The organism is Stenotrophomonas sp. GD04145 (assembly GCF_029835135.1).
GTDB lineage: Bacteria > Pseudomonadota > Gammaproteobacteria > Xanthomonadales > Xanthomonadaceae > Stenotrophomonas > Stenotrophomonas maltophilia_P.
On record NZ_JAODZG010000008.1, the window covers coordinates 1 to 57,671 of the forward strand.

General features: G+C 68.5%; 44 protein-coding genes (1 of these 44 running past the window's edge). 17 read left to right on the forward strand and 27 right to left on the reverse strand.

Annotation, left to right across the window (positions count from 1 at the left end; translation table 11 throughout):
- Positions 1-45: 45 nt before the first annotated feature.
- Complete coding sequence (locus N7367_RS06405) at positions 46-2,313, reverse strand: TonB-dependent receptor (RefSeq protein WP_193395692.1); 2,268 nt, start codon at positions 2,311-2,313, stop codon at positions 46-48.
- 160 nt (positions 2,314-2,473) lie between these two features.
- On the opposite strand from N7367_RS06405, the gene N7367_RS06410 reads away from it, so the two are divergent.
- Together N7367_RS06410 and N7367_RS06415 are read left to right on the forward strand one after the other, a co-directional pair.
- Positions 2,474-3,496 (forward strand): TIGR00266 family protein, encoded by a 1,023-nt coding sequence (locus N7367_RS06410; protein WP_053516031.1) that lies wholly within the window; start codon positions 2,474-2,476, stop codon positions 3,494-3,496.
- A 182-nt stretch (positions 3,497-3,678) separates the two neighbouring features.
- On the forward strand, positions 3,679-4,671 hold the full coding sequence (locus N7367_RS06415; protein WP_065174096.1) for a patatin-like phospholipase family protein: 993 nt from the start codon (positions 3,679-3,681) through the stop codon (positions 4,669-4,671).
- A gap of 24 nt (positions 4,672-4,695) precedes the next feature.
- Here N7367_RS06415 and N7367_RS06420 read toward each other — a convergent pair whose 3' ends face one another.
- Positions 4,696-5,181 (reverse strand): Lrp/AsnC family transcriptional regulator, encoded by a 486-nt coding sequence (locus N7367_RS06420; protein WP_053516027.1) that lies wholly within the window; start codon positions 5,179-5,181, stop codon positions 4,696-4,698.
- A 125-nt stretch (positions 5,182-5,306) separates the two neighbouring features.
- Between N7367_RS06420 and phhA the strand changes: the two genes are divergently transcribed.
- Complete coding sequence (gene phhA / locus N7367_RS06425; protein ID WP_053516024.1) at positions 5,307-6,200, forward strand: phenylalanine 4-monooxygenase; 894 nt, start codon at positions 5,307-5,309, stop codon at positions 6,198-6,200.
- Between the two features lie 59 nt (positions 6,201-6,259).
- Here phhA and N7367_RS06430 read toward each other — a convergent pair whose 3' ends face one another.
- From N7367_RS06430 to N7367_RS06470, 9 genes are all read right to left on the reverse strand, one after another.
- Entirely contained in the window at positions 6,260-7,360 is a 1,101-nt protein-coding gene (locus N7367_RS06430; protein WP_279942003.1) for a GDSL-type esterase/lipase family protein, read from the reverse strand.
- Between the two features lie 93 nt (positions 7,361-7,453).
- On the reverse strand, positions 7,454-8,209 hold the full coding sequence (kduD, locus tag N7367_RS06435) for a 2-dehydro-3-deoxy-D-gluconate 5-dehydrogenase KduD (protein ID WP_053516021.1): 756 nt from the start codon (positions 8,207-8,209) through the stop codon (positions 7,454-7,456).
- 80 nt (positions 8,210-8,289) lie between these two features.
- A complete protein-coding gene (kduI, locus tag N7367_RS06440) occupies positions 8,290-9,138 on the reverse strand; it encodes a 5-dehydro-4-deoxy-D-glucuronate isomerase (RefSeq protein ID WP_053516019.1) in 849 nt (282 codons plus the stop codon).
- A 184-nt stretch (positions 9,139-9,322) separates the two neighbouring features.
- Positions 9,323-10,381, reverse strand: a complete 1,059-nt coding sequence (locus N7367_RS06445) for a LacI family DNA-binding transcriptional regulator (RefSeq protein WP_053516017.1) — start codon at positions 10,379-10,381, stop codon at positions 9,323-9,325.
- Between the two features lie 40 nt (positions 10,382-10,421).
- A complete protein-coding gene (locus N7367_RS06450; RefSeq protein ID WP_279942049.1) occupies positions 10,422-11,981 on the reverse strand; it encodes a family 43 glycosylhydrolase in 1,560 nt (519 codons plus the stop codon).
- Positions 11,982-12,027: 46 nt separating this feature from the next.
- Positions 12,028-13,311, reverse strand: a complete 1,284-nt coding sequence (locus tag N7367_RS06455; protein WP_053516013.1) for a TRAP transporter large permease — start codon at positions 13,309-13,311, stop codon at positions 12,028-12,030.
- Between the two features lie 3 nt (positions 13,312-13,314).
- Positions 13,315-13,854, reverse strand: coding sequence for a TRAP transporter small permease (locus N7367_RS06460; protein WP_053516012.1), 540 nt, complete (start codon positions 13,852-13,854; stop codon positions 13,315-13,317).
- A 10-nt stretch (positions 13,855-13,864) separates the two neighbouring features.
- Entirely contained in the window at positions 13,865-14,869 is a 1,005-nt protein-coding gene (locus N7367_RS06465) for a TRAP transporter substrate-binding protein (RefSeq protein ID WP_065182105.1), read from the reverse strand.
- Positions 14,870-14,909: 40 nt separating this feature from the next.
- Positions 14,910-15,734 (reverse strand): 2-keto-4-pentenoate hydratase, encoded by an 825-nt coding sequence (locus N7367_RS06470; protein WP_053516007.1) that lies wholly within the window; start codon positions 15,732-15,734, stop codon positions 14,910-14,912.
- 173 nt (positions 15,735-15,907) lie between these two features.
- Here N7367_RS06470 and N7367_RS06475 point away from each other — a divergent pair, with 173 nt between their 5' ends.
- Genes N7367_RS06475 through N7367_RS06485 form a run of 3 tightly spaced genes read left to right on the forward strand, consistent with a single transcriptional unit; the run spans position 15,908 to position 19,146 of the window.
- Complete coding sequence (locus tag N7367_RS06475) at positions 15,908-16,873, forward strand: alpha/beta hydrolase (RefSeq protein WP_279942050.1); 966 nt, start codon at positions 15,908-15,910, stop codon at positions 16,871-16,873.
- Positions 16,870-18,507, forward strand: coding sequence for a carboxylesterase family protein (locus N7367_RS06480; RefSeq protein WP_279942004.1), 1,638 nt, complete (start codon positions 16,870-16,872; stop codon positions 18,505-18,507). Before N7367_RS06475 ends, N7367_RS06480 begins: the two co-directional genes overlap by 4 nt.
- A gap of 51 nt (positions 18,508-18,558) precedes the next feature.
- Entirely contained in the window at positions 18,559-19,146 is a 588-nt protein-coding gene (locus tag N7367_RS06485; RefSeq protein ID WP_053516003.1) for a cysteine dioxygenase family protein, read from the forward strand.
- Between the two features lie 19 nt (positions 19,147-19,165).
- Here the strand turns inward: N7367_RS06485 and N7367_RS06490 are convergent, their stop codons facing one another.
- Complete coding sequence (locus tag N7367_RS06490; protein WP_279942006.1) at positions 19,166-22,966, reverse strand: LamG-like jellyroll fold domain-containing protein; 3,801 nt, start codon at positions 22,964-22,966, stop codon at positions 19,166-19,168.
- A gap of 137 nt (positions 22,967-23,103) precedes the next feature.
- Positions 23,104-25,869, reverse strand: coding sequence for a TonB-dependent receptor (locus N7367_RS06495; RefSeq protein ID WP_279942007.1), 2,766 nt, complete (start codon positions 25,867-25,869; stop codon positions 23,104-23,106).
- Between the two features lie 279 nt (positions 25,870-26,148).
- Between N7367_RS06495 and N7367_RS06500 the strand changes: the two genes are divergently transcribed.
- From N7367_RS06500 to adhP, 3 genes are all read left to right on the forward strand, one after another.
- Positions 26,149-27,174, forward strand: a complete 1,026-nt coding sequence (locus tag N7367_RS06500; RefSeq protein ID WP_279942008.1) for a sugar kinase — start codon at positions 26,149-26,151, stop codon at positions 27,172-27,174.
- Positions 27,161-27,799, forward strand: coding sequence for a bifunctional 4-hydroxy-2-oxoglutarate aldolase/2-dehydro-3-deoxy-phosphogluconate aldolase (gene eda / locus N7367_RS06505; protein WP_279942009.1), 639 nt, complete (start codon positions 27,161-27,163; stop codon positions 27,797-27,799). The genes N7367_RS06500 and eda overlap by 14 nt, the downstream gene beginning before the upstream one ends.
- 94 nt (positions 27,800-27,893) lie before the next feature.
- On the forward strand, positions 27,894-28,922 hold the full coding sequence (gene adhP, locus N7367_RS06510) for an alcohol dehydrogenase AdhP (protein ID WP_053515992.1): 1,029 nt from the start codon (positions 27,894-27,896) through the stop codon (positions 28,920-28,922).
- A gap of 92 nt (positions 28,923-29,014) precedes the next feature.
- Here the strand turns inward: adhP and N7367_RS06515 are convergent, their stop codons facing one another.
- A complete protein-coding gene (locus N7367_RS06515) occupies positions 29,015-29,890 on the reverse strand; it encodes a methylglyoxal synthase (protein ID WP_065174107.1) in 876 nt (291 codons plus the stop codon).
- A 260-nt stretch (positions 29,891-30,150) separates the two neighbouring features.
- On the opposite strand from N7367_RS06515, the gene N7367_RS06520 reads away from it, so the two are divergent.
- Complete coding sequence (locus N7367_RS06520; RefSeq protein WP_258391212.1) at positions 30,151-32,511, forward strand: ATP-binding protein; 2,361 nt, start codon at positions 30,151-30,153, stop codon at positions 32,509-32,511.
- Here N7367_RS06520 and N7367_RS06525 read toward each other — a convergent pair.
- The 3 genes from N7367_RS06525 to N7367_RS06535 all read right to left on the reverse strand — a co-directional run bounded on the left by N7367_RS06525 (position 32,497) and on the right by N7367_RS06535 (position 39,056).
- Positions 32,497-33,942, reverse strand: coding sequence for an FAD-dependent oxidoreductase (locus N7367_RS06525; RefSeq protein WP_065182099.1), 1,446 nt, complete (start codon positions 33,940-33,942; stop codon positions 32,497-32,499). The two genes, N7367_RS06520 and N7367_RS06525, sit on opposite strands and share 15 nt — an antisense overlap.
- A gap of 95 nt (positions 33,943-34,037) precedes the next feature.
- Positions 34,038-38,492, reverse strand: coding sequence for a glutamate synthase large subunit (gene gltB / locus N7367_RS06530; protein ID WP_065174109.1), 4,455 nt, complete (start codon positions 38,490-38,492; stop codon positions 34,038-34,040).
- A gap of 174 nt (positions 38,493-38,666) precedes the next feature.
- Complete coding sequence (locus tag N7367_RS06535; protein WP_279942011.1) at positions 38,667-39,056, reverse strand: I78 family peptidase inhibitor; 390 nt, start codon at positions 39,054-39,056, stop codon at positions 38,667-38,669.
- A gap of 111 nt (positions 39,057-39,167) precedes the next feature.
- On the opposite strand from N7367_RS06535, the gene N7367_RS06540 reads away from it, so the two are divergent.
- Positions 39,168-40,223: a DNA topoisomerase IB gene (locus N7367_RS06540; RefSeq protein WP_263176706.1), complete on the forward strand. Its 1,056-nt coding sequence runs from the start codon at positions 39,168-39,170 to the stop codon at positions 40,221-40,223.
- Here the strand turns inward: N7367_RS06540 and N7367_RS06545 are convergent.
- On the reverse strand, positions 40,201-40,509 hold the full coding sequence (locus tag N7367_RS06545) for a hypothetical protein (RefSeq protein ID WP_128987665.1): 309 nt from the start codon (positions 40,507-40,509) through the stop codon (positions 40,201-40,203). The two genes, N7367_RS06540 and N7367_RS06545, sit on opposite strands and share 23 nt — an antisense overlap.
- A 151-nt stretch (positions 40,510-40,660) precedes the next feature.
- Between N7367_RS06545 and N7367_RS19370 the strand changes: the two genes are divergently transcribed.
- Both N7367_RS19370 and N7367_RS06555 read left to right on the forward strand, forming a co-directional pair.
- Positions 40,661-40,894 (forward strand): hypothetical protein, encoded by a 234-nt coding sequence (locus N7367_RS19370; protein WP_065174491.1) that lies wholly within the window; start codon positions 40,661-40,663, stop codon positions 40,892-40,894.
- A gap of 34 nt (positions 40,895-40,928) precedes the next feature.
- Positions 40,929-42,044, forward strand: coding sequence for an SDR family oxidoreductase (locus tag N7367_RS06555; protein ID WP_065174111.1), 1,116 nt, complete (start codon positions 40,929-40,931; stop codon positions 42,042-42,044).
- Here the strand turns inward: N7367_RS06555 and N7367_RS06560 are convergent.
- Complete coding sequence (locus N7367_RS06560; protein WP_279942051.1) at positions 42,001-43,098, reverse strand: serine hydrolase; 1,098 nt, start codon at positions 43,096-43,098, stop codon at positions 42,001-42,003. The two genes, N7367_RS06555 and N7367_RS06560, sit on opposite strands and share 44 nt — an antisense overlap.
- Positions 43,099-43,353: 255 nt before the next feature.
- On the opposite strand from N7367_RS06560, the gene N7367_RS06565 reads away from it, so the two are divergent.
- The gene (locus N7367_RS06565) at positions 43,354-43,980 is read left to right on the forward strand and encodes a hypothetical protein (RefSeq protein WP_279942014.1); all 627 of its coding nucleotides are present in this window, start codon (positions 43,354-43,356) and stop codon (positions 43,978-43,980) included.
- Positions 43,981-43,989: 9 nt separating this feature from the next.
- Here N7367_RS06565 and N7367_RS06570 read toward each other — a convergent pair whose 3' ends face one another.
- A complete protein-coding gene (locus tag N7367_RS06570) occupies positions 43,990-44,430 on the reverse strand; it encodes a hypothetical protein (protein WP_155760129.1) in 441 nt (146 codons plus the stop codon).
- Between the two features lie 14 nt (positions 44,431-44,444).
- The gene (locus N7367_RS06575; RefSeq protein ID WP_279942015.1) at positions 44,445-44,876 is read right to left on the reverse strand and encodes a Rap1a/Tai family immunity protein; all 432 of its coding nucleotides are present in this window, start codon (positions 44,874-44,876) and stop codon (positions 44,445-44,447) included.
- 242 nt (positions 44,877-45,118) lie between these two features.
- Between N7367_RS06575 and N7367_RS06580 the strand changes: the two genes are divergently transcribed.
- Together N7367_RS06580 and N7367_RS06585 are read left to right on the forward strand one after the other, a co-directional pair.
- Positions 45,119-45,505, forward strand: coding sequence for a BlaI/MecI/CopY family transcriptional regulator (locus N7367_RS06580; protein ID WP_053515971.1), 387 nt, complete (start codon positions 45,119-45,121; stop codon positions 45,503-45,505).
- Positions 45,506-45,508: 3 nt separating this feature from the next.
- Complete coding sequence (locus tag N7367_RS06585) at positions 45,509-47,461, forward strand: M56 family metallopeptidase (protein WP_279942017.1); 1,953 nt, start codon at positions 45,509-45,511, stop codon at positions 47,459-47,461.
- 38 nt (positions 47,462-47,499) lie between these two features.
- Here the strand turns inward: N7367_RS06585 and N7367_RS06590 are convergent, their stop codons facing one another.
- The 4 genes from N7367_RS06590 to N7367_RS06605 all read right to left on the reverse strand — a co-directional run bounded on the left by N7367_RS06590 (position 47,500) and on the right by N7367_RS06605 (position 53,641).
- Positions 47,500-47,835, reverse strand: coding sequence for an I78 family peptidase inhibitor (locus N7367_RS06590; protein WP_253118371.1), 336 nt, complete (start codon positions 47,833-47,835; stop codon positions 47,500-47,502).
- A 17-nt stretch (positions 47,836-47,852) separates the two neighbouring features.
- Positions 47,853-49,982: a DUF4132 domain-containing protein gene (locus N7367_RS06595; protein WP_279942019.1), complete on the reverse strand. Its 2,130-nt coding sequence runs from the start codon at positions 49,980-49,982 to the stop codon at positions 47,853-47,855.
- A 132-nt stretch (positions 49,983-50,114) separates the two neighbouring features.
- The gene (locus N7367_RS06600) at positions 50,115-51,155 is read right to left on the reverse strand and encodes a ribonuclease H-like domain-containing protein (RefSeq protein WP_279942020.1); all 1,041 of its coding nucleotides are present in this window, start codon (positions 51,153-51,155) and stop codon (positions 50,115-50,117) included.
- A complete protein-coding gene (locus N7367_RS06605; RefSeq protein WP_065182089.1) occupies positions 51,152-53,641 on the reverse strand; it encodes a DEAD/DEAH box helicase in 2,490 nt (829 codons plus the stop codon). The genes N7367_RS06600 and N7367_RS06605 overlap by 4 nt, the downstream gene beginning before the upstream one ends.
- A 303-nt stretch (positions 53,642-53,944) precedes the next feature.
- On the opposite strand from N7367_RS06605, the gene N7367_RS06610 reads away from it, so the two are divergent.
- Positions 53,945-54,463 carry a hypothetical protein gene (locus N7367_RS06610; RefSeq protein ID WP_279942021.1) on the forward strand — a complete coding sequence of 173 codons (519 nt, stop codon included), beginning with the start codon at positions 53,945-53,947 and terminating at the stop codon, positions 54,461-54,463.
- An 18-nt stretch (positions 54,464-54,481) separates the two neighbouring features.
- On the opposite strand, the gene N7367_RS06615 is transcribed toward N7367_RS06610, so the two are convergent.
- Positions 54,482-56,311: a hypothetical protein gene (locus tag N7367_RS06615; protein WP_279942022.1), complete on the reverse strand. Its 1,830-nt coding sequence runs from the start codon at positions 56,309-56,311 to the stop codon at positions 54,482-54,484.
- On the reverse strand, positions 56,308-57,671 hold the 3' portion of the coding sequence (locus N7367_RS06620; protein ID WP_279942023.1) for a hypothetical protein. It continues 817 nt past the right edge of the window; 1,364 of the gene's 2,181 nt are visible here — the last part of the coding sequence; the start codon falls outside the window, past its right edge; its stop codon occupies positions 56,308-56,310. Before N7367_RS06620 ends, N7367_RS06615 begins: the two co-directional genes overlap by 4 nt.

Genomic DNA, 57,671 nt, shown 5'->3' on the forward strand with positions numbered 1-57,671 from the left:
GGCATTGCGCCGGCCCTTCTGCAGTGCGTCAGTACAGCGACCGCATCAGAACTTCGCGGTGAACTCCACGCCCCAGGTCCGCGGCTCGTTGAGGAAGCCGGTCAGGTTGTTGAAGTCGATCGCACCGACCACGCGGGTCTGGTTGGTGAGGTTGCGACCGAACACCGCCACGTCGTACTGGCCGTACTCCCAGTTGTAACCCAGGCGCAGGCCGCCTTCCAGCGAACTGCGGCTGCGGAACTCCGGCGACTCGTAGATGAAGAAGTTCACCGGGCTGCGGTAGGCCCAGTCGGTGTAGGCGTACAGCTCGCTGCCATCGGTGAGCGGGAAGCCCACGCGCAGGGTCATGTTGTGGATCCACTTAGGCGCCTGCGGCAGCGGATTGCCGTTGACCAGGGCGTAGGTGCCGCCGTTGATGACCGTGGTCGGATCAGTGATGGTGCAGCCACCGCCGCAGATCGCAACGGCCAGGTTTCCGTCCTTGATCTCGGTATCGTTGTAGCTGCTGCCCAGGGTCAGCAGGACGTTGTCGGCCAGGTAGGCCTCCAGGTCCAGCTCCACGCCCTGGCCGATGGTCTTGTCGGCGTTGAGCAGGGTGGCGGTATTGTTGCTGCCGCCGACCGCGATCAGCTGCTGGCCGTCGACGTCGTAGCGGAACACGCTGAACCCCAGGCGGGCGCGGCGATCGAACAGGTCGGCCTTGATGCCGGCTTCGTACGAGATCACCTTCTCGGAATCGGCCTGCGACACGCCACCGAAGGCCAGACGGCCCTGGATAGACGGTGCGCGGAAGCCCTTGGCCACGCGCGCATACGCATTGACGTTGTCGGTCAGCTTGTACACACCGCTGACATCCCAGCTGACGTCATCGACGTCGGTGTTGGCCAGGTACGGCCCGCTCACCGGGGTGCCGCCCTGCACGGCCTGCAGCACGCGCGCGGTGAAGTCCTTCTTGTCCTGCGTGTAGCGCACGCCGGCGCGCAGCTTGAAGCGGTCGGTGACATCGAAGTCGCCCGATGCGAACACCGCCCACGCCTTGTTGCGCTGGCTCTGCACGGCATGGCCGGTCTGCGGATTGCCCGGCGTCAGCGAGTCGTAGTTGAAGCTGTCGATGGTGACGTCTTCATCGAAGTAGAAGACACCGGCCTGCCAGTCGAAGCGGCCCCACTCATTGGATTCCACGCGGAATTCCTGGGTCCACTGGCGGTGGTGCGGCAGGCCATCGGCCGATTCGGACGGGAACGGAATGAAGCCCGGGCCATAATTGCCGGCGCCGAGGAACGAAGCACCGTAGCCACCGTCGATATCGCCGCGGTTGAGCGATTCGGCAGTCTCGTAACCGGTGATGGAGTGCAAGGTCACCGAGCCGAGGTTCCACTGCAGGCGCGCGCTGCCGCCCCAGGTTTCCAGGTCGGAGAAGTTCACGCCGTCGTTGGCCACCTTGTCGCGGTCGAAGTTCTCGACCAGCGCGTTGCTGCCCTTCTGGATGATGTTGGCGCGGAACAGGCGGGCGGTGCCGTTGAGCTTGCGCTTGTGCAGGTTGAACAGGGCCTCGAAATCGTCGCCCTCGTACAGGAACTGCACGCGGCCGGCAGCCTCGTCATAGCCTTCAAAACCACTGTTGGGCGCGCCGACGCGGGTGTTGTCGACCCAGTCGTCGCGGCGCTGGTAGATCGCCGAAACGCGTGCCGACCAGCGGTCGGTCAGCGGGCCGCCGTAGGCGCCCTGCACGTTCCAGCTGTTGTAGCTGCCGTAGCCGACGCGGACGTAGCCATCGGCATCCTGGGACGGACGCGCCGAATCGAACTTGACCACGCCGGCCGGCGTGTTGCGGCCGAACAGGGTGCCCTGCGGCCCACGCAGCACTTCCACGTTGGCCAGGTCGAACAACGGGAAGCCCTTCAGCAGCGGGCTTTCCTGCACCACGTCGTCGTACACCAGCGAGACCGGCTGCGAGGCATTGAGGTCGAAGTCGGTGTTGCCGAGGCCGCGCATGTAGAAGCGCGGGAAGGCACGGCCATAGGACGATTCGATGTTGAGGCTGGGTACGCGCGCGGCCAGGAAGCGGATGTCGTCGCCGGCCGAGCCGAGCACATCGAGCTTCTCGCCCTGGATCGCGGTGATCGCGACCGGCACGTCCTTGGCATTCTCGACGCGGCGCTGGGCCGTCACCTGCAGGGTATCGAGCGCGACCGGATCCTTGGCGGCGGGGGTTTCCTGGGCGGCTGCAACCAGCGGCAGCAGGGCGGAGAGAGCGGCAACGAGGGGGCGCGCGACCGGAATACGGCCGCGGGAAGTGCGGGTCGGGGACATGGCGGTAGGCTGTGTTTGGAGGGGTGGTAAAACGGCGCTACCAGATAATTGTTGCAATACAGCACCTGCGCCGCAAATGGCCGCTGTTCATGGCGCGGTCGCGGGCCACCGGGGAGGGTCGCTAGACTCGGGCTTTTCCACCCCGACCCGGCGCACCGCCATGACCCAGTGGTACTTCCATTCCTCCGCCCAGGCCGACCGCATCGGGCCGCTCGATGACGAAGCCGCGCGCCGCTACGCGCAGGCCAACCCCCGCGCGCTGGCCTGGTGCCAGGGCATGAGCGGCTGGACCGCCATCGCCGAGGTGCCCGAGCTGCAGGCGCCCGCCCCAGGCATGCCCAACACGCCGCCACCCGTGCCGGGCGGGCCTGCGCGGGGCCGGGCCGACGACATCGACTTCCGCATCGTCGGCCATGAGATGCAGTTCGTGGAGATCGAGCTGGATCCCGGCGAGAGCGCCATCGCCGAAGCCGGCGCGCTGATGTTCAAGGACGCCTCGGTGCAGATGGATACGGTGTTCGGCGACGGCACGCACAGCGGCCAGGGCGGCGGCATCATGGACAAGCTGATGTCGGCCGGCAAACGCGTGCTGACCGGCGAGAGCCTGTTCGCCACGCTCTATACGCATACCGGGCAGGGCAAGGCCAAGGTGGCGTTCGCCGCGCCCTACCCCGGCACCGTGCTGGCCATGAAGCTGGACCAGCACGGCGGCCGCCTGGTCTGCCAGAAGGACAGCTTCCTGGCGGGGGCGCGCGGTGTGCAGATCGGCGTGCAGTTCCAGCGCAAGATCATGACCGGCCTGTTCGGCGGCGAAGGCTTCATCATGCAGAAGCTGGAAGGCGATGGCTGGGTGTTCATCCACGCCGGAGGCTGTGTGGTCGAGCGCGAACTGGCCGCCGGCGAGCGCCTGGACGTCGATACCGGCTGCGTGGTCGCCTACCACCCGACGGTGGACATGGACGTGCGCCGGGTCAGTGGCATCAAGAGCATGGTGTTCGGTGGCGAGGGCGTGTTCCTGGCAACCCTGACCGGACCGGGCAAGGTCTGGCTGCAATCGCTGCCGTTCTCGCGCCTGGCCGGCCGGATGTGGATGGCCGCGCCGCAGGGAGGTGGGCAGAACCGCGGCGAAGGCTCGGTGCTGGGCGGCATCGGCCGCATCCTCGACGGCGACAACCGGTTCTGATCGCCCACGGGTAGCGCCGGGCCATGCCCGGCGAGCGCAGCGGCCCTGAACTGCCCGCCAGGCCATGCCCGGCGCTATCCATGGCGGTCCATGAATAGGGCGTCGTCCTGCCCTGCCCGGCCCGCCGTGGCTTCGGTATGCTGGCGCCCTTCCCTGAATCCGGCGCCGCGAGCGCATTGCCGATGAGCCTGTTCCGTCCCCGCGTGCTGCTGTCCGTTGCCCTGCTTGGCCTGCTGGCCGGTTGCGGTGGCGATCCGGTGCGTCCGGCGCCGCCGCCGGCGCCGACCGTGGTGCCGCAGGCCAAGCCGGTGAAGATCGGCATCGCGCTGGGCGGCGGCGCGGCCAAGGGCTTTGCCCACATCGGCGTGATCAAGATGCTCGAGGCTAATGGCTTCGAGCCGGTGGTGGTGTCCGGCACCAGCGCCGGCAGTGTGGTCGGCGCGTTGTACGCCAGCGGCATGGATGCGTTCCAGATGCAGAGCCGGGCCGTCGCGCTGGATGAAGCCAGCATCCGCGACGTGCGCCTGTTCTCCGGCGGGCTGGTGCAGGGCCAGAAGCTGCAGGACTACGTCAACGAGCAGGTCGCCAACCGTCCGGCAGAGCGCCTGAAGAAGCCGTTCGCCGCCGTCGCCACCCAGCTCGAAACCGGCGAACGCGCGATCTTCGTGCGCGGCAACGTGGGCCAGGCCGTCCGTGCGTCCAGCAGCATCCCCGGCGTGTTCGAGCCGGTGAAGATCGGCGGACGCAACTACGTCGATGGCGGCGTGGTCAGCCCGGTGCCGGTCGATGCCGCGCGCCAGCTCGGTGCCGACTTCGTGATCGCCGTGGACATCTCCAGCAAGGCCAGTGGCAAGGCACCGACTGACATGCTCGGCATCGTCAACCAGTCGATCGCGATCATGGGCCAGCGCCTGGGCGAGCAGGAACTGGCCCGCGCCGACATCGTGATCCGCCCGCGCGTGCTGGATATCGGTGCGGCTGATTTCAGCCAGCGCGGGACCGCGATCCTGGAGGGAGAAAAGGCGGCGATGGCCGCGATGCCGCAGATCCGCGCGAAGATCCAGCAGCTGCAGAAGGCGCGCGCCGCCGCGCTGGCACCGCCGCCGGTCGCCGCGCCGAAGTGCGAGGAGACCTCGCGGCTGGGCAGGCTGATGGGGCGCAAGGACAAGTGCTGAGCCCTCGCCCGCGCTGACCGGTGCTCAGGGTTCCAGCTGCGACAGTGGCAACGCCTGGAAGCCCTTCACCGTGCGCAGCACGAAGCTGGAATTGGCATCGGCCACGCCACCGGCATTGAGCAGGCGGTCCAGCAGGAAGCGCGAGAAGTGCTCGAGGTCGCGCACGTAGACGTGCAACAGGTAATCCATGTCGCCGGTGAGCGCATGGCAGGCCACCACTTCATCCCAGCCCTGCACGCTGTCCACGAAATGCGCGATGGCCGCCTGGTCGTGCTTTTCCAGTTGCACCCGCACGAACGCCTGCAGGCCCAGCCGCAGCTGCCGGGGTTCCAGGCGCGCGCCATAGCCGACGATCACACCCTCGCTCTCCAGCCGCTGCAGGCGGCGCAGGCAGGCGGAGGGGGAGAGGTTCACCCGGGCCGCGAGCTCGGCATTGGTGGCGCGACCATCCCGCTGGATTTCGGCCAGCAGGCGTATATCCGTGCGATCGAACTGGACTTCTCCGGCCATTGTTGCCCCGCAACATGGTAAGTACGCAAGGATATTGCGCCAGCAAGGTTATTCCGCGCAACTTTTGCAACCCTGTTGCGCCCGCCCTGCCCTAGCATCGTGGACATCCCTTCAAGGAGCGTCCCATGGATCCCGCCCAGCCCCGCCGCGTCGAACACCAGCAGACCGACAAGGGCTACGTGCCGGTGTACACCACCGCGCTCGTCGAGCAGCCGTGGGATACCTACAGCGCCGATGACCATGCGACGTGGAGCACGCTGTACCAGCGCCAGCGCGAACTGCTGGTCGGCCGTGCGTGCCGGGAGTTCCTGGACGCGCAGGACGAGATGGGCATGAGCGCGCACATGATTCCGCGCTTCGACCAGCTGAATGAAGTACTCGGCGCAGCCACCGGCTGGACGCTGGTGGGCGTGGAGGGGCTGCTGCCGGAGCTGGACTTCTTCGACCACCTGGCCAACCGCCGCTTCCCGGTCACGTGGTGGATCCGTCGCCCCGACCAGATCGACTACATCGCCGAGCCGGACCTGTTCCACGATCTGTTCGGCCATGTGCCGCTGCTGATGAATCCGGTGTTTGCCGATTACATGGAGGCCTACGGCCGTGGCGGTGTCAAAGCCCACGCCATCGGTCCGGAGGCACTGCAGAACCTCACGCGCCTGTACTGGTACACGGTGGAGTTCGGCCTGATCGATACCCCGGATGGCCTGCGCATCTACGGCGCCGGTATCGTCTCGTCAAAGGGCGAATCGCTGTACTCGCTGGAATCGGCCGCGCCCAACCGCATCGGCTTCGACCTGCAGCGCATCATGCGCACGCGCTACCGCATCGATACCTTCCAGAAGACCTACTTCGTCATCGACAGCTTCGAGCAGCTGATGCAGGCGACGTCGCCGGACTTCACCCCGATCTATGCCTCGCTGGCCGAGCAGCAGCACCTGCCGGCCGGTGACGTGCAGGCCGACGACCGCGTGTTCCAGAAGGGAACCGGCGAAGGCTGGGCCGACGGCGGCGACGTGTGATGCGGCAGGGGCATCCGTAGGGCCGGCTCCACGCCCGGCTCCACGCCCGGCTCCGCGGGTCAGCGCGGGTATGCCAGCAGCAGCACCAGATCCTCGTCACCCACCTGCTGCAGTGCATGCAAACTGCCTTTGCGCGTCAGCAGGGCATTGCCTGCGCTGACGTCGTACTGCGTGCCGTCCAGCACGTAGCTGCCCCGTCCGCTGACGATGTAGTAGATCTCGTCCTTGTGCTGCGGATGCAGGCCGATGCCTGCACCCTTGTGCAGCACGCGCTTGCGCAGCACGAACGGCAGGTCCTTCTCTCCGGCGAAGAACGGATAGGCCGTGGTCGGCCCGGCGCCACCATGCGGGCCGGGCTGGCGGATGGCGATGTCATGCTCATGGACCACGCGCGAGGGCTGCGCCGGTTGCCCGCCCTGCCCCGCCGCCGCGCTCACGTCACAGTCGATGTCGCGCACGAGTGCGTCTTCCAGTCCCGGCTGCAGCACCACCCACTCGCGCAGCACCAGGCAGGCGACGGCGTTGGCGCCGGCCACGCTGAAGTGGGTGCCGTCGGCCTTGCCCTGCTCGGGCACGAACAGGAAGTAGGGGCGTGCACCCCGTTCGCCCAGCGCGCGTATCCAGCGCGTGCTGCGGTCGTTGAGTTCGATCAGGGTCACGCGTTCGCGCGCGGCCAGCTGCTGCATCGCCTGTGTGTAACGCGCATGCGTATCCAGCAGCGAACCGAAGTCATACAGCAGCCGCGCCACCGGCGTGACCAGCACCGGCGTGGCGCCCTTGTCGCGCGCCACCTGCACGTAACGCATCAGCAGGCGCGGATAGTCGCTGTCCGGATCGGTATAGCGCGTGGGATCTTCGAACTTGGCGTCGTTATGGCCGAACTGGATCAGCAGCACGTCGCCACGGCGCAGCTCGGTGGCGATCGCATCCAGGCGGCCTTCATCGATGAAGCTGCGCGTGCTGCGGCCTCCCCGGGCGTGGTTGCGCACTTCGAACCGCGCCGGATCGAGGTAGCTCTGCAGGGCCTGGCCCCAGCCCGCCTGCGGCGCGCGCTCGGGACCGTACTCGGCCGCGGTGGAGTCACCGGCGATGAACACCCGCACCGGCGCCGCCTGCGCGGTGGTGCACGACAGCAGCAACAACAGCAACAGCCTTCGCATCGCGGCACTCCTGTAGAGCCGAGCCATGCTCGGCTGTTTTTCGATCAGAGCGCGACAGCCGAGCATGGGCTCGGCTCTACAGACCGGTGTGCCTCAGCGCGCCAACCAGCCACCATCGACCGGCAGCACGGCGCCGTTGATGTAATCCGATGCGCTGGATGCCAGGAACACCGCCGCGCCGGCCAGATCCTCCGGTGTGCCCCAACGGCCGGCCGGAATGCGATCCAGGATCGCCTTGTTGCGGTCGGCATCGGCACGTAGGGCCGCCGTGTTGTCCGTGGCCATGTAGCCCGGCGCGATCGCGTTGATGTTGACGCCCTTGCCGGCCCATTCGTTGGCCAGCAGGCGGGTGATGCCGGCGATGCCACTCTTGCTGGCGGTGTACGACGGCACCCGGATGCCGCCCTGGAACGACAGCATCGAGGCGATGTTGATGATCTTGCCGCTGCCCTGGGCGATGAAATGACGGCCCGCCGCCTGCGAGATGAAGAACGCCGACTTGATGTTGACGTTCATCACGTCATCCCAGTCCTGTTCGCTGAACTCCACCGCGTCGGCGCGGCGGATCAGGCCGGCATTGTTGACCAGGATATCCAGGCCACCCAGTCCCTCGATGGTTTCGCGCACCACGCGCTCGACCGGCTCGATGCTGATCAGGTTGGCTTCCACCGCCAGGCAGCGTCGGCCGAGCGCGGTGATCTTCTCGATGGTTTCGGTGGGCGGCGCGATGCCGGCCACGGCGACATCGGCGCCGGCGGTGGCCAGCGCAACCGCGATACCTTGGCCCAGACCGGTATTACCACCGGTTACCAGAGCGACTTTGCCTTCCAGGCTGAAGGGATTGGCCATTGCGTGTGCGTTCCTTGGTAGAGGTGTGCGTAATGCAGGCGAACGGCCACCGGCACGCGTGCGCGGCGGCCAGGCAGGACTTACTTGAGCTGGCAGATGTCCAGCACGTGCATGTCGGTGTAATCCAGGTTCTCGCCGCCCATCGCCCAGATGAAGGCGTAGTTGCTGGTACCGGCACCCATGTGGATCGACCACGGCGGCGATACCACGGCTTCGTTGTTCTGGATGACGATGTGGCGCTGCGCGTCCGGTTCGCCCATGAAGTGGTACACGCGGTCGTTGTCGCCCAGGTCGAAGTAGAAATAGACCTCGCTGCGGCGGTCATGCAGGTGCGGCGGCATGGTGTTCCACACGCTGCCGGGCTTGAGCACGGTCAGGCCCAGCAGCAGCTGCGAGGACTGGCAGGTGGCCGGCACGATGTACTGGTAGATGGTGCGCTCGTTGCTGGTCTCCAGCGCGCCGCGGTCCAGCGCTACCGCGTCCTTGATCGACAGCTGCTTGGTTTCAAAGCGCGCATGGGCCGGGGTCGAGGCCAGGTAGAACTGAGCGGGGTTGGCGGCGTCCTGCGAGGCGAACACGACGTCCTTGCTGCCCATCGCCACGTACAGGCCATCCTTCGGGCCCAGCGTGTAGACGGTGCCGTCGACGGTGACCGTACCGGTACCGCTGCCGACGTTGATCACGCCCAGCTCGCGACGCTCCAGGAACGGATGGCCGGCGGCCGACGCCGGTTCGGTCTGCACCGGCAGCGCCAGCGGCGCATCCAGGGGCGCCGCGCCACCGAGTACGAAGCGCTCGTAGTGGGTGTACTTCAGCGTCACCTGGCCGGGGTTGAACAGGCCGTCGAGCAGGTACAGCTCGCGCAGCTGGTCGTTGCTGGCGCCCTTGATGGCGTCGGGATGGGTGGCGTAGTGGGTCTTGCAGTACATGGCATCTCCAGAGCAGGGGGCGGGCCGATCATTCGGCCCCGGCACGGTTCAGGGGGATTCTAGCGACGTTGGTAACCGGTGTCATTTTGCGCCGCACGATAGCGCTCAACGGTCGCGGCAAGGTGAGGCGGCTTCAACGGAGTCGCAGGCAGGCCTGCGGGCTACCGGACTGATCCCCGCCGGATCAGTCCTCCGGCGGCTGGCAGGAGTCGCGCACGATCAGGTGCGGGCGCACGCTGGCGATCTGCAGCGCCGGCTGGCCGTCGGGCTGGATCAGCATCGCCGCAGCGGTGCGGCCGGTATCGCGGGTATGGCGCCGTACCGAGGTCAGCGACGGCCACAGGCGCGAGGCCAGCGGGCTGTCGTCGTAGCCGATGATGGACAGCTGGCGCGGGATGTTGATGCCTGCACGCAGCGCCACCTTGTAGATGCCCGCCGCCATTTCATCGTTCCCGGTGAAGATCGCGGTCGGCCGGCGCTTGCCCAGCAGCAGCTTCTCGGCGGCGGCCACGCCCGATTCAAAGGTGTAGCCCGCCTCGATGATGCGGTCCTTGGGCAGCTCGATGCCACGCTGCGACAGCGCATCGATGAAGCCGGCGGTACGCTCGTGCGCCGAACGATAGGCGCTGGGCCCGGTCACCAGGGCGATGTCGCGGTGGCCCAGCGAGAGCAGGTAGTCGGCCGCTTCGGCGGCGCCGTCACGATCGTGGGTGACCACCATCTGCGAACTCTCGTCCAGCGGCAGCGCGGCCACGCGGGTGAAGCGGCAGCCGATCTCATCCAGCATGTCCGCCAGCGCCTGGTCCTCGGAGGCACGCGGTACCAGGATCACCCCATGCAGCTTCTGCTGCTGCACGAAGCGGCGCACGCCGTCGATGTAGCCCGGGCTGCGGCTGTCGCAGGGGTGCACGACCAGCTCGAAGCTGGAACCGCGCAGCGCGTCGAGTGCACCGTACTGCATGTCCACGATGTACTGGGCGGTGGGGTTGTCGTAGACCATGCCGATCAGGAAGGATCGACGGAAGGCCAGGCCGCGCGCCAGCGGATCGGGCGTATAGCCCACCTCGCGCATCAGGGCCTCTACCTTGTCGCGCGTGTCCTTGCGCACCAGCGGTGAGTTGTTGATGATCCTTGAAACCGTTTTCTTGGACACTCCGGACAGTCGCGCGATGTCGTTGATCGTGGCTGCCTTGCCTTTGGCCAATGCCGGCGTGGCGGCATCATTCTTGTTGCGCACTGACATGTAATGGACCAGGTAAGTCGGGGGATTTCCGGCCGCGCACTCAGTCCAGCGCGCGGTAGCGGAAGCTGCGGAAGGTCACCGCACCGTCACCGGCAGCGTACAGCGCCGGCTTCAGGGCGAGAAACTTACCAGCCACATTGTGATGGTAACCCGAGGTTTCCATCTGAACCGGGTACTTCTGCCAGGTCCGGCCGTCGCTGCTGGTATGGAAGGTGACGATATGGCGGTTGTTGGTGACGCGCAGCCAGAGCCGCCCGCCGCGCTCGCTGGGCGCAAGCCGGGCAGGGCGTTCCTCGCCGTAGCGGTGCATGATGAACTGCTCGCCGTTGCTGCCCACGCCCACATAAAGACGGTCGCTGTAGAACAGCAGCGCGCCCCCGACTGCGCCCGGCGCTACCTCCAGCTCCACCTCGAACTGGTAGGCCGGATCGCCGGCGATGGTGGTCAGCGGAGACGCATCGCGCGGCGCACTGCCCTTGCCCTGCATCACCAGCCCATCGCCGCTGAAGCGCAGGCGCCGGTACTCGTCACTGCCCGGGTTGAAGAACGCCCACTGTGGCCCGAGCCTGCCGCCGCGGAAATCATCCGAAAGCGCCATGCCGTGCGGTGCCAGGGCGCTTCCGGAAGGCTTGCGCAGCGGTTGGCCGAGGTCACCGCCCCTGGCAACGAACCAGCCATCGTCCGTCCACTCGATCGGGTCCAGCAGGGTCTGCCGGCCCAGGGTCCAGAAGCCGTTCTCATACCCGTGATACATCATCCACCAGCGACCGTCGGTGCCTTCGACCACCGTCGCGTGGCCGCGTGACCACCACGGCTCGGACGCCGACTGCGTGCGCGTGATCGGATTATTCGGTGCGTTCTGCCAGGGCCCATGGATGGAACGCGAGCGCGCAGTGATCACCATGTGCCCGGTGGGTGGGCCGGCGGTGCCTCCCACGGCGGTGGTCATGTAGTACCAGCCCTCGCGGAAGTGGATCTTCGGTCCTTCCTGCGCATAGGCTTCCACATCCCAGCTCTGCGGATAGCGCCAGCCGTCGTAGACATGCTTCGGTGTGCCGACCACGCTCAGCCCGTCATCGGCCAGCTGCACATAGTCGCCTCCGCTGAGGAACAGGTAGCGCTTGCCGTCCTCGCCCACCGCATGGCCGGGGTCGATGTAGCCGCCCAGGCCGATGTCGATCGGATCGCTCCACGGCCCGCGGATGTCATCGGCCCACACCACGAAGTTGCTGCGGTGTTCGCCGGTCCGGGCCGGGAAGTAGATGAAGTAGCGACCCTGGTGCTTGACGATGTCCGGTGCCCAGATCGCACCCACGTTGCGGGTGATGGCATGACCCAGCGGCTGCCAGTTGACCAGGTCCCGCGAATGCCAGATCGGCAGGCCGGGATAGGCGTCGAAGGAGGACAGGGTCAGGTAGTAGTCCTGTCCGTCCTTCAGTACCGACGGATCGGGGCGGTCGCCGGCCAGCACCGGGTTCAGGTAGGTGCCGTCGCCGAGATCGGCCTGGCGCTGGTTCTCCAGCCCACGTGCCCAGGTTGGTGAGGCCGGGCCGGAGGCCAGCGCCGGAAGCGCGGCCAGAAGCAGGCTGGCCAGGGCCATGGCAGGGATGCGGCGAAGCGGACGGTGCATGGCAGCGGTCTCCGGCTCAGCTGCGCAGCGTGGCCGGCAGCCACAGCGACAGGGCAGGGAAGAAGGTGACCACCAGCAGCACGCCCAGCGCAGCGAACCAGAACGGCCAGATGGTACGCATGCTCTGGCCCACGCTGATCTTGCCGATGGCGGTACCGATGAACAGCACCGAGCCCACCGGCGGTGTCACCAGGCCCAGGCCGCCGGTCAGCACCAGCACCAGCCCGAAGTGGATCGGATCGATGCCGTACGCGCGCGCCACCGGCAGGAAGATCGGCGTGCAGATCAGGATCATCGGTGCCAGGTCCATGAAGGTTCCCAGCAGCAACAGCATCACCACGATCATCAGCAGCACCATGAACTGGCTGTGCGCGAAGGACTGCAGGAAATCCACCGCCGCCGCCGGCACCTGCAGGTAGGCCAGCAGCCAGCCGAATACCGCAGCGGTGGCGATCACGAACAGGATCACGCCGGTGCTGCGTGCGGCGTGGACGACCGTGGCGAAGAACTCGCGCCAGCGCAGTTGCCGGTACAGCACCGTGGTCACCAGCAGTGCGTACACCACGGCGATCGCCGCGCTTTCCACCGCAGTGAAGATGCCAGCGCGGATGCCGACGAAGATCAGCGCGACCAGACCGAGGCCGGGCAGGGCGGAGATCATCCGCAGCATCACCGCGCGCCAGCCCGGGAACACCTCCACGCCATAGCCGCGGCGGCGCGCGACGACGTAGCCGGTGATCATCAATGCCAGCGTCATCAGCAGTGCCGGAACGATGCCGGCCGCGAACAGATCGGCGATCGAGAGGCCGCCACCGGCTGCGGCCGAGAACAGGATCAGGTTGTGCGAGGGCGGAACCAGCAGCGCGACCAGGGCGGCGGTGATGCTGACATTGACGGCGAAATCGCGGTCATAGCCGCGCTTGACCATCTGCGGAATCATCGTGCCACCCACCGCCGAGACATCCGCGATGGCCGAGCCGGAGACGCCGCCGAAGAACAGCGAAGACAGGATCGAAACCTGGCCCAGGCCACCACGCAAGCGCCCCACCAGCGAGGACGCCAGCGCGATCAGGCGCTCGGAGATGCCGCCGCGCATCATGATCTCGCCAGCGAAGATGAACAGTGGAATGGCGATCAGCGATGCAGACCCGGTACCTGCCGAAATCTGCTGGACCAGAACGATGGACGGGATGTCCAGGTAGAGCAGGGTGGCAAGGGCGGCCGCAGCCAGCGCGTAGGCCACCGGCACGCCCAGCAGCAGGAACACTGCGAACACCGAGAACAGAATGGCGATACCCATGGATCAACGATCTCCTTCAGCGTCATCGGCGGCAGCGTCTGCCGGCGTGGACTGCGTGGCCTTCCACGCACGGTTCAGCGCGAACACCACCATCAGCACGCCGCCCAGCGCCAGCGGCAGGTAGTTGATGCTCTGCGGAAGCTCGGCACCGGCGGTCTTGATGTCCAGGCCGTCGAGAAGAAGCTCGGCCGACCACACTGCGATGAACGCGCCCAGCACGGCCACCACCAGTTGCACCAGCACGTCCACAGCGCGGCGCAGCGCCGGCGCCATGTAGGCATGCAGCAGGAAGAAGCCGAAGTGGCGGTTGGTGTGCACGCCACAGGCCGCGCCCAGGCTCATCGCGGTGCTGAGCAGCAGCAGGGTCACCGGCTCGGTCCAGCTTGGGGAATCGTTGATCACATAGCGCGCGAAGACCTGCCAGCCCTGAACCACCACCAGCCCCAGCAGGGCCGCCACGGCGGTGTAGATGGCAATGTCGGCGACGCGGTCCAGCAGGCGCTGCCCGGGGCCGGGTGGGGAAAATGTCGTCGTTTCGGTCATGGCTGTGTCCTCAGGCTGCACCGCGGATGCGATCGACCAGCGCGGCGATTTCCGCGTGCTGCAGGTACTGCTGCAGCAGGGGCTGCGCGGCGGCGCGGAACGCCGGCATGTCGACCTCGTTGGCCTTCACGCCGTACGCCAGCACCGCGCGTCGTGCCGCATCCTCGGAGGCATCCCACTGGTCGCGCATCACCTTCACCGACGCACGTGCGGTCTCCAGCAGCAGCTGGCGGTCATCCGGCTGCAGCCGCTCGAAACTGGCGCGTGACATCAGCAGCACGTCCGGTGCATAGGAGTGATCGCTCTGCGACCAGTAGTGCGCAGCCTCGAAGTGACGGCTGGAGTGGAAGCTGCGCATGTTGTTCTCGGCACCGTCGATCATGTGCGTCTCCATGCCGGAGAACGTATCGCCCAGCGACATCGGCGTCGGGTTGGCGCCGAGCAGCCGCATCAGCTGGATGAAGATGTCCGATGATGCGACGCGCAGCTTCAGCCCGTGCAGGTCACCGGGCTGCGTGATCGGATGCCGGGTGTTGTAGAAGCAGCGCGCACCGGAATCGTAGATGGCCAGGCCGACCAGGTCGCGGCGTTCGAAGCCGCGCAGCACGGCATCGGCCACGCCGCCATCAAGCGCTGCCCGCTGATGCGCCACCGATTCGAACACGTAGGGCAGGCACAGCGCCTGGGTCAGCGGAAACGCGTTGTTCAGCGCGCCCGCATAGACACGGGTGATGTCGATGGCGCCGAAGCGGGCCATGTCGATCGCTTCGGACTCGCGGCCGAGCTGGCCCGAGTGGTACTGGCGCAGACGCAGGCGTCCCTGGGTCTCACGCTGCAGGGTCTCCCCGATCCACTTCACCGCTGTCACGGTGGGGTAATCGGCCACGTGCACATCGGTCGCCGTCAGCAGTTGGCCGCCGGCTGCGTCAGGGCCCGGCCCGCGGCCACAGGCGGCGAGCAGGGGAGTGGCAAGTGCAGTGGCGCCACCGGCCAGGAAATGTCGTCGTGTGATCATCTGCGCCCTCCCGCGCGTGTTCACTGGATCGTGCCGCGGCTTACCCGGCCGGCACGGCCCTGCAGGCAATCTCGCCGAAGCCGGCGAAGCGCACCAGCGCCGTTTGTCCTGCCTGGATGTCGTGGATGCCGGTCGCATTGCCGGTGGCGATCAGGTCGCCACGCCGCAGGGGCCGGCCGCGAAGCGCGGAACGGGACAACGCGAACGCGTACGCTGCGCGCAGGCCACCGGGCAGGCGGCTCGCGCCGCCGACCCCGACCACTTCACCCTCGATCAGGGTCTCGGCGCGCAACGCCGACTCATCGAGGGACGTCCAGTTGCCGATCTCCGGCCCCAGCACGAGGCCGTTGTTGTTGCCGAAGTCGGATACCACCACGCGCGGGCCCAGCTCGTTGATCGTTGCCAGCGGGCTGCTGGCAACCTCGACACCGAGGTACAGGCGGGCCGGCAACGCTTCAGCCTGTTCCGGCGACCAGTGCAGCTGGTCGGCGGGGGCATCCTCCAGCAGTTCCAGCACGTACTCGGCCTCGATCGCGGCGAAACCGCCGACGAACACCGGAACATCCGTTGTTCCACCGGTAGCATTTTTGAGCTGAGGCTTGAAGATCGGCCCCAGCAGCCGTTCGTCCCCGGACGCATCGCGGCGTTCGGCAGCGATGTAGCCGACCTTCCAGCCGACCACCGGCTGGTTCCAGCGGGCGATGGCCAGGTCCTGGACCTGGTAGGCCGCGACCAGGTCCGCCGGGATGTCGCCCGGGAACGCCTCCAGTGCCTGGCCCGCAAGGCGTGCGGTGGTGAAGGCCTGGGCAATCGCGGCCGCATCGGCCGGCGGCGTGTGCCCATGTGTGCCGTGTTCGTTGCTCAAGAACGTCTCCCTCTGGCGTTGTTGCGCTGCCTATCGACAGCGTCTGCAGGACGTGTATATGGTAAACCGGTGTCATCACGCAAGCGGCAGCGCATCACGCCGTCTTTGCCGACGCCGCCAGCGCCCTGTCCTGTCCTGTTGGAGCCCCGTCAGTCATGCGTCTGCCCATCGTGTTGCTGTGCCTGTCCCTGCTGCTGCCGGCGGCGCCCGCCTGCGCGGTCGACACGTCGTTGCGCGAAGGCGAGCGTGTGGCCCAGGCGTTGCCCGGCGAGCAGCTGCCGTTGTGGCCGGCAGGCGCAGTGCCGGGCGAAACCGGCACTGCACGTCCGACGCGGGTGGTCGAGCGCAGTGCGGACCCTGCACGCCCGGACCGCTACGCCGACCAGATCGACGCGCCCTCTCTGCAGGTGTACGCACCCGCCCGGCCGAACGGCCGGGCCCTGCTGGTGATCCCCGGCGGCGGCTACCAGCGGGTGGTGATCGACAAGGAGGGCAGCGCGCTGGTTCCGTTCTGGGTGGACGGCGCCGGCTACACCCTGTTCGTCCTGCGCTACCGCCTGCCGCAGCCGGGGCGCGACCGCCAGGCCGCGCTCGCCGACGCGCAGCGCGCGTTGCGGGTGGTGCGCGACCAGGCGCGACGGCGCGGACTGGACGCGAACGATGTGGCGGTGATGGGCTTCTCGGCGGGCGGCCACGTCGCGGCGCGGCTGGCCACCGGCTTCGACATCGCCGTCCATCCCGCACGGGATGACCTCGACCGGCTGAGCGCCCGCCCGAGCCGTGCCGTGCTGGTCTACCCGGTGATCGACATGGGCGCGCATGCGCACAGCGGCTCGCGTGCCCGCCTGCTGGGCGAGCATCCGGGTACCTCGCTGCAGGCAGACTATTCGATGCAGCAGCGGGTACGCGGCGACATGCCGCCGACGCTGCTGGTCCACGCCGCCGACGACGCCGTGGTGTCGGTGCGCAACAGTGAACTCATGGCGCAGGCACTGGCGGGTGCGGGTGTCGAGCACGAACTGCATGTCTTCGCCCATGGCGGTCACGGCTTTGGCATGGACATTCCCGCGCGGTCGACGCTGGCACTCTGGCCGCTGCTCGCGCAACGCTGGCTGGGCCCTGCGGAGGACGCGCGATGAACGATGCGCCGGCCGACCTGCAGCGTCGGCGATTCCTGCGTGACAGCGCCCGCTGGGCCCTGGCCACCGCGTCCGCTACGGCTGCCTTCACTGCATTGCCAACGCTGGCCGGCGTGCCGGGTGCCCGCGATGACCGCCTGCCATTGGCCCGGGTTCGTGGCGGGCGTGTGCGTGGCCAGCGCGAGCACGGGGTTCTGGTGTTCCGTGGCCTCCGCTATGGTGCCGACACCGCTCAACACCGCTTCCAGCCGCCGCGGCATGAAGCTGCCTGGCGCGGCATCGCCGATGCACTGGAGTACGGTCCGGCCGCACCGCAGGGCGGCAGTGAAGGGCCCGGCAGCGAGGACTGCCTGTTCCTCAATGTGTGGACGCCCGCGCTCGGCGACGGTGGACGCAGGCCGGTGCTGGTGTACGTGCACGGCGGTGGATTCAACAACGGGTCCGGCAGTGATCCGCTGTACGACGGCGCTGCGCTGTGCCGCCGCGGCGATGTGGTGGTGGTCACCCTCAATCATCGCCTGAACACGTTCGGCTATCTCTACCTGGGGGCGTTGGGCGATCCGCGCTACGCCGCCTCGGGCAACGTCGGCCAGCTCGACCTGGTACAGGCGCTGCAGTGGGTGCGGCAGCACGCGGCGGTCTTCGGTGGCGACGCGGCGAACGTCACGGTGTTCGGGCAGTCCGGCGGGGGCGCCAAGATCGCCACGCTGATGGCGATGCCTGCGGCCCGAGGGCTGTTCCACCGCGCGTGGACGATGAGTGGCCAGCAGGTCACCGCTGCCGGACCGCGCGCGGCCGCGCAGCGCGCTGCGATCGCGATGCAGGCCGTTGCTGCACGTGATGTGCAGGCCCTGCTGGACCTGCCGGTCGACGTATTGCTGGAAGCCACCCGTGCGCGTGATCCCTCGCGCGTGGAAAGCACGTCGCTGTACTTCGGCCCGGTGCTGGACGATGTGGTGCTGCCGGTGCATCCGTTCTGGCCACAGGCGCCGCAGCAGTCGGCGGCGATTCCGATGGTGATCGGCAACACCCGCGACGAGACCCGCGCGTTCCTCGGCAACGATCCCGCCAACTTCGCCCTGACCTGGGAAACATTGCCGGCACAGCTCGAACGACAGCAGTTCGTCGATCTGCGGCCGGAGACCGTGATCGCCGAGTATCGCCGCCTGTATCCGCACTACACGCCGTCCGAAGTGTTTTTTGCTGCAACCACGGCTGGCCGCAGCTGGCGCGGAGCGGTGGAGGAACTGGAAGCGCGGGCGCGCCAGCCCGCGGGCGCAGCACCGACCTGGGCGTACCAGCTGGACTGGGGGTCGCCGGTGGAGGAGGGGCGCCTGCGTGCTTTCCATACGCTGGACATCCCGCTGGTCTTTGACAACGCAGGGCTGCCGGGCGCGCGCACCGGGGGGGGCGATGATGCGCGTGCGCTGGCGGCGACCATGAGCGAGGCCTTGATCGCCTTCGCCCGCAGCGGCGACCCCAATCACGCCGGATTGTCGCAATGGGCCCCTTATACGCTGCCGCAACGGCGGACAATGCTGTTCGATCGCACCAGTCGCGCGGTTGACGATCCGCGCGCAGGCGAGCGCGCGCTCTACGGAAAAGTGCCTTTCGTGCAGCGCGGCACGCAGTGATGACACCGCAGCACAAACATTCTGTTAACTCCGCTCGGCTAGAGTCGGGTCATGGGAGACACGTTCACGCCACTGCCGTTCGCCGGCCGGGAGCGCCTGCTTGCCGCCATTGATGGTGCGGTAGCACTGGCGGATCCGCACGCGATCACCGAGGGCCTGCAGCGCGTGCTGCGTGATGCCATCACCGATCCTTCGATACAGCTGCCGCCGTGTGTACGGCGACCGGTGCGTGGTCACTACGCACGTCGTGAACTGCACCGCAGCCGGACCCTGGGGTACAGCGTCATCGCCATGTGTTGGGGCCCGGGGCAGGGTACGCCGCTGCACGATCACGATGCGATGTGGTGCGTGGAAGGCGTCTGGCAGGGCGAACTGCTGGTCACGCCGTATGCGCTGCTGGAGCGGAAGGGCACTCGCCACCGCTTTGCCGCGCAGCCGACGCTGTACGGCCAGCGCGGCAGCGCCGGCAGCCTGATTCCCCCGCATGAATACCACACGCTGCGCAATGCCAGCGATGCCGACGTGGCCGTGTCGCTGCACGTCTACCAGGGCGTGATGGAGCGCAGCGCGGTGTTCGAGCCGCTGGGCGATGACTGGTACCAGCGACGGGTGAAGCGGATGGAGACCGACGCGGCATAGCCCGCGCCGGCCGCCGCGTTCAGCGCGGCACCTCCACGACGTTGTTGAGCAGGGTCACTTCCTCGCCACCGTCAGCGAGGGCCACGCGCACGCGCAGGCCACCCCGATGACCGGCGGGGATCATCAGTGTCACGTGGGTGGTCTTCGGTTCCAGGTCATCGGGTGCCGCCATCGCGGGCACATCGGTACGCGCGATCTCACGGCCCGTGGTGTCTTCCAGGATCGCCACGCCCGCGCCGGTGGCCACGTGGCCCAGGCTGTGCACGGTCACCCGCACACGCTGGCCGTCCACCTGCACATCACCGCGGCCGACGCCCAGGTCGGCGCGTGTTTCCACCGGGCTGTCGGCGACAACGCGCTCGAACTCGAACAGTTCCGTGCGCCCGGGACGGAACTGCATCGGCACCGCGCTGCTGGTTTCCAGCCGCACCGTGCGCTCCGTCGGCGTGCCATCGATGCGTCCATCTCCATCGGCATCCACGCCGGCACGGATGCGCCACGTGCCGCTGGCAACGTTCCAGCCGGTCATGTCGGCACTGATGGTGCGGTTACCCAGATTGTGGCTGGTGATGGTGAAGCGCTCGCGCGAGGGCGCGTGCACCAGCAGTGCAACCTGTTCGGCGGCACCGTCGCGATCGAAGCGCCAGCTGACCGTATGCCCGGGCCAGCTCTGGTTGCGCTTGAGCGCGATGCCCCCCAGCCGGGCACGCTGCAGGAACTCGCTGGGTGCTTCCACGCGATCGGACCACCAGTGGCCCTCGGTGTTCATGTAGGCCCGCAGCACCTTTGCCTGCAGTCCTTCGGCATGCAGTGCATCGATGTACTTCAGGTCACCACTGGCCTGCCAGGCCATCAGGCTGGCGAAACCGGTCTTTCCGGCGTCGGCTTCGGCAGTCAGCTGCGGATACCAGTCCTGCTGGCGTCCCAGCACCTCGACGATGTTCTCGCCGAGATTGGCCAGCGCGCCCGGTCCCCCGCGTGCCACGCGATAGTCCAGCGCCTGCAGGTACTTCGCATCGCCGGTCCAGCGCCAGGCGGCCCAGAAGGTATGCAGCGTGTCGCCGCCGCCGGAACCGTCGTTGAGTTCACCGCCGCGGGTGGCGCCGGTGGCCCAGTGGATCTCGTTGGGCAGGGTGAAGCGTCCTTTCGCGTCCGTGCCGGCATGGGCGAGGTAGCTGTCGGCCAGGCCGGTCACCAGCCGGCGCCCGGTGGGATCGGCGTTGTACTGGCCCAGCAGGAACGCGGGGTGCAGCACCGGGAACGAATAAGGCTTCTGCCATTGCCAGTTCGGTTCGCGGTAGATCCTGTTGCCGCCGAACCAGTTGCTGGAGAACAGCAGGTGTCCCTGCGGATTGGGCAGGATGATCCGCTCGTCGAATGCCTTGACCGTCTCCATCAGCCGTTCCAGCGTCAGCGGATCGCCCCAGTTGAGGTACAGCATCGCGCTGTTGGTGTTGATGCCCTCTTCGTAGGCATGCAGCTCATCGGTTTCGATGGTGCTCAGGCCGTTGCTGAACATGCCATTGCGATACACCGCATCGGACAGGGCGGTGAGCGAGGCATTGAGGCGGTCCGGCTGCACGCCCATCAGCGCCAGGCCCGGCCACTGCTGGGTGAGATCGGAATCATCGGAGATGCCGCCGCCGAAGTCGCCGTAGGGCACCTGGCGATGGTCGATCCACCAGTCGACGAAGCGACGCACCTGTGCGAGGTCCTGCACCTGGTGGAAGGCCCAGGCCGGCACACCGGCGGGCACCACCGGTGCGGAGTAGGGCGGCCGGCCCTGGCTGTTGTAGCTGATGTAGTTCCAGTACTGCCGCCCCAGTGCGTGGTCCGGATCGACCCGCAGCAGGTCGCTCAGGTCGGCGTAGACGCGCGCATACAGGCGCTGTCGCTTGGAGGTGGTGTGCTCCTCCACCAGGAATCCCCAGTTGTCGCGCACCTGGTTGAAGCGGTCGGCCACGTGCTCCTTCAGCGCTTCGGCGCGCGGCTTGAACACCAGCCGGATCTGCGCGCCATCGAGCGCCCGGGCATCGAAGCCGGGCGCGGCCGAGGCGATGCTCAACCACAGGCTGTCAGGGGTGAGGATGCGGTCGCGCAGGTCCAGCCACAGGGTGCGCTTCTGTCCCGGCTGCACCGAGACCGACACGTCGATCATGTCGCGCGCCGGCCAGATCGGGTCCTTGATGCGGATGTTGAGCGGAATCAGGCCTTCATGCGTGGCCGCCAGATCCAGCGCGGGAAGATCGATGGCAACGCCGTCCAGGCCGTCGTGCATGTTCTCCCAGCTGTAGGCCCAGCTGCGGATCAGCGGCTGGTCGGGCGGCGCATCGCCTACCCCGGAAGGAATGAGCACGTGCACGATCGGGCGCGGCTGCGCGGGCAGGGTACCGGCATCGCGGCGGCGTGAGCCGGCCCCCTTGGGCAGCGCCATCACCGTGCTGCGTTCGGCCTCGGGGTAGCGACCGTCGATGTAGCGGCGCAGGGCATCCAGATTGGTGTAGTCAGGCAGCGCCTGGCTGTCGATCGTGTAGGTCTGCTTGACCGTGCCGTCCGGCTCGCTGCCCTCGCTCACGGCGTAGGCCCAGATTTCCTGGATCGGCGTTTCCTGCTCGACGTTGCTGAAGCGCAGCACGCCGCCGCTGAGGGACGGGATCGGATCGACGCTGCGCACCACGCCGCGCGGGCGGGTGAACAGGGTGCGGGTGGCGTGCGCGGCGTCGCTGCCATGGGCCAGCGTGCCGAAGGCCGCACCGCGGATCTCGATGCGGTTGACCGTCTCGCCGTCCGGCAGCGTCAGGTCCAGGTGCTTTCCACCTTCCACGTAGGTGTTCCAGTCCGGCAGCTGGAAGTAGTCGTTGCGTCCGGGCAGCCGCGAGCGGTTGTAGACGCCGGGCCATGTGGTCTCGGCGATGCCGTCGGTGGCCTTCCACATCCACGCCTTCAGATCGCGGGTGTCGGCGAATTCGACCTTGCGGATGCGGGTGGTCGGCGCGGTCAGCGCCGGTGGTGCGGCGCCGTCCCAGCCGAAGCGATGGCGCCAGGCACGCAGGCCTGCCTCGGGAACCTCGGCGGTGGTGGGCGTGACCCCACGGGCCAGCGCCGCCACGGCCGGCGCATCGAGCATGCGGTCGTAGATGCGGATGTGCTGGAAATCGCTGCCGCGCAGGAAGTTGTAACGGCTCTGTACCTGGTACGGTGCCATCACCCGACCGGCCAGGCCAAGCTGGTCCAGCGCGGCATCGTAGTCGCCGGTGGTCTGCGCGCGGGCCACTTCGCGTCCGTCGATGAACAGGCGTACACCCTGGTCCTCGTCCCAGGCGAAGGCCAGGTGCAGCCACTGGTCCGCGCGTGGCGGCGTGTCCATGCGGAACGAGACGCGGGTGCGGGCAAGATTGGCATCGGTGACGAACGCATCGAAACCGTGGCCGTTCCAGTCGATGCGCAGCCACGCCATGTCCCAGCTGCTGTGATCGGCATAGCCGACGCGGAAGATCACGAACGGGGCTTCGCCCACCGCGTACCGCGCCCGCCAATCGAAGGCCAGGGTGCCGCGCTGGGCCAGGATGTTGCCCGGTGCATCCCACGCCAGGACGCCATCGTCCTGCCATTGGATGGCCTTGCCGCGTACACCGTCATCGACCACCGCCACCCTGTCGCGGAAGTTCGGTATCGCCTCGCCGTGCGCCACGGCAGCCTGCAGGCCCTGGTTGGCGTCGACGTGGAACAGCAGGGTTGGGCCATCGGCAGCTGTCGCAGGGCCAGCAGCCAGGGCCACTGCCAGCAGCAGGCAGCGGGACAGGGTCGAGCGATGCGGCATCAGATGTTTCCTTTCAACGGGCGACAGCCGGCGTAGGGCCGCCGGACCGTAGCAAGGCCACGCCGCCACGGCACCTTGCGGCGCAGCAGCGGTCGTGGCGAACGGCGATGCACCGGTCGGCGCATCGCCGGCGCTGCTCAGAACTTGTAGCGCACGCCGAGCAGGAACTGACGGCCGGTCTCGGTGTACTGCAACGGCAGGCGGCCGGTCGCGGGCGAATACACCCACTCATCGGACGCTTCGTTGGTCAGGTTCACGCCTTCCAGGCTCAGTTCCAGTTGGTCACTGATCCGGTAACGGATCGACGCATCGATGACCGTGGTACCGGTCATGCCGTGGTAACCGTCCAGATTGAAGCCGGTTTCCTGGCCCGGCACCTGGGTCAGGTAGTCATCGCGGTTGGTGGCCGAGATGCGCCCGGAGAAGGTGGTGCCTTCGTAGAACAGGGTCGCGTTCCACGAGGTGTTGGACAGGCCCAGCAGATCGTTCTTCATCACCGGCTGACCGGCCGAGTTGATGTACTGGATCTTCGAATCCACCCAGGTGTAGTTCAGCTGCAGACCGAGGTTGGCCCACTTGCCCGGCAGGAAGGTGAAGGGCTGGGTGTAGTTCGCTTCTGCGCCGAACAGCTCGCCACCCGGGGTGTTGACCGGACGGGTGAAGGTGAACTCATCGGTCGGCGATGCGCCGGTGCCGATCAGCAGTTCGGCAGGCAGGCCGCTGTCGGTGTACGGCCGATTCTCGCGCAGCGTCTGTACGGAGGTTTCGATGTCCTTGTAGAACAGGCCAAGGCCGGCCATGGCGCCTTCGGCGAAGTACCACTCGAAACTCAGATCGACATTGGTCGCGCGGGTCGGATCCAGGTTGGGGTTGCCGCTGGAGATGGTGCGTGCGCCACCAGCCACGGCCACAGTGGCACCTGGCGTCAGGCTGCCCAGGCCGGGTCGGGTCATCACCTTGGCCGCACCCAGGCGGATCAGGAAATCGGGGGTGACTTCGGCAACCAGGTTGAACGAGGGCAGGGTGTCGTCGTAGGTGCGGGTGGCGGTGGTGGACGTGGTGCCACTGGCCAGCGTCGACAGCCCGGTGGAGGACTGCTTGGTGCGCACATAGCGTACGCCGACGTTGCCGGACAGCGGCAGCGAGCCGATCTCGGTGGAGAACTCACCCATCAGGTAGGCACCGCGATCCTTCTCTTCCACGCTGCGCACGTTGTTGGCGCGCGGTGCGACGGCGTAGATGCCGCTGTTGCTGTAGATGTCGAACTGATCGGCGACGGCGTCCAGATCCGGCACCACCCAGTTCGAGGGACTGCCGCTGATGCCCTTCAGGCCGGCCTGCGTGGTCATGTCCACCGGAACGATCCTGCTGCCATCGGCGAAGGTGGGCACGGCCAGCTCGCTGCCACGGCGCAGTTCGGTGGTCTTGAACGTGTAGTCCTTGGCCAGCACGCCACCCTTGAGGCGGAAGCCGGGGCTGATGTTCCAGTTGAAGTCGATCTGGCCGGTATCGAAATCATTGTCCACGTACTGCGGTCGCAGGCGGATCTCCGCCAGTTCCCAGCCGTTGGGATCGGTGGGATCGATGCCGTAGTTGAGGATCGGCGAGCGGTTGTTGCCCCGGTAGTCGTAGCTGTAGCCGTCGACGTCGTACTTGTCCATGATGATGGTGGTCTGCACCGGGTTCTCATGCCGGGACCGTGAGACCCCCAGCTTGCCGGACAGGGTGAAGTCGTCGCTGAAGCGGTGCTGGCCGTTGAGGCTGATCTGCTTGAACTCGGTGCTCCACTCGTCGTGGCGGTTCTCGCTGCGGATGTCGACGTTGTCGAACTCACCGTAGACCAGCGCGTTGTTCTCGATGACGCCGTTCCTGACGATCATCGACGGCTTGCCGGCCAGGCGTGGCTGGCTGGTGTTGGCACCGCGGCTGAAGGAAATCGCCTCGATGTAATGCTCGTCGCGGGTGGCATCGATTTTCGAGTACAGCGCGTCCAGCGAGATCTCGGTCGCGTCGCTGGGCTTCCACTGCAGCGTACCGGTCACGCCCAGGCGCTTCTGCTCATGTTCCATCTGCACGTAGCGCGGGAAGCGCGGGTGGTAGACGTCGGCACTGCGCGCGGCGGTGAACGGGGACGAGGCACTGAAGTTGCCGTTGCTCGGGCCGTTGGCCCAGCGGCCCGTGTTGGAGCCCTCCTCCAGCGCCTGGCGCTCGGAGTAGGCCACCGACAGCAGGGCGCCGAACGTACCGTCGGCGAAGATGTTCGACACCAGCGCGGCCATGCGCGGGTCGGCCTTCTCCGCCATCGCGTTGTAGCCGGCCTGGCCGCTGGCGGCGAAGGTGAAGCCGTCATAGTCGAACGGCCGCGCCGTGCGCAGATCGACGGTGGCGCCCAGCGAGCCTTCTTCGACATCGGCCGAAGCGGTCTTGCGCACCACCAGCTGCGAGAACAGGTCGGAGGCGAAGACATTGAAGTCGAAGCCACGGCCGCGGTTGGTACCACCGCTCTGGTCACCGGCGCCGACGGTGGTCAGCGCCTCCATGCCGTTGATGCGCACGCGGGTGAAATCCGGGCCGAGGCCGCGCACCGAGATGTTGCGGCCCTCGCCGGCCTCGCGGGTGATGACCACACCCGGGATGCGCTGCAACGACTCGGCCAGGTTCAGATCCGGGAACTTGCCGATGTCCTCGGCGACGATGGCGTCGACCACGCCGGCCTCGCCACGCTTGATGTCCAGCGCCTTCTCCACGCTGGCGCGGTAGCCGGTGACGGTGACCGTATCCAGGTCCGTGGCGCCGGCGGCGCTGCTCTGCTGCTGGGCGGTCGCATTGGCTGCCAGGGCCAGTCCGACGGCCATAGCGAGCAAGGTAACCGGTGTCTTTTTTTGGTGGTTCCGAGACTGCATGCCTTTCCCCTCTCCCAAAGGTCTGGTGCTGCGGCTGTTTCAGCGTGATGACACCGCTGGTCAGAGCGGACGTTAGCAGCACGTCCCGGATCCGGCATCTTGCACCGCAACAGATCTGAAATGTCTCCAAGAGGCTTGCAGGACAATGCTTCCGTCAGTTCCTACGGGTGCGTGGGGCGCATCGGAAGGCTAGAATGACACCGATGGCCAAACGCCGCGCCGACGCGTGGTACACATTCACGCCGTGCAGTTTCACATGCTGGCGGCAAGCGGGGAGGAGTGGAGATGGGGCGTATCGTATGTTTCGGGGAACTGCTGCTGCGGCTCGGCGCGCCCGGTCGCGAGCTGCTGCTGCAGTCGCCGCAGCTGCAGGTGCACGTGGGCGGGGCGGAAGCAAACGTGGGTGTCTCGCTGTCCCGATTCGGACATGACGTGGCCATGGTCAGCACGGTGCCCGGCAATGCCCTGGGGGCGCACGCACTGGGTGAACTGCGCCGCCATGGCGTCGATACGCGGGCGGTGCGCGAGGTGGCGGACGGTCGCATGGGCCTGTACTTCCTCACCACCGGCGCGGTGCAACGTGCCAGCGAGGTGGTGTACGACCGGGCCGATTCAGCCTTCGCGCACAGCACTGCAGCCGATCATGACTGGCCGGCGCTGCTGCAGGGCGCGGACTGGCTGCACCTGTCCGGCGTCAGCCCTGCGCTGGGGCCGCAGGTGGCCGAGGCGACGCTGGCGGCGGCATGCGCCGCGCGTGCCAGTGGCGTGCGCGTTTCCTTCGACGGCAATTTCCGGCCCACGCTGTGGCAGCGCTGGGGCGGCGACGCGCAGGCGATCCTGCATGCCCTGTTCGACCAGGCTGACATCGTGTTCGCCGACTACCGCGATATCGAAGTGATCCTGGGCCAGCGCTTTACCCAGGCCGGCGCCGTGGAGCGCGTGGACGCTGCCGCAGCGGCGGCATTCGCCGCGTTCCCGCGGCTGCAATGGCTGGCATGCACGCAACGGCAGGCGCTGAGCGTGGACCATCATGCGCTGGGCGCCCTGCTGCTGGGCCGCGAGGGCGTGCGTGCGCAGGCGCCCGTGCGGCAGCTGACCGGCATCATCGATCGCATCGGCGGCGGCGATGCCTTCGCGGCAGGCATCCTGCATGGCATCCTGTCAGGCTTCGATGCCGACGCCACCGTGCGTTTCGGCCTGGCTGCCGGCGGACTGAAGCATTCCATCCCCGGCGATTTCAATCCTGTCAGCGAAGCTGACGTGCTGGCCCAGATGGGCGAGGAGCGATTCGATGTCCGGCGATGATCCGCGCGTTCGCGCGGTACTGAAACTGGCACCGGTGATTCCGGTGTTCACCCCCGATGATGTCGACGATGCCGTGCAGGTGGCGCAGGCGCTGTTCCGGGGCGGTCTGCCGGTGATCGAGGTCACCCTGCGCACACCCCGTGCGATGGATGCCATCCGGGCCATGGTCGAGGCCGTACCCGACGCGGTGGTGGGGGCCGGAACGGTGCTGACGCCCGCGCAGATGGAGGCGGCCAGGGCCGCAGGTGCGCGCTTCGCGGTGTCGCCGGGCGCAACGCCGACGCTGTACGCGGCCGCGCGCGATGCCGACCTGCCGTATCTGCCGGGCGTGGCCACGGGGTCCGAGCTGATCCTTGGCCTCGAGCATGGCCTGGATACCTTCAAGTTCTTCCCCGCGGTGCAGGCCGGCGGCGCGGCACTGCTGGCGGCCTGGCACGGCCCCTTCGCCGACGTGCGCTTCTGCCCGACCGGTGGCATCAGTGCCCAGACCGCGGCGCAGTTCCTGCACCTGCCGAACGTGCTGTGCGTGGGCGGTTCATGGCTGACCACGGCGGCCTTGCTGCAGACCCGCGACTGGGGCGCGATCGAACGCCTGGCACGCGAGGCGTCCGTGCTGGCGGGCTGAACCGGCAGGCAATCTTCCAGGATTTGATCGGGATCAAAGCGCCGGCCTCGTGCCGGCGTCACTCTGTCTGCAAGCGCACGACGGAGGAAAACCCATGAACAGAACCATGAAGGCCGCTGTCGTTCGCGAGTTCGGCAGCCCACTGGTCATCGAGGAAGTTCCGGTACCACGCCCGGGGGCGGGCGAGGTGCTGGTCAGGATCGAAGCCTGCGGTGTCTGCCACACCGACCTGCACGCCGCCGAGGGCGACTGGCCGGTGAAACCGGACCCGCCGTTCATCCCCGGCCACGAGGGCGTGGGGCACATCGTGGCCGTGGGCGGCGGGGTCGGGCATGTCAAGGAAGGCGACAGGGTCGGCATCCCCTGGTTGTACTCGGCGTGTGGCCATTGCGAACACTGCCTGGGCGGCTGGGAAACGCTGTGCGAGACGCAGCGCAACACCGGCTACTCGGTCAACGGCGGCTTCGCCGAGTTCGCACTGGCCGATGCCAACTATGTCGGCCTGCTTCCGAAGGAGGTGGGCTTCGTCGAGATCGCGCCGGTGCTGTGCGCCGGCGTGACGGTCTACAAGGGCCTGAAGGTGACGGACACGAAGCCCGGTGACTGGGTGGCGATCTCCGGCATCGGTGGCCTGGGCCACATGGCGGTTCAGTACGCGCGTGCGATGGGCCTGAACGTGGCTGCCATCGACGTGGAGGACAGCAAGCTCGCACTGGCGCGGCGGCTGGGCGCACAGGTCACGGTCAACGCGCGCACGACCGATCCGGCAGCATTTCTGAAGAAGGAGATCGGCGGCGCGCACGGAGCGCTGGTCACCGCGGTATCGCCCAAGGCCTTCGAGCAGGCGCTGGGCATGGTCCGGCGGGGCGGCACGGTCTCGCTCAACGGACTGCCACCGGGCAACTTCCCACTGGACATCTTCGGCATGGTCCTCAATGGCGTGACGGTGCGCGGTTCGATCGTCGGCACGCGGCTGGATCTGCAGGAGTCGCTGCAGTTCGCCGCCGAGGGCAAGGTCGCGGCCACGGTCAGCACCGACCGCCTGGAAAACATCAACGAGGTGTTTGCCCGCATGCGCGCGGGCACCATCGACGGGCGCGTGGTATTGGACATGGCCGCCTGACACCCGTGCATGGCCGCCGCGGCCCGGCACCCTCTCCCACGGGTGCGGCGGTCATGCCGATCGATGCGCGCCCGGCGCAGCTGCGCAGGTGGTCAGCGCTGTGACCCAGCGCGCCGGGCGGCAGCCGTCGCCCAGCGCGCCGCCACCACCGGAGCCGTGATGCACACCGCCTGGTCGGTCACCGTGGTCACCGCGCGTTCCAGCAGCTGGATGTCTGCCTCGTGCTGGCGTGCCACGTGCGGGTCCTCGAAGAAGATGGCGCGCTGGCAACGGCCCTCCAGCACGCGGTCGGCGATCTGCGCATCGCCCCCCATCGGTCCGCTCTGGTAGCGCGTCACCCAGGGCGTGTCGCTGGGCCAGCCGCGGCTCCATGCCAGCTCGTTGAGGCGCTGACCGGTGGTCCCGGTCGCCACCCGCTCGCCGAAGCGTGCCAGCACGTCGAAGTGCTCGTCGGCGAAGGCGAGCATCGCCGGCTTCATCGCATCATGCGCGATCAGTGCCAGGGTCTGGGTACCGAAGGCGTGCAGATCGTCGGCACCGGCGTCGGCCTGCAGGCCGGCGTGCACGCGCTCCACCTCGATCCAGTCGCGTGCGGTGGCTACCGTGGAAATGAAAGGTTTGCCGTGGATCACGCACTGCCGCTTGAGCGCGGTCGCTTCGGGAAACACCGAGGACGGATCGACCGGATCGATCAGATAGATGGCACCGTCGAGCGTGCGCTGCGGGCCCATGCCGACCACCTCGGCGACCAGCTTCATCAGCCCGCCCTCGCGGCCGTAGGGATAGCGATGGAGGCCGGCATAGCCGTCGAGGAAGCCGTGGCGCCCGATCGCATCATGGGTGCGGCCGACAGCGTGCAGCGTTATGCCCAGTTCGCGCAGGCCCGGTTCGCAGGCACGCAGCCAGCGGAACAGGGCGGCGCGCGCATCCTGGTGGTGGAGCCGGTTGGCGGCCAGGCCGATACGCATCGAACGCTCCGTGGGCTGGTAGAAGCGGCAGTTTATGTCGCGAATGGCCAATTCTGCGCGCTTTGCAACTTTCCTCATTGTTGCTGTGCGGTGCGTCGCTAGCGTGGCAGGCAGAGCGGTACCGCTGCGCGGCCGTCGTCTCCGCCTGCGATTCGAGGATGCCCATCGTGAATGCCGCCGGCCCTGCGGCCGCATCCATTGCACGCTCCTGCCCGTGGCTGCGATCCCGCATCGTGCTGCCTGCCCTGTTGCTGTGGCCCATGATCACGCGTGCCGACGGGTGCGACATGCCCCTGGTCGTGGCCTGGCCCAGTGACCGCCCGCCACTGTCCTTCAGCGCGCAGGGCCAGCCCGGCGGCCTGGTTGCCGACTACCTGCGGCGGCTGGGCGAGCAGATCGCGCTGCGTCCACATCCGCTTCCCGCCGCGGCCGGCGCGGTCGGGGCGCTGCCGGCCGGTACCCAGGCCGTGCTGGGATGGCCGCGCGAGCAGGTGCCCGACGGCTGGGTCGTGAGCAGGCCCTACCTGCAGCTGTCACAGGTGATCGTGCGCCGTCGCAACGACACGCCACTGCAGGGACTGGGCGGTCTGCGCGGCCGCCGCGTCGCCAGCCTCGACACGGTGCCACTGGCGGCCCACCTGCGTGAGCAGGCGCCGGGCGCATGGCTGCTGCAGGTCGACGCGCTCGATCATGCGCTGCAGCTGCTGGCCATCGGCCAGGTCGACGCGGTAGTTGCCACGTTGGCCGAAGTGGAAGCCGCATTGCGCAGGCCCGGCAGCGATGCCCTGGTGATCGCCGCGCCGGCCGGCTTCGATGATGCCTGGGTGCTGGCGGCTGCGCCGGCCTGTGCGGCCACCGTCGCCGCCTTCGACACCGTGCTGCAGGAACTGGACGACGCGCAGCGCGACGCGCTCCGTGCGACGTGGGCGCCCAGCGGAGCACGCGCGCCGCCCGCACGGTCGCCGCTGCGCTGGCTGGTGCCGGTGCTGCTGGTCGCGCTGGCGCTGATCCTGGTGTATGCCTTCGGCTACTGGAGGCTGCATCGCGAAAGCAGCCAGCGCCGCGCGCTGGAACAGCGACTGCAGGAAGTGACCGCCAACCTGCCTGCGGTGGTCTACCGGGCGCGCCGCAGCGGCGAGGGCGACTACAGCCTGCCGCTGGTCGCCGGCGACGTGCAGTCGCTGTTCGGCATGAGTCTGGACAGTGTGCGGCTGGACCATCGCCGGCTCATGGCGGCGGTGCATGTCGACGATCGCAAGCCGGTGCTGGATCATCTGGAAGCCGCAGCGCGGGCCCGTGCGCCGATCGACATCACCTTCCGCACGCTGGGTCCCCATGGCTGGCGCTGGATCCGTTCGCATGGCAGGCCGTTGCCGGGCGAGAGCGACGACATCGAGTGGAGTGGCTACTGGATGGACGTCAGCCAGGCGCAGGCACGCACCCGTGCCCTGGCCGGGGCACGCCATCAGGCCGAAGAGACTGCAGCGGCGAAGACGCACTTCCTGGCCACCATGAGCCACCAGATCCGCACACCGATGAGCACGCTGCTGGGCATGCTCGAATGCCTGGCGGACAGCCCCCTGGACCCGTGCCAGCGGCAGGTCCTGTCCACCGTCGATGTGGCCGCGCAGATGCTGCGGCAGATTCTCGATGATGTGCTCGACAGTCATCGGTTGCAGGCGCTGCCGTTGCAGCTGCGTGCCACCGACATGGGTGCGCTGGCCACGGCCGTGCAGCAGCTGCTGGCACCGATGGCGGCCAGCCGTGCGTTGCACCTGCGGTGCGTGCTTGATCCTGCGCTGCAGCGGTGGCTGCTGGCCGATGGCCTGCGCGTGCGCCAGGTCCTGTTCAACCTGGTGGGCAACGCACTGAAGTTCACCCTGCACGGAGGTGTGGAACTGCGGCTGCGGGTGCTGCGGACGCAGGCGGCAGGACAATGCCTGCGCCTGCAGGTGAGCGACAGTGGCGTAGGCATCAGTCCCGAGCGGCAGCAGGCCGTGTTCGCCGATTACATCCAGGCCGAGCCGTCGACGGGGCGCCGGTTCGGCGGCAGCGGCCTGGGCCTGGCCATCTGCCGGGACCTGGTGGCCTCGATGGGCGGCGAGCTGCAGCTGCAAAGCTCGCCGGGCAAGGGCACGCGCATCTGGTTCGACCTGGAGTTCGCCAGCTGCCTGGCGCCACTGGAGGCGGTGCCGGCCATGGCCGAGGTGGTCGCGCGACTGCCTGCGGCACGGGTGCTGGTGGCCGAGGACCACCCGACCAACCTGCAACTGCTGGTGCAGCGGCTGCGCGAGCTGGGCCTGCAGGTGCACGCCACCGCCGATGGCCTGCAGGCGCTGGCGGCATGGCGGGCGCAGGGCTTCGATGTTGTCGTTACCGATTGCCACATGCCCGGCATGGACGGGTTCGCGCTGGCGCGTGCGATCCGCGAAGACCCCTGCCCTTCGCGTGCACGGGTGCCGATCATCGCGCTGACGGCCAGCGTGCTGGAGAGCACGCGCGAGGCCTGTCGTGCCGCCGGCATCGACCGGTTCCTGGCCAAGCCGGTCGACACCCAGGGGTTGCGCGCGACGCTGGCCGACGTACTGCCGGCAATGGAACCCGGCTCAGTTGGACAGTAGACGGACGATGCTGGCAGCGGCGTCGCGGCCTTCAGCCACAGCGGTTACCACCAGGTCGGCGCCGCGTACCGCATCACCGCCGGCGAACAGGCGCGGATGCGCGGTCTGGAAGGGCAGCCGGTCCTTGCCGCCGGCAACGATGCGACCGTTCGCCTGGCCCTGCACACCGTGTTCGGCCAGCCAGGCCGGAACGCTCGGCGCGAAACCGAAGGCGATGATGACCACGTCCGCCTCCAGCAGCGACTCGCTGCCCTCGATCGGCACCGCGTTGCGGCGTCCCTGGGCGTCGGCCTCACCCAACCGGGTTTCAACCACGGTCACGCCGATCGCTTCGTCGTCGGCGCCGGCCTCGATCGACAGCGGCTGCCGGTTGAACAGGAAGCGCACGCCTTCCTCGCGCGCATTGGCGACTTCACGCGCGCTGCCGGGCATGTTGGCCTCGTCGCGACGGTACGCGCAGGTGACCTTGGCCGCGCCCAGCCGCACCGCGCTGCGCACGCAGTCCATGCCGGTGTCGCCGCCGCCGAGCACGACCACGCGCTTGCCGTTGAGGTCGGGCAGGGCGATCTGGTCCTCCCAGCCGGCGATCGGTCGACCCTGCGGGTCATCGCCGCCGACGATGCGGCTGTTCTGCACCAGGAACGGCAGGGCCGGCAGCACCCCCTTCAGGTCCTGGCCCGGCAGGCCGCCGTCGGTGTAGCGGTAGGCCCCGGTGCCGACGAACACCGCGTCGTGGCTGTCCAGCAGCTGCTGCACGCTGATGTCGCGGCCGATCTCCACGCCCAGGCGGAACTGCACGCCCATCCCTTCGAGCACCTCGCGGCGACGATGGATGACGTCCTTGTCCAGCTTGAAGCTGGGGATGCCGAACTGCAGCAGGCCGCCGATCTGCTCGTAGCGGTCGTACACCACGGCGGTGATGCCGGCCCGGGCCAGGCGATCGGCACAGGCCAGACCCGCCGGACCGGCACCGATCACCGCCACGCTGTGGCCGGTGGGCTGCACGGCACCCAGGTCCGGACGCCAGCCACTGGCGAGTGCGGTATCGACGATGTACTTCTCCACCGCACCGATGGTCACCGCACCGAATTCCTCCAGGGTGCAGCTGCCTTCGCACAGGCGATCCTGCGGGCAGACCCGGCCGCACACTTCCGGCAGCGGATTGGTGCTGTGGCACAGCGTGGCGGCCTCGTGGATGCGGTTCTCCTGCACCAGCTGCAGCCACTGTGGAATGGCGTTGTGTACCGGGCATTTCCAGCTGCAGTAAGGGTTGCCGCAGTCCAGGCAGCGCCCGGCCTGGTACTGCGCATCCTCCTTGCCGAACTTTCCGTACAGCTCGCCCCAGTCGCCGGAGGTGCGCAGTTCAACCGGAATGCGCTGCGGCATGGTGCGGGGCAGATCGAGGAACTGGAAGGCGTGCTTGCGGCTCATGGCGGGCTCTGTGATTTCGATGGCCGGCCAGAGGCCGGCACTACTGCGGTGAGGGAGCAGGCGCGCGCCGGTTGCGGGCGGCGCGCCGGAGGCGCTTACGCCGCGCGTCGAAGGGTCTCGGTCAGCGATTCGATGCTGGCGGCCTTCGGTTTGACCAGCCAGAACTTGCCGATGTAATCGCGGAACTCGTCCAGGATCTGCTGCGCCCAGATGCTGCCGGTCAGTTCGCGATGGCGGCCGATCAGGCGGTGCAGGTGCTGGCGGTAGTTCTCGAAGCCTTCGGCGGATACGCGATGGATGTCGATCAGCTCGTGGTTGTAACGGTCCACGAAGTCGCGGTCCACATCCAGCACGTAGGCCAGCCCCCCGGTGAAGCCGGCACCGAAGTTCAGGCCGACCTTGCCCAGCACCAGCACCACGCCGTCGGTCATGTACTCGCAGCAATGATCGCCGGCGCCTTCCACGACCGCGAGCGCACCGGAATTGCGGACGGCGAAGCGCTCGCCGGCACGTCCGGCGGCGAACAGCTCGCCACCGGTGGCGCCATACAGGCAGGTGTTGCCGATGATCGCAGTGCTGCGCGCCTCGAACCGCGCGCCGCGCGGCGGACGTACCACCAGGCGGCCGCCGGCCATGCCTTTGCCGACGTAGTCGTTGGCTTCGCCCTCCACTTCCAGATGCAGGCCGCCGACATTGAAGGCGCCGAAGCTCTGTCCGGCGCTGCCACGGAAGCGCAGCTCCAGGGGGGCGTCGGCCATGCCCTGGTTGCCGTGCGCGCGTGCCACCGCGCCGGCCAGGCGGGTGCCGATGCTGCGGTCGGTGTTGTGGATCAGGAAGCGATGTTCGCCCCCCCTGCGCTGTTCGATCGCGTCCGCCAGCAGGCCATCCATCTGCGTGGCCAGGCTGTCCGGCGATTCGTACAGCCGCTGCGCCGCGCAGTGGCTGCCTTCGTAGCGCGCATCTGCCAGCAGGCGCGACAGGTCCACGCGCACGCCGTCGCGCGGTGCGGCCTCGATCTGCCGCAGCAGGTCGGTGCGGCCGACGATCTCCTCCAGCGAACGCGCGCCCAGGTACGACAGCCAGCCACGCACTTCCTCGGCCAGCAGGCGGAAGAAATTCTCCACGCGCTCGGGCTGGCCGGTGAAGTGGTTCTCGCGCAGGCGTTCGTCCTGGGTGGCCACGCCGGTGGCGCAGTTGTTGAGGTGGCAGATGCGCAGGTACTTGCAGCCCAGCACGATCATCGGCGCGGTGCCGAAGCCGAAGCTGTCCGCACCCAGCAGCGCGGCCTTGACCACGTCCAGGCCGGTCTTCAGGCCACCATCGGTCTGCAGCAGGGTGCGCCCGCGCAGGTCGTTGGCCAGCAGCGCCTGGTGCGCTTCGGCCACGCCCAGCTCCCACGGCACACCGGCGTAGCGGATCGAGCTGACCGGCGAGGCACCGGTGCCGCCGTCGTGGCCGGAGATGGTGATCAGGTCCGCGCCGGCCTTGACCACGCCGGCGGCGATGGTGCCGACGCCGGCATGGCTGACCAGCTTCACCGATACCAGCGCGGTCGGGTTGACCTGCTTGAGATCGTAGATGAGCTGCGCCAGGTCCTCGATGGAATAGATGTCGTGGTGCGGTGGCGGCGAGATCAGGCCGATGCCCGGCCGCGCGTAGCGCAGGCGGGCGATCAGCTCGTTGACCTTGTGCCCCGGCAGCTGGCCGCCTTCGCCGGGCTTGGCGCCCTGCGCGACCTTGATCTGCAGCACCTCGGCATTGACCAGATACTCGGCGGTGACACCGAAGCGACCCGACGCCACCTGCTTGATCTTGCTGCGCCGTGGGGTGCCGTAGCGGGCCGGGTCTTCGCCACCTTCGCCGGAATTGCTGCGGCCGCCGAGGCGGTTCATCGCGATGGCCAGCGCCTCATGTGCTTCCGGCGACAGCGCGCCGAGGCTGATCGCAGCGGTATCGAAGCGCGGGAACAGTTCGCTGGCCGGCGCCACCTCGTCCAGCGGCGTGGGTGCCGGCGCCGGCACCAGCTGAAGCAGGTCACGCAACGCCGATGGCGGCCGGGCATGCACGGCATCGCAGTACTGCTGCCAGGCGCGGGCATCACCACTGCGCGCCGCGCGCTGCAGGGTGGTGACCACGTCGGGGTTGTACATGTGGTACTCGCCGCCGTGCACGTACTTCAGCAGGCCGCCGACATCGACATCCTGCTGTGCATCCCAGGCCTGCGCGCACAGTTCGCGCGCATCGGCATCCAGCCGCGCGAAGCCGGCGCCGCCGATGCGCGAGGCGGTGTCGGGGAAGCACAGCGCGACCACTTCCGGCTCCAGGCCGATGATCTCGAACAGCTGCGCGCCGCGGTAGCTGGCCACGGTACAGATGCCCATCTTCGAGATGATTTTCGACAGGCCCTTGTAGACGCCCTTGCGGTAGCGGCGGCCGATCTGCGACTGCTCACCGCCCTTGCTGAGCTTGAGGATGCCGCGCCGGCCGAGGTCGAACAGGGTCTGGTAGGCAAGATACGGGTACACCGCAGTGGCCCCGAAGCCGAGCAGGCAGGCCATATGGTGCGGGTCGCGCGCAGTGCCGGTCTCGACGATCAGGTTGACGTCGCAGCGCAGCCCCAGCCGCGAGAGGTGATGATGCACCGCACTGGTGGCCAGCAGGGCGTGCACCATCGGTCGCCCGGCCACCGGATAGCGGTCGGACAGCAGCAGCATCACCATGCCTTCGCGTGCGGCGCGTTCGGCCTCCGCACAGATGCGCTCGATGCCGTTGCGCAGCCCTTCTTCCTCGCTGTAGGACAGGTCGAGCAGGCGGTTGGCCTGCAGGTACTGGTCCATCTTCAGCAGCTGGCGCAGCTTGCGTTGGCTGAGTACCGGCGAGTTGAGGATGACGTGGTTCACCGTCTCCGGGCCGGCATGGAAGATGTTGGTCTCCTTGCCGAGCTGGGTGGACAGGGACATGGCGCAGTCTTCGCGCAGCGGATCGATCGGCGGATTGGTGACCTGCGCGAATGCCTGCCGGAAGTAGTCGTACAGCGGCCGGCTGCGCTGGCTCAGTACCGCCATCGGCGTGTCATCGCCCATCGAGCCGGTGGCTTCCTGCTCGGTCTCGGCCAGCGGCCGCAGCACCTGCTCCACCTCCTCGCTGCTGAGCTGGTACAGCTTGTGGTAACTGCGCAGGGTGCCCTCGTCGAAGGGCTCCTCCACCAGCGAAGGATCGATCAGTTCGGTCTGCAGGTAGGTCACGCCCTGCTGCAGCCACTGCTTGTACGGTGCGCGGCCGCGGTTGATGCGGTCCACCGCGTCCGAATCGAGCAGGTCGCCGCGCTTGAGATCGATGGCCACCATTTCACCGGGGCCGAGCTTGCCCTTGCGTACCACGCGCTCGGTCGGCACTTCCCACACGCCCGCTTCGGAGGCGACCAGGAAGTGGCGGTCGGCGGTCAGCATCCAGCGCGCCGGGCGCAGGCCGTTGCGGTCCAGCGTACACACCGCATAGCGGCTGTCGCAGGCGACGATGCCGGCCGGGCCGTCCCAGGGCTCGCTGTTGAGGCCATGGAACTCGTAGAACGCGGCCAGATCCGGATCCTTGAACTCCAGCGACTGCGTCGCCGGTGGCACCAGGATGCGCAGCGCCTGGATCAATTCCATGCCGCCGGCGACCATCAGTTCCAGCATGTTGTCCAGGCTCTGCGAGTCCGAGCCATGCATGGAGATCACCGGATCGAACTCGGCGATGTCGAAGCGCGGTGTCTTCCACACCTTGCTGCGCGCCTGCGCCCAGCGACGGTTGCCCTCGATGGTGTTGATCTCGCCGTTGTGCGCGAGCAGGCGGAACGGATGTGCCAGCGGCCAGCGCGGCAGCGTGTTGGTGGAGAAGCGCTGGTGGAACACGATCGCGCTGGAGGCCAGCTCGCGCCGCTGCAGGTCCGGATAGAAGCGGCTGAGCTTGTCCGGCAGGACCATGCCCTTGTAGCTGATCGCATCCGGGGTGAGCGTGGTGACGTAGAAATCGCCATGGTCGCGCAGCTGCTGCTCGCTGCGACGGCGTGCGAGGTACAGCGCCAGGGCGAAGCCGGTGCCGTCCTGGCCGACACCGGCATCGACGAACACCTGCTCGATGCGCGGCAGCGTATCGCGCGCGAGCTGGCCGCAGACACTGTCGTCGATGGGAACCTCGCGCCAGCCCGCCACGCGGCAGCCTACCGCTTCAAGCTGCACCTGCAGCTGCGTCCGGCAGGCCTGCGCGGCGTCGGCGTCGTGCGGAAGGAACACCAGGCCCGCCGCGAAGCGGGTGGCCACGGTGATGCCCGCTTCGCTGGCCAGCAGTTTCAGGAATGCATCGGGGCGACGCAGCAGCAGCCCGCAGCCATCACCGGTGAGCCCGTCAGCGGCGACGCCGCCGCGATGGGTCATCCGCGAAAGCGCGGCGATGGCGGTATCCACCAGCAGGCGCGACGGCTGGTCGTCGAGCTGCGCGACCATGCCGAATCCACAGGCATCGCGCTCGGAGCGCGGGTCGTAAAGCCCTTGGCGGTTGCGGGGGGCCATCTCTACCTCGATGCGGAATGAAATGAGCGGGGACACTCAAGCCCGCCCAATCCCTGGAGCGCATCGTGAGGCCACCGGATGCCTCGAATAAAGCACAGGTTGCTGCAACGCCGCAATACACGGTTGCAGGTGCAACGGAAAGCGCCGGCGGTGATCCGCCGGCGCGGGCCGGGATCAGCCGCAGCGGACGCCGCTGACCACGTCCTTGGCGTCCACTTCGATGTTCAGCCGGTCGCCCAGGAACTCCATCGTGGTCGCGTCATCGGGGTGCAGCACGCGCACCTGCTGAGCACCGGCATCTTCCTGGGCCTGCTTGCCCAGCGCATCGGTGTAGGCCTGGCCGACCAGGCTCTGTACCTGGCTGGCGTCGCAGGTGCCCACCGGCGGTGCCTCGGTGGCCTTGCCGGCTTCATCGGCCGGTGCCTTGGCGGCTTCGGCGGCCTGCTGGGCGTGGGCCGTGGCCGAATCCTGTTCATCCAGCGCCGGCGCCTGGCAGGCGGACAAGGCCAGCACGGCCGGCAGCAGCAGGGCGGAGAGCGAACGGGCGCGAATCGGGAACGACATCATGACTCCGGAAGGGACTGTGAAAGCCGGAGCATAGCTGCGAACCCATCCTCACGTGTTTGTCTTGCGTTATTGACGCGGCCGCGTCATGTCGATCGCCACACTGCTGGCATGCCCACGTCCCCCACACCCGAGCGCGCGGCGGCGCGCGCGGCCGGCCTGCGCTACGTTGATGACACCCAACCGGGCTTCACCCGGCTGCGTGCAGGCAAAGGCTTCCGTTACCGTGATGCTGACGGCCACGCAGTGCGCGATGCGGCCACGCTGCAGCGTATCCGCGCATTGGCCATTCCCCCGGCTTACACCGCGGTATGGATCTGTGCGCATGCCAACGGCCACCTGCAGGCGACCGGCCGCGATGCGCGTGGCCGCAAGCAGTACCGTTATCACGCCGACTGGGCGAAGGTGCGCGATGCCGGCAAGTTCGATCGGATCATTGCGTTCGGCGAGGCACTGCCCACGCTGCGGCGGCGGCTGGCACGCGACCTGCGGCAGTCCGGATTTCCGCGGACCAAGGTGCTGGCCGTGGTGGTGGCGCTGCTGGCCGATACGCTGGTACGGATCGGCAACGAGACCTACGCCCGCGAGAACCGCTCGTTCGGGCTGACCACCCTGCGCAACCGCCACCTCGAGCTGCTTCGCGGCGGGCGGGTACGCATGCGGTTCCGGGGCAAGTCCGGCCAACTGCAGGAGGTGACGGTGGGCGACCGCCGCCTGGGCCAGATGGTGCGACGGTTGCAGCAGCTGCCGGGGCAGTCGTTGTTCCAGTACCGCGACGATGATGGCCAGGTGCAGCCGGTCGATTCCGGCGCAGTGAACGAGTACCTGCGCGACGTGATGGGTGAGGACTTCACCGCCAAGGATTTCCGTACCTGGGGCGGCACGGCGGCGGCGGTGCAGGCACTGGCTGCCACCGCGCTGCCCGAGCCTGCCAGCCAGCGCGCACTGGCCGCAGCACAGCGCGAGGTGGTCTGCCAGGTTGCCGCGCGTCTGGGCAACACCCCTGCGGTGTGCCGCAGGGCATACATCGATCCCTGTGTGTTCGCCGGCTGGGAGCGTGGCGAACTCACCGCGCTGGCGGGCCTGCGCGGCCCGCGCCAGTGGGAACAGGCCACGTTGCGTGTACTGCGGCGGGCACGCCGGCTCAGCCGCAGTAGATCGCCGTGATGTTGTTGGTGCGTCCCTTCTCGATGGTCAGGCGATCACCGCCTTCGCTGGCGGGCGGAACACGCGGACCGTCGTGGCGCAGCACCTGCACGTGCAGGCTGTCGCTGTCCACGCGTGCACGTTCAACGGTGGCCGCCGATGCTGCCAGGCCGACGGCGCCGCGCACCATGTCGCTGTGGCACTGGCCGGAAATCACGCCGTCGATCGGTTGAACCTGTGCGATTGGCGTGCTGCTGCATGCGGCGACGGCAAAGGTCAGTGCGGCTACGCTGAATGCGCGGATCATGATCCTGCTCCATGGTGATGAGGACGCCAGCGTGCCGCGCGCGGCGTGGTGGCGGCATGAACGGCGTGCACATGCGGGACACGGTGCATTCACCGTCGCCGACAGCGGCGATGGCCACACTGCATGTACTGGCACGCCACGGAGGTATGACATGGCCACCTGTGATGTATGCGGCAACGACTACGACAAGAGTTTCACCCTGCAGCAGGGCGGGCGCAGCGGCACGTTCGACTCGTTCGAATGCGCGATCCACGCCTTCGCGCCACGCTGTGCGCACTGCAACTGCGCCGTGATCGGTCACGGCGTCGAAGGCAACGGGCAGATCTTCTGCTGTGCGCACTGCGCTGGCCATGCCGGCGTACAGGGCGTGGCCGATCGCGCCTGAACCCACCCGATTCCCCACACCTGAAGGAGACCGCATGGCTACGAGCAAGAAGGTTCCCGCCCGCCGCAAGGCGTCGCCCAAAGTACGCAAGGGTACGAAGGCGGCTGCCGAGGGCAGCACCGCAGCAGCGGCAGAACGCCCCCGCGTGGTGAAGACGGCAACCCGCAAGGCCGCCGCCGGTGATCCACGTGCCGCCCGGGTTGCGGCCCGGCAGCGACGCCTGCAGGACCAGGAAAAGGCCAAGGATGCGCGTGCGGCGAAGAAGGCGACCAGGAAGAAGGCAACCCAGGCGGGCACGCGACGCCAGCCGGAGACCCTGCCCGCCCAGCACCTGGCCAAGCCGGGACATGAGCACGAACTTGACCTGGCCCCGCGCTTCCTGGCACCGGACTACGTCGGCAGCGGCAAGCTGCAGGGCATGCGCGCGATCGTCACCGGCGGCGATTCCGGGATCGGACGCGCCGTCGCTGTCCTGTTCGCGCGCGAGGGGGCGGACGTGGCGGTGCTGCACCTTGATGAGGCCGAGGATGCCGAGATCACCCGCCAGCATGTGGAGAGCGAGGGCGGACGCTGCGTGGTGATTGCGGGCGACGTGCGCGATCCGCGTTTCTGCAACAAGGCGGTGAAGCAGGTCGCCAAGGCCTTCGGGGGCGTCGACATCCTGGTCAACAACGCCGCCTTCCAGCTGCACTGCGAGCGCCTGGAGGACCTGGAGGACGAGCATCTGCAGGAGACGCTGCAGACCAATATCGGCGGCTACGTGCAGATGGCACGGGCCGTGCTGCCACACCTGGGCGAGGGCGCCAGCATCATCAACACGGGCTCGGAAACCGGCCTCTTCGGCAGCAAGGCGCTGATCGATTATTCGGCGACCAAGGGAGCGATCCACGCTTTCACCAAAGCCTTGGCCAGCCAGCTGCTGCCGCGTGGCATCCGGGTCAACTGCGTGGCCCCCGGCCCGGTGTGGACGCCGCTCAATCCTGCGGACAAGCAGGCCCCCGACGTGGCCGAGTTCGGCAAGGACAGTGACATGGGGCGCCCGGCACAGCCGGAGGAGCTGTCTCCGGCCTATGTGTTTCTGGCGTCACCGGCCTGTGCCAGCTACATCAGCGGGGTGATCCTGCCGGTGATGGGCGGCCCGCGGGGCTGACCGGGGGCGCATACAGATCGGCGATGCGCGGAATGAAGCGCTGCGGGTTGGAGCCGACCAGGTTGGTGAGCACCACCACGGCGATGCCGCGGTCAGGGTAGACGACGAAGGCCGAGCGCGCGCCACCGATGCCGGCGACCTGGCGGTCCGGCGCACCCTGCAGTACCGGCCAGCCGGCAGACCACGGGCCCGCCCTGCCATCGGCCAGCGGCTCGGCGGTCCACATCCGTGTGCGCCCGCCCTCGCGCAGCAGTCGCCCGTCCAGCAGTGCGACCAGCCAGCGCGCGGTGTCATCGGCGGTGGTAAGGATGCCGCCGCCGGACCACAGGCTGGGCGGCACGTCGTAGAACCAGTGCGACAGCCGTGGCGGAGTATCGGCGGCTTCGGTCGCGCGCGGGGCCAGGCTGTACATCGTGGCGGCGTCGGGGATCAGGTCGTAACTGTCGCCGAAGGTGGTGCGTTCCATGCCAGCGGCGCCGAACTGCCGGCTGGCCAGGAAGCGGTCGTAGGGCATGCCCGACTGCCGCGCGATGATCCGCGCCAGGAGCAGATAGTTGGTCTGGTTGTAGGCGAAACGCTGGCCAGGTGCTGCATCCATCGGCTGTGCGGTCACGGCCTGCCAGGCCTGTGCCTCGGTGCCTCCGCCCAGCAGCCCGCGCTCGTCAAGGATGTCCGGCAGGCCGGAGGTGTGGGCCAGCAGCTGACGTACGCGCACGGTCTGCCAGGCGGCCGGAAGTGCATCCAGATAGCGCGACAGCGGTGCATCCAGATCCAGCCGGCCCTGCTGTGCCAGCTGTGCGGCGGCGACGCCGGTAAAGGCCTTGGTGGCGGAGTTCAACGGGAATCGCGTGCTGCGTGTGGCGGGCACGCCGTTTTCCACGTTGGCCAAGCCGAACGCTTCGGACAGCACGATCTGGCCGTCCTTGACCACTGCGATCTGCAGGCCCGGAATGCGCTCGTCCTGCAATGTCTGGCGGATCAGGCGGCGAGCCTGTTCGTTCGCCGGCTCCGGGCTGGCTGACGCCGGCGAGAGGGGCAGAGCAGCAAGCAGCAGGAGCAGAAGGGGGAGCGATGGGCGGAACATGGGTTATTCCCGGCGGGATGTGCGGATGGGATGCAGCAGGCAGCAGGAGGGTTTAGATGCCGCCGTTGCGAATTTCGGGAGGGAGGACATTCCAGCGGGGCCGGCAGTCCACCCTGACTGCGTTGATGCCGATACTGACAGCGAACGGAGGATGCCTGCTGCCGGACTTGCTACAGTCTGTCCGCTGCACGCAACGCAGACCCATGCCCAGGAGGAAGGGCGGCGATGTCCGAACCGTACTCGGCTTTTCTCAGATTGAGCATGTCACGCGCAGATCTTGCGCGGTGGCTTGCGGCAGCACCGCCGGACGTGTCCCGCTGGTCGGACTGGCGCTCCATCGGCGGGCAGTGGAGTCTTCCCGGAGGCGGGGATCTTTCCGACCCGGATGCTTCGGGTCTGCAGACACTCATTTCAGACTGCAACGCGATGTTGGCGCGCCATCGGGACAACCGCGCGGCACTGGAGTTCGTGCTGGGATCGGCAGAGGCGGAGAACATCAGGATTGCGTCCTATGACCGCCAGGGAAGACACTTCGTTGCCGGGTCGTTGACCTATTCGGAGAGTCTCTACGACATCCTGTTCTTTCTGGCCCTGGGGCGCAGCGCAGCCGAGTTCCTGGCCACGGACGATGCCGGCCTGGTCGTTGTCCACGACTATCTGTGGGGCGAGGACGGCGAACGGAGAACGGTCGCCGCGCTTGGGCTTGCGGGAAACGGACACTCCGCATTCCTGGGGCCCGACGCCTCCGCTGCCGCCGCCCGCGAGTTCGACGAACGGGTCGAGGCAATGCTGGATGGACAGAATGATCCGGACTTCTTCCCGCGCGATCAGCTGCAGGATCTGCGGGACTGATCCCGCGTATCAGCTATTGTTGAAGGGCACATAGGGTGTAAACGGCCTGGAAGGATCGAAGTCCTTCTGGCCAGGGTACAGAAGGCAATAGAGCCTGCCTTCATGCACGACTGCCAACGGGTAACAGGCATCCTGCCTGCTCATTCCGCCTGCGCCGCATTCCTGGAGGCCTTCCAGCACCTCCATGGCGGTGCACTTTCCGGCCTTGCAGTCATGTTCCCGGATCGCGCTGAAGCCCTTTGAATAGAAGATCCGCGGTGCCCGATAGCCCTGCAGCGGTTGCAGGTGCTTGGCCAGGGCGGCGTAGGCCCTGTCCACTTCCTCCCGCTCACCCAGGTTGAACGTGGAAGGCGAGTCCGATGTGAAACTGAACTTCGCAGGATCCGTCTCGCACTCCCACGCATGTGAGGCGGGAATGTGCAGCACAAGCAATGCGAACGCACTGATCAAGGATCGGGGCATCATCACTCCTGGGCAGGTCTGCTGTTGCTCGATGGAGCCGCATGGGAACACGGGAAAGAGTGAACCAGCGCTTCCCGCGTCAGCGTCGATGCGTCTTCCTCGAGGCGGACGCGCGGAAGCGCCTTCAGGTGGCTGTACACGCGATCCACAAGCTCATGGGGCAGGACCGTGGCTCGTCCACACCATTGCCCGGCGCTGCTGTCGGCGACTGCCGCGATGTAACCCTGGGCCCAGGACAGCGCGCGAGCGCGGCACAGTGCGTCGCTGCACTCACGCCCCTCCTCGTTGCCTGTGATTCGCTCCAGCAGTGCGCGGCCACTGGAAAGTGCATTGCCTGCGTCTGCAGCATGCGCGGGCAGAGCGGCGGACAGGCACGCCGCAAGGAAGGAAGCTGTTGAAGGCCGCCGCAGCCAGCGGCCAACCGGAGTACGCATGCATGCGATTCCTGAAGATGGAGAAGAGAAGGCTCGTCGCCAGGGCCAACTCTATCGGATCGGCCTGCCCGACCGGGATGCACGCGCCCGGCGGAAGGGGGCGCCAGGAAACGCCGTGCACGGAGAGGAGACGGGGATGCTGCGCTTGCCCCCTACCGTTCGTCGGCCCATGACTTCCGGGGGGTTGACTACAGGTGTCGTCACGCCGACAGTGACGACACGTGTAGTCAAGGGAGCCTGTCATGCGCGGCAAAACCATCGGGGACCAGGAGCTGGCCCTGCTGCAGTACATCGATGAACATGCGCCGGCCAGTGTCGGCGAGGTCGCCAGCGGCTATGGCGAGGCGCGCGGGCTGGCCCGTTCCACCGTGCTGACGATGATGGAGCGGCTGCGCACCAAGGGGTACCTGCAGCGACGGCAGCACGAAGGCCTGTACCGCTACCAGGCCACCCGTGGCCCTGACAGCGTGCTGCAGGGTGCGGTGGCCCAGTTCGTCGACAACACCCTGCAGGGCTCGGTGTCGCCGTTCGTGGCCTATCTTTCGCAGCGCCAGCAGGTCAGCGACAACGAGCTGGCCGAGCTGGAAGCGCTGGTCGCCCAGCTCCAATCGCGTCGCCACGAGGGCTGAGCCATGGACACCACGATGCTGATCCCGATGCTGGAACGGCTGGGCTGGACCAGCCTGCAGACCGTGCTGCTGGTGGCGCTGGTGTATGCCGTGTGCCGGCTGATGCCGTCGCTGTCGGCCGCTACGCGTTGCCGGTTGTGGTGGCTGGTTTCGTTGCAGGCCGTGCTCGGCCTGGTGTGGAGCCAGCCGGTGCAGCTGCCCTGGTTGCCCGCGTCGCCGTCGGTGGCGATGACCGCTACCGATATCGCCGCCGATGTGGTCTATCCGCTGTCTGCGGAAGGCTCCGCGCAGCTGCTGGCCACGATGCCGGCAGAGGTCGTGGCGACGCCCGCAACAGCGTGGTGGGCGCTTGCACTGGCCGCGCTGTGGGCCTCCGGTGTGCTGCTGATGGCCTGGCGCACCCTGGCGGAGTGGCGGCGTTGCCGCGCGCTGCTGGCCGCCGCGCATCCCTGCGAGGACGCGGCGCTGGTGCAGGCGCTGCACCTGGCCGCCGACGCGCATGGACTTCGCCGCCCGCCGCGCCTGTGGATGAGCGCACAGATCGATGCGCCGCAGCTGGTCGGGCCGCTGCGCCCGGTGCTGCTGCTGCCGGCCGGCGCCACTGCACTGCAGGGCGACGCGCTGGACCTGGCATTGACCCATGAACTGCAGCACCTGCAGCGCCGTGACCTGCAGTGGGGATTGTTGCCGGCACTGGCGCAGCACCTGTTCTTCTTCCATCCGCTGCTGCGGCTGTCGGTGCGTGAGTACGCCCAGGCCCGGGAAGAAGCGGTGGATGAGGCGGTGGTGGGCCAGCATGGGGCCAGTCGCCACGCGTACGGGCGTCTGCTGCTGCAGCTGGGCGTTGCACCGCAGCCGCACCTGGGCGTGGCCAGTGCCGCGCCGGACACGACCAGCCTCAAGCGCCGGCTGCTTTCGCTGCAGCCGCGCAAGGCCTGCCCGCGCGTGCTCGCGGTTGCCCTGACGGCCGTGGTGCTGGTGGTGGGTGTGGCACCCATGCGACTGGTCGCAGCGCCGGTGCCGCCGGCGCCTCCCGCACCGCCGGCGGCCCCGAAGCCCCTGTCGCCGCCGCCGGCTCCGAAGGCACCGCCGGCGCCGGCAGCGTCGGCGCACCTGCCGGCCGTGCCGGTTCCCCCCGCGCCGCCGGCTGACGTGACCGGGCCGGACGATGTGACCGGACCCGACGATGCCGATGTGGGGGCCTTCGACGATGGGACCGACGTGGACGAGGACCATGACGGCATGACCTCTACCGGCACCTCCATCACCACCTACGGGACGTTGGATCTGGGCGAGTCGCCGCGCCAGGCCTATGTGCTGGTGGATGGGGATTCGACCTTCGCCAATGGCGGCATCGATGACGTGGCGCAGGCCCGCAGGCAGCTCGGCAAGGGACCGGCACTGTGGTTCCGCCAGGGTGACAAGCGCTACGTGGTGCGTGATCCGATGCTGGTGCAGTCACTGCAACGTGCCTATGCCGGCGCGGCGGAACTGGGCCGTCAGCAGGGCGAACTGGGACGCCAGCAGAGCGTGCTGGGTCGCCAGCAGGGCGAGCTCGGCCGGTTGCAGAGCGAACATGCACGCCAGATCGCGCAGGATGCGATGCGCACTGCGCGCAGTGCGATGGCTGCCCATGACATCAATCGTGAAGCGGCGGCCGAAGCGGCCAGGGCCGCGCGTGACTCGGTCGACGATGCAGCGCTCGCGCGGCAGGCCGCCGCTGAAGCGCGGCGCGCCCTTCAGGCTGCTCGTGATGACGAACGCCAGTCGGGGCGGAGCAGCGAGATGGGTCGGCTGGCCGGAGAGCAGGCCGCGCTGGCCAGCCGCCAGGCGGCGCTGGGCAGCCAGCAGGCCGCGCTCGGCGAACGCCAGGCACGCCTGCACGAGCGGGCCTCGCGACAGGCGCAGCAGGTGATCGCCCGTGCGCTGGCCAATGGCAAGGCCCAGCAGCTGTGAAGCGGCGGTAGCGCCGGGCCATGCCCGGCGTCAGCGGCTCAACCGCAGTTGGCGCGCACGATCCGGTTCTGCGCGTCGACCTCGATGGTGACCCGGTCCTCGCGGAAATCCATGGTCACCGCCATGCCGGGCTTCACCACCCGCGCCGTGCGTGCACCACTGGCTTGAACCACCTGCTTCACCGTGGCCTCGTCGGCGGTCCTGCCTGCCAGCCCCTCCAGCTTTTCCGGGTTGCATCGCTGCGGGCTTCCTGCGACATGCGGAGGCAGGGGTGCAGGATCGCTGCTGCTGCCACTGCCTGCACTGCCGCCCGCATGGCTGCAGGCGGCCAGCGGCAGGGTACAACCGAGCATCAACCAGAGACTGGAACGCATCGCGGATCCTCCACGCATCAGGAGCCGACAGTCTCATCGATCGGGGCTTCAGGGGGCGTCAATACCCGTTCGGCGAGCTGTTCGATGCGGCCCAGCAGCTGCGCCAGCACGGCGTCGTCGTAAGGCAGCCAGCGGCGTGGCCGCGCCGGCAGGTCCGGCAAGGCCAGCGTCTGCCCGGCAAGGCTGGCGCGGGCGGTGGCCAGGTGCAGCCTGTAGTGGCCGACCTGCACATGGCGGCGCTGGAAGGTCATCAGGTCACGCTGCGGATGAGCGGCCAGCAGATGCTCCAGGGTTCGCCCGCGCAAGCGGACCATGCGGGCCGGCGGCAGTGGCATGCCCTCGCCACCGCATGCGCAGGTACTGGCCAGCAGGTCGAGTTCGCGCAGCAGTTCGGACGCCACCACTGCGGGCAGCTCGCGCGCCTGCACCGGTTGCCACGCGTCGCGATGCTGCCGCTGGAACTGGACGCGGCCGCTGCGGATCTCACCGGCAAGGCCATGCGACAGCGGTGCTGACAGCTGCCAGCCGATCCGCCACGGGCCTTTGGCCAACATCAGCTGGCCGCTGTCATCGCCGTGCCAGCCTTGCCGACGGGCCAGCCCGGCCAACGCCGCCACCGTCAGCGTCAGCCCATTGAATGCAGCGGTATCGGCGGGTTCGCCGCGGGCGTCCAGGTAGTGTTCGCGGAACACCTGGCGGAGCGGTTGCCGGCAGCGCTGCTCGATCAGCCGCGCGCGCCAGGCGGCGCGCAGATGGGGTTGGCTGCGGGCGGGATGCCACAGGCGCAGGCGGTTGCGGCCCTGCAACGCGACCACGATGCCATGCGCATCGGCGAACGCCTCTGCGCCGTCCACCGGCATCGCATCGATCCAGTGCCCGCGCGCATCGGCGAGCTGCCAGACCAGGCCCTGCAGCAGGGTGGCCAATGCCGGTTGCCGGCACGCGTCGCGCCAGTCCTGCAGTGCCCACTCGCCGCCCAGCACGAACGTGGCCTCCAGGGCACGGGCCAGGCTGGCCAGTGAGCGCCTGCCGGCGGCAATGACCGGCAGGCGCAGCAGCAGTTGCGGGCGCTGTGCGAGGCGGCGTTCGGCGGCGGCCAGATGGCGGTCCAGCTTCCGCGCGATACCGGCATGGCGCACCTGCGACCGCGCCAGCGCCAGCGCGGCGATGGCCTCGGGGGTGGGCATCGCAGTGACCGCCTTGGCCAGCGCCACAGCCACCGATTGCGAGGGCAGGGTCCGGGCGGCGGTCGGGGCAACGCACACCGGTGGCAGCACCTGCGCCAGCAAGGGCCGCAGCCAGGGCGCATCGCATTCCAGTGCCGCGCGCGTGGCACGCCAGAGCACACCGGCTTCGGCGATGCTGAAGGCACGGTCAGCGATGTAGGGCGCCTGGCCACTGTGGATCGCCTGCAGGCGCTGCGCTGCCTGCTGCAATGCGTGCTCGGCGAACTGCAGGTAGGTGTCGTGTTCGCTCAGTGGCTGCAGATCGGCGGGTGCCGGATCGATGTCGGCCTCGGTGGGGTACAGCTCGGCGATGCGGGCATGGCGCAACAGGTCCTGCAACGGCCAGTGCGCCACCAGGCGCAGCTCATCACGCAGCAGCGGGTGCGCGCTGCAGGCGTCCAGCAGCGAGGCCAGCGTTCCGCTGCCGTCGGCACCGGCACAGCGCGCCAATGCCAGCAGCGACAGTGCATCGCTGCCGGCTTCGACGCTTGCCACGGCGTGAAGGCCGCAGTGCTGCAGCAATGCCAGCGCGGGCGCCTGCAGCCGCTCGTGGCCGGGCTCGGTGCAGCGCGCAAGCAGGGCCACGCCGTCGACCGGACGAAGCGCGCCCGACCGTGTACCGGTGCTGCGCCGGGACAAGCGCAGCAGTGCAGCGGCGCAGATCGCAACGGTAAGACGGGGCTGCCGCTGCGCGTCGGCGTCGAGAATGCGGTGCGCCCACTGGCGGGCGCTATCGGTGGGCGGCAGCCCGTCGCACCCCAGGGCCATCGGCAGCAGGCTGGCCAGTTGCCCGTCATCCAGCCGGGCCAGCAGCGCCGCCTGGTCCTCGCCATGGAATCCGGCCAGCGTACCGGCCGCCTCCGTGCCGGCCAGCAGGCCAGCAAGGGAGCGCAGCTGGGAGCCCGGGACCTGGGTGCTCATGGAACCTCCGTGTCGTGAGCCGCGCCAGTCTCCGGCGGGGCCGCCTGGGGGTCCAGCGGCAGGGCATCATTCTGCCAACCCCATCGCATTCAGTCATAAAGTCACACCGTCCGCGAACACACAGGACCCGGCTCAGGCCATGCCGGGTGGCGCCTGCAGGGCGAGCAGTTCGCGCTCCTGTGCTTCCTCGCGGACCAGCCGCTGCAGCAGCAGGGCCAGGGTCACCACGTCCTGGTGATTGTGATCGGCCACCCGGCGCAGGTTCACCGCGTCGCCGCCGCGCAGGAACCGCAGCCACGCGCCCGGTGCCTCCGATCCCGGCAGATCGTCTTCGCGGATCACGCGCAGAAGCTGGCGCTCGATGGTGGACAGCCTGCAGTTCTCCCAGGTGCCGCGATAGCGGCGGCGGGTGGGATACAGCAGGTCGACATGGTCCAGGGCACTGATCGGGTCGCGCTGGCGCGCCAGCCGGTAGCGCGCCTTCAGCAGGGGCGCATCGTAGCTGCGGCCGTTGTAGCTGCAGAACACCGTGGAGGGCTGCAGCCAGCCGGCGAAGGTGGCCAGCATCGCCTCTTCGGCAGCCATCGTCGATATCAGCAGCTGGCGGATGCGCAGGCCTTCGCCGCGCTGCGGGCAGGTGTACCAGTCGGCAGCACCGATCATGAAGGCGCGGGTACCGGTGCCGCCGGCCAGCCCGGTGGTCTCGGTATCGAAGAACAGCAGGTCGTGCGCGGCCACGTGCTCGTTCTCGCGCTGGGCGAACGCCAGCGACAGGGGAACCTTCGGAACCGGCTGCGGCTGCAGGGATTCGATCAGGAACAGGCCTGGCGCGATCTCCTCGCCGGGCAGCCGCCGGTCCTGTGCGGTCGCGTGCAGGGGCGCTGCGCTGCCGCGTGTGCGCAATCCCAGCAGGCGATGCAGGCTGCCGACGTGGGGCTGCCGCAACGGTGGCGTGGTGGGGGCGGGTGTCATGACGGCCGGGCCGGTCGGCTTGTGGCGGATCTCCTGTTCAACCCAGGCGAATACCGAGCGTTCGGCCGGTGGCTGCCGTGCATCATTGGCCGCTGCCGGGACGACCGCTGCGGGCGCCGCCGCCGTGACAGCCGGCGGCCCGGCCTTCGGGTCGCCCGCCTGCTTCCGCAGCAGACGCAGCTTGTCCAGGCTCAGGCTCACGGTGCCAGCAGCTCCACGGCGCCACGGGTGGCGGGCACCGCATCGGGCACGTGCTGGCAGGCGTCGGCATCGAACAGGTCCAGCACGCGCAATGCCAGTGCGCGCGGCGAGGTCTCGTCCTCCTCCTGCGCCGCCAGTACCGGGCCGACGCAGGCCGGACAGCCCGCCGTGCAGTCGCAGCGCTGCACGAGTTCGCGCGCGCGCTGCACCAGCTCCGCCTGGCGCTGCCACAGGGGTTCACTCAGGCCGACGCCACCCGGGAAGTTGTCGTACAGGTACACGGTCGGCACGAACACCTGCAGCAGCTCGACCGCGCCCGGATCGCCATCGCTGCCGCGCAGCTGGCCGCGGCCGCTCTGGTCGGCGACCGCGAACCATGCACCGTCGCCATTGCCGACCGACTTCTGCAGATCGCGTGCGTCGGCCATCACCGCTACCGTAGCGACGATGTGCAGCGCGTAGGCGGCACCCAGGAAGCCATCCAGCGCGTCCTGCCGGCTGGCGAACGCACGCAGCAACAGCGCCTGCGGGAGCTGCCACCACACTGCAGTGGTGTGCAGTTCCTGGTCGGGCAGGTTGACCGGGCCGTAGCCGATGTTCTCGTGGGTGTAGTACCGGATCTTCTTGTAGCCGGCCACGCGGCGCACCACGTGCACCTCGCCGTGGTGCGAATCGCCGCGCCCGGCCACGCCGCCGTCGAAACGATCCAGCACCTTGAGCTTGGTGAAGTCGATGCTGTCGGTGTAGTAGTCCACGTGGGTGCGGGTGACGTAGGCCTTGCGCCCCTCCCAGTCCAGCGTCTCCACCTGGTACGGCGTGGACTGCACCATGTGGATGGCGCCCTCGTACAGGGTCAGCGCGGCGGCGGAGTAATCGACCTCGGCGATGATCTGCTGGCGGCCGTCGCTGCGGTCGACCACCACGAAGTTGCCGTCGGCCACCGCGCGCAGGCTCACCGCGTTGGCCGGATAGCTGTCGGCGATCCACTCCCAGCGCTCGCCCTCGCGATGGACCACGTCGGTCTCGGCCAGGGCTTCCAGGAACACCTCCGGATCGATCGGGCCGAAGCCATCGCCGACCCGGAACGGCAGCTCGAAGGCCGCGCAGCGGATGTGGTCGAACAGGATCAGTGGCTGGTCCGGGGCGATGCGCGCATGTTCGGGCGAGGCTTCGGCGAAGAAGTCCGGATGGCGTACCACGTACTGGTCCAGCGGCTGCGAACTGGCCACCATCACGCCCAGCGCGGGCTGCTGGCGGCGTCCGGCGCGGCCGAAACGCTGCCAGGTGGCGGCCACGCTGCCCGGATAGCCGTTGAGGATCACCACGTCCAGGCTGCCGATATCCACGCCCAGCTCCAGCGCCGAGGTGCTGACGATGCCATCGATGCTGCCCGCGCGCATGGCGCGTTCGGTCTCGCGACGCTCGGTGGGCAGGTAACCGCCGCGATAGGCGCGGATGCGCGGTGGCTTGCGCGGATCGTGGTCGAAGATGTCCTTCAGGTACTTGGTGAGCACTTCGACCATCAGCCGCGTCTGCGCGAACACCAGGGTCTTGAGGCCGGACTTGATCGCGATGCGGGCGATGCGGTTGCTCTGCGAACGCGCCGATGCACGCAGGCCCAGGTCCGGGTTGATGACCGGCGGGTTCCACAACAGCACCTGCTTCGGTCCGCTGGGCGCACCGGACTCGGTGATGGCGGTGACCGGTGCTTCGATCAGGGCCTCGGCATGGGCCTGCGGATTGCCGATGGTGGCCGAGCACAGGATGAACTGGGGTTGCACGCCATAGAACGCACAGATGCGCTTGAGCCGGCGCAGTACGTTGGTGACATGGCTGCCGAACACGCCGCGGTAGGTATGCACTTCGTCGATGACGATGTAGCGCAGGTTCTCGAAGAACTGCGCCCACTTGGTGTGATGCGGCAGGATCGCCTGGTGCAGCATGTCGGGATTGGATACCACGATGTCGCCATGCAGGCGGATCGCCTGCCGTGCGTCCCCGGGCGTGTCGCCATCGAAGGTGAACGCCTTCACCCCGAGATCGCCGGCGCGGTTGAGCTCCAGCAGTTCGGCCACCTGGTCCTGCGCCAGCGCCTTGGTGGGGAACAGGTACAGCGCCTTGGCGTTGTCCTGCATGGCCGCGCTGACCACCGGCAGGGTGTAGCACAGCGACTTGCCGCTGGCGGTCGGGGTAACGATGGCCACATGCTCGCCGCGCTGGCTGGCCTCCCAGGCCTCGGCCTGGTGGCTGTACAGCTGTTCGATGCCACGTGCCTTCAATGCGGCGGCAAGGGCCGGCGGTACCGATTCCGGAATGGGCGCATATCGGCCCTCGCGGCCGGGGATGGCAAAGCTGCCGGTGATGCGGTCGTGGTAGCGGCGCTGCAGGCGCGCGCTGAGCAGGGCACCGTCGCGGGCGGGCAGACCGTCGCGGGTCGCGAGTTGCTGCTCCGCGTCGGCGGTGCGCTTGGCGAGTTCGTAGGCCATGGGTGCACGGATTCCAGGGGGGCACATGGCACCACAGATGGGTCTCAGGATGTGAGACCCCGCAGCGGGACGGAGTGAACCGTTCAGTGCGCGGGCGGCAGCCGGACGTCGAATCCAGTGAAACGCCTGCCGCGTGCGCCGGAACAACGGGCTGGCCCGCCTCGAACAATGACAGGTGCACCTCGCGGGCGCAGACGTGCAGTCCACTTCAGCGCGGGCTGAACAGCGCGCGCCGTTCCAACGAAATCTGAAGCCGCCATCCGTATCCTCAGGCGAAGGACGCAACCAACAGGGGCGGTAGGGGTGGCACGACGAGCAACGCAGGGAGCACTTCTGGCCGGCCTGGTGCTGGCCGGTACCGCGCAGGCGCAGCAGGCGCCGTCACCCGTGTCGGTGGTGCCCGAACCCGGGCAGACCGTCGCCGCACCGCCGGAGCCTGTCGCGACCACCGAGGGCACGCCCGCGCAGGGCAACGTCACCACCCTCGGCGAAGTGCGCGCGCTGAAGCCTGAAGACGATCAGCCACTGGATCTGTACCGCTTCAGGAACCCGGTGAAGATCGAGAACAACCGCTTCAGCCGCAACTGGAGTGAACCGCCGACGCCCGAGCAGGTGAGCATGGCCGGCGGCTACGTGATGATGGGCGTGGTCAAGGGCTTGCTGGCGGCGGGCAAGGGCTTGAACAAGATCACCGGGGGGCCGGATCAGATCCAGTCCGCCATCGCCCGGCCACCGCCGGAACTGAGCGCGGAACAGCAGCGTCGCGCGCTGCAGTTCTGTGCGCAGCAGGAGGGTTGCGGTGGTGCACCGCCGCTGAAGTGAGCGAAGGATGGGGGGAAGCTATGCCGTACGGGCAACGCCGGGCGGCCGCCGTTCCAGCCACCACAGCAGCGACGCACACAGCACGAAGGCCAGCCACCATGGCCAGCGTGATCCCGGCACGGGCTGTGTCGCCTGTGCCTTGACCGGTGCGGAGGTGGCCAGGGCCTGCGCCGTCGCATCGATCATTCCCTGCCGGTGCAGCGCCGCCGCATCCGTCCTGTCGAACACATAGCGCCAGTAGGAGCGCTCGCCCTGCTGCAGCCGGTGCCAACCGGCCTCGCGTGGCCACCAGCCGGCACAGCGTGCGCTGCCGGTGCCGCCGTCCACGATCAGCGCCACCGACGCGCCCCGTGTGTCGAACACCTGCAACGGCGCCTGCACATCGCACAGGGCCTGTCGTTCCCCGGCCCACGCGATCGGCTGCGGCGACCACGGCGCGGTGCTGCCGCCCTGCGCGCGCGCCAGGGTGCCGACCACATCGCTCCACAGCTCGCCATGGCGATCGTCGCGGCCGGCCAGCACCCAGCGCCACGTGTCGGTCAGCGGCAGCAGGCCGATGCGGCCCTTGCCGGCATCGCGCCAGCCTCCGATGGCAGCGCCGCTGCGGTCGTGCAGCAGTGCGGTGGTGGCAGGCACCTGCAGCGCAAGCTGTTCCAGGGTGGGCAGCGCGGCGGCATGCGAATCACGATCAGCCTCTTCGCCATCGCGGGTGGGCAGCGTGCCCGACGCCAGCGGACCGCGTCGGGCTGCCAGCATCGCGCTGTCACCATCGCCGGGCAGCGTGACGCTCCGGCTGGCGCCATCGCCCTGCACGGGCAGGCCGAGCTCACGCAGGCGTTGCCGCGCACCGGCCGATGGCACGCCGGCACTGCGGACCAGCACACCCAGGCCCTCGTGGATGGCCTGGCGCACCGCTGCGAGCTGGCCACTCCCCAGCGTGGCCAGGCTGCGCTCGTCCAGCAGCAGCAGGTCGGTGCGTGCCAACGATGCCGCGTCCAGACCGACCTGACCTTCGCTGATGCTGAGGCCGGCGCCGGTGTCGGCCTGCATCTGCACGTCGATGCCGGCATCGGTGGCCCAGCGTCGCAGGTATTTCAGTTCGGGTCCCGGCGTGCCGGCGCGGATCTGCAGGCGGACCCGCGTGGCCGGCAGGGTCTGCTGGGGTACCGGAACGGTATCGACGACATGGCCTTCGCCATCCAGCAGGCGCAGGCGGAACACGCTGCGGCCTTCGGCACGGGCCACGCCACTCAGTCGTACCCGTCCGTCCTCGGTCAGCGGGGCGCGGTCGATGACCGTGTCAGCCGGGTCCAGCAGCTCAGCCTGTGCGCGGGGGACGCCGCGGGCCTGCGCCTGCACGTCGAAGCGCGCGCCAGGGGCGACATCCGCGGGCAGCTGCAGCGCGGTCCAGCCGCGAGGGGCGGGCGGTGCCTGCCAATGGACCTGCGCGGGCAGCGTGGCGTCGCGGTCGCGTGCCTCCAGGCCGGCGCCGACCAGGGTCAGCCGCGTCGAGGGATGCTGGCGCAGCGCCGTCGCCAGGTCCGGCACACGCGTCGCGCCCGGCACCTGGGCGGCTTCGGGCAACAGGAGGAGCGGTCCCTCGCTTGCCGGCTGCGCGCTGGCCCTTCCGGCATCGGCACCCAGCACCACCAGGCCCGCAGCGGGCTGCTGCCGTGCGGGCGGCAGCAGGCATGCGTACAGCAGTGCAGCGGCGATGACCTGCAGGCCGAGCACGGCCAACAGCGGGCCACGCGGTCGCACCGGTGCGCGCAGCTGGCGCGCGCTGGCGACGAGTACGATCAGCAGCAGGACAAGCGCGATCCACAGAGCCGGTGCCGACAGGTTCATGGCTGCGCCTCCAGTGCATCCAGGTATCGCTGCCCCATCGCATCGGCCGCGCTGCGACGTGTGGCCTGCGGCACGGGGCGCTGCAGCGCCCTCCACAGCTGTGCCCGCAGGCGCTGCCGGCAGTCGGCACAGCCCGGTTCGATGCGCAGCTGTTCGATGGCGGCCGCCAGGTCGAGCGCATCGGGCAGGTAGGCCGCATTGCGCTGCTGCCAGCCCGCCAGCGCGTCCAGATCCGGCGTGCCGTCGCCGTCGCCCAGTCGCTGCCAGGCCTCGACGATGGCCGGGTCCGGTGCCGTGCGTGCCGTCAGTGGCAGCTGTCGGCTGGCCAGCCCGGCGCGGTCACCGCCCAGGCGCCGGCCCTCATCGATGGGCGGTAGTTCCGGGCCGACGCGGGCCAGGTAGATGCGTTCGGCCTGCTGAACCTGCTTGATGAATCCCAGTGCCTTGTAGGCGTACGGCAGCGCCTGCTCCGGGCGCCCCTGGCGCAGCTCGCCTTCGGAGGCCCACATCTGGTCGAGTGCCGCCTTCAACGTCGCGCGGGTCTGCGGATCGAGCAGGGTCGCCGCCTCGGCGTGGTCGTGCGTGTGGCCATACTCGGTCAGCACGTCCGTGGCGCTGCCGAACACCGGTGGCGTCTCGGCGTTGCCTGCGTTGCCGCCGTGGTCGTGGCCATGCGCGTCGTGGTCGCCGGCCTGCGGCTGCGCCGCGTGGTCGTGATCATGGTCGTGATCGTCGTCATGATCGTCTGCGGGAGGGGTGTCACTGGTCGGCAGATCGCTGGTTGGCGGCGGCTTCGGTGCGCCTTCGCTCTCTTCGCCAAGGAACTGGCCGTAGCGCAGGCGCAGGATGCGCTGGTCGACGCCGATGGCGTCGCTGCGCTTGACGAAGTCATCGGCGGCCAGGCTGCGCCGCTGGCGGATCAACGCCTCCGCATCGAGGATGATCTGCCGTTGGCTGCGGAAGTAGGCCGGCAGGGTCTTCTTGATGCGGCCTTCCAGCTCGGCGCCCAGCACCGCCTCGCTGCTGGGCAGGCGCAGGATCACGCTGCTGCTGCGGCCGGTCTGGGGTGTCGGGGCATGGTTGTCGCGCACTTCCAGCTGGGCGATCACATCGTTGCCGGGCTGCGCTCCCAGTGCGCCCAGATCCAGCGTGTGAGCGAACCGTCGCGCCGTTGCTTCGCCACTGCCGGTGAGCGTCACGCTGCGCTGGACGAAGGTGATGTTCTCGCCGCTGCCCTGGGTGAGGGTGATCGACAGGCGGGCCTGCGTGGCCACGCCGTGATCGTCGCTGGCCTCGAAGCGCAGTGCCCACTGGCGCTGCCCGGGCGTGCCCAGTACCAGGCTGGCAGCGGGCTCCAGCA

Coding starts and splice junctions, on each gene's coding strand:
- N7367_RS06405 (WP_193395692.1), bottom strand. CDS start 2,313: ATGTCCCCGACCCGCACTTCCCGCGGCCGTATTCCGGTCGCGCGCCCC.
- N7367_RS06410 (WP_053516031.1), top strand. CDS start 2,474: ATGACCCAGTGGTACTTCCATTCCTCCGCCCAGGCCGACCGCATCGGG.
- N7367_RS06415 (WP_065174096.1), top strand. CDS start 3,679: ATGAGCCTGTTCCGTCCCCGCGTGCTGCTGTCCGTTGCCCTGCTTGGC.
- N7367_RS06420 (WP_053516027.1), bottom strand. CDS start 5,181: ATGGCCGGAGAAGTCCAGTTCGATCGCACGGATATACGCCTGCTGGCC.
- phhA (WP_053516024.1), top strand. CDS start 5,307: ATGGATCCCGCCCAGCCCCGCCGCGTCGAACACCAGCAGACCGACAAG.
- N7367_RS06430 (WP_279942003.1), bottom strand. CDS start 7,360: ATGCGAAGGCTGTTGCTGTTGTTGCTGCTGTCGTGCACCACCGCGCAG.
- kduD (WP_053516021.1), bottom strand. CDS start 8,209: ATGGCCAATCCCTTCAGCCTGGAAGGCAAAGTCGCTCTGGTAACCGGT.
- kduI (WP_053516019.1), bottom strand. CDS start 9,138: ATGTACTGCAAGACCCACTACGCCACCCATCCCGACGCCATCAAGGGC.
- N7367_RS06445 (WP_053516017.1), bottom strand. CDS start 10,381: ATGTCAGTGCGCAACAAGAATGATGCCGCCACGCCGGCATTGGCCAAA.
- N7367_RS06450 (WP_279942049.1), bottom strand. CDS start 11,981: ATGGCCCTGGCCAGCCTGCTTCTGGCCGCGCTTCCGGCGCTGGCCTCC.
- N7367_RS06455 (WP_053516013.1), bottom strand. CDS start 13,311: ATGGGTATCGCCATTCTGTTCTCGGTGTTCGCAGTGTTCCTGCTGCTG.
- N7367_RS06460 (WP_053516012.1), bottom strand. CDS start 13,854: ATGACCGAAACGACGACATTTTCCCCACCCGGCCCCGGGCAGCGCCTG.
- N7367_RS06465 (WP_065182105.1), bottom strand. CDS start 14,869: ATGATCACACGACGACATTTCCTGGCCGGTGGCGCCACTGCACTTGCC.
- N7367_RS06480 (WP_279942004.1), top strand. CDS start 16,870: ATGAACGATGCGCCGGCCGACCTGCAGCGTCGGCGATTCCTGCGTGAC.
- N7367_RS06485 (WP_053516003.1), top strand. CDS start 18,559: ATGGGAGACACGTTCACGCCACTGCCGTTCGCCGGCCGGGAGCGCCTG.
- N7367_RS06490 (WP_279942006.1), bottom strand. CDS start 22,966: ATGCCGCATCGCTCGACCCTGTCCCGCTGCCTGCTGCTGGCAGTGGCC.
- N7367_RS06495 (WP_279942007.1), bottom strand. CDS start 25,869: ATGCAGTCTCGGAACCACCAAAAAAAGACACCGGTTACCTTGCTCGCT.
- eda (WP_279942009.1), top strand. CDS start 27,161: ATGTCCGGCGATGATCCGCGCGTTCGCGCGGTACTGAAACTGGCACCG.
- adhP (WP_053515992.1), top strand. CDS start 27,894: ATGAACAGAACCATGAAGGCCGCTGTCGTTCGCGAGTTCGGCAGCCCA.
- N7367_RS06515 (WP_065174107.1), bottom strand. CDS start 29,890: ATGCGTATCGGCCTGGCCGCCAACCGGCTCCACCACCAGGATGCGCGC.
- N7367_RS06520 (WP_258391212.1), top strand. CDS start 30,151: ATGATCACGCGTGCCGACGGGTGCGACATGCCCCTGGTCGTGGCCTGG.
- N7367_RS06525 (WP_065182099.1), bottom strand. CDS start 33,942: ATGAGCCGCAAGCACGCCTTCCAGTTCCTCGATCTGCCCCGCACCATG.
- gltB (WP_065174109.1), bottom strand. CDS start 38,492: ATGGCCCCCCGCAACCGCCAAGGGCTTTACGACCCGCGCTCCGAGCGC.
- N7367_RS06535 (WP_279942011.1), bottom strand. CDS start 39,056: ATGTCGTTCCCGATTCGCGCCCGTTCGCTCTCCGCCCTGCTGCTGCCG.
- N7367_RS06540 (WP_263176706.1), top strand. CDS start 39,168: ATGCCCACGTCCCCCACACCCGAGCGCGCGGCGGCGCGCGCGGCCGGC.
- N7367_RS06545 (WP_128987665.1), bottom strand. CDS start 40,509: ATGATCCGCGCATTCAGCGTAGCCGCACTGACCTTTGCCGTCGCCGCA.
- N7367_RS19370 (WP_065174491.1), top strand. CDS start 40,661: ATGGCCACCTGTGATGTATGCGGCAACGACTACGACAAGAGTTTCACC.
- N7367_RS06555 (WP_065174111.1), top strand. CDS start 40,929: ATGGCTACGAGCAAGAAGGTTCCCGCCCGCCGCAAGGCGTCGCCCAAA.
- N7367_RS06565 (WP_279942014.1), top strand. CDS start 43,354: ATGTCCGAACCGTACTCGGCTTTTCTCAGATTGAGCATGTCACGCGCA.
- N7367_RS06575 (WP_279942015.1), bottom strand. CDS start 44,876: ATGCGTACTCCGGTTGGCCGCTGGCTGCGGCGGCCTTCAACAGCTTCC.
- N7367_RS06580 (WP_053515971.1), top strand. CDS start 45,119: ATGCGCGGCAAAACCATCGGGGACCAGGAGCTGGCCCTGCTGCAGTAC.
- N7367_RS06585 (WP_279942017.1), top strand. CDS start 45,509: ATGGACACCACGATGCTGATCCCGATGCTGGAACGGCTGGGCTGGACC.
- N7367_RS06590 (WP_253118371.1), bottom strand. CDS start 47,835: ATGCGTTCCAGTCTCTGGTTGATGCTCGGTTGTACCCTGCCGCTGGCC.
- N7367_RS06595 (WP_279942019.1), bottom strand. CDS start 49,982: ATGAGCACCCAGGTCCCGGGCTCCCAGCTGCGCTCCCTTGCTGGCCTG.
- N7367_RS06605 (WP_065182089.1), bottom strand. CDS start 53,641: ATGGCCTACGAACTCGCCAAGCGCACCGCCGACGCGGAGCAGCAACTC.
- N7367_RS06615 (WP_279942022.1), bottom strand. CDS start 56,311: ATGAACCTGTCGGCACCGGCTCTGTGGATCGCGCTTGTCCTGCTGCTG.